This window comes from Sporolactobacillus shoreae, from assembly GCF_004684935.1.
Taxonomy (GTDB): Bacteria; Bacillota; Bacilli; order Bacillales; family Sporolactobacillaceae; genus Sporolactobacillus; species Sporolactobacillus shoreae.
On record NZ_SRJD01000016.1, the window covers coordinates 1 to 57,671 of the forward strand.

At 46.9% G+C, this 57,671-nt stretch carries 41 protein-coding genes and 1 other annotated feature (1 of these 42 running past the window's edge); of the genes, 10 read left to right on the forward strand and 31 right to left on the reverse strand.

Going from position 1 to position 57,671, the window contains the following annotated elements:
* Positions 1-180 precede the first annotated feature (180 nt).
* The gene (locus E4665_RS12790) at positions 181-1,863 is read right to left on the reverse strand and encodes a peptide ABC transporter substrate-binding protein (RefSeq protein WP_241654854.1); all 1,683 of its coding nucleotides are present in this window, start codon (positions 1,861-1,863) and stop codon (positions 181-183) included.
* Positions 1,864-2,123: 260 nt separating this feature from the next.
* Positions 2,124-2,387 (forward strand) — a binding site (T-box leader).
* 81 nt (positions 2,388-2,468) lie between these two features.
* Between E4665_RS12790 and trpS the strand changes: the two genes are divergently transcribed.
* Positions 2,469-3,461 carry a tryptophan--tRNA ligase gene (gene trpS / locus E4665_RS12795; protein ID WP_135349192.1) on the forward strand — a complete coding sequence of 331 codons (993 nt, stop codon included), beginning with the start codon at positions 2,469-2,471 and terminating at the stop codon, positions 3,459-3,461.
* A 115-nt stretch (positions 3,462-3,576) separates the two neighbouring features.
* Here the strand turns inward: trpS and E4665_RS12800 are convergent, their stop codons facing one another.
* The 3 genes from E4665_RS12800 to E4665_RS12810 form a co-directional block, all read right to left on the reverse strand.
* Positions 3,577-4,323, reverse strand: a complete 747-nt coding sequence (locus E4665_RS12800) for a DUF3603 family protein (protein WP_135349193.1) — start codon at positions 4,321-4,323, stop codon at positions 3,577-3,579.
* Positions 4,324-4,661: 338 nt separating this feature from the next.
* On the reverse strand, positions 4,662-5,900 hold the full coding sequence (gene fabF / locus E4665_RS12805; RefSeq protein WP_135349194.1) for a beta-ketoacyl-ACP synthase II: 1,239 nt from the start codon (positions 5,898-5,900) through the stop codon (positions 4,662-4,664).
* A 66-nt stretch (positions 5,901-5,966) separates the two neighbouring features.
* The gene (locus tag E4665_RS12810) at positions 5,967-6,902 is read right to left on the reverse strand and encodes a beta-ketoacyl-ACP synthase III (RefSeq protein WP_135349195.1); all 936 of its coding nucleotides are present in this window, start codon (positions 6,900-6,902) and stop codon (positions 5,967-5,969) included.
* Positions 6,903-7,133: 231 nt separating this feature from the next.
* Here E4665_RS12810 and E4665_RS12815 point away from each other — a divergent pair, with 231 nt between their 5' ends.
* Entirely contained in the window at positions 7,134-7,442 is a 309-nt protein-coding gene (locus tag E4665_RS12815; RefSeq protein WP_135349196.1) for a YppG family protein, read from the forward strand.
* Positions 7,443-7,566: 124 nt separating this feature from the next.
* Here the strand turns inward: E4665_RS12815 and E4665_RS12820 are convergent, their stop codons facing one another.
* Both E4665_RS12820 and E4665_RS12825 read right to left on the reverse strand, forming a co-directional pair.
* A complete protein-coding gene (locus E4665_RS12820; RefSeq protein ID WP_135349197.1) occupies positions 7,567-8,223 on the reverse strand; it encodes an NAD(P)-dependent oxidoreductase in 657 nt (218 codons plus the stop codon).
* A gap of 98 nt (positions 8,224-8,321) precedes the next feature.
* Positions 8,322-8,645 (reverse strand): metal-sulfur cluster assembly factor, encoded by a 324-nt coding sequence (locus E4665_RS12825; RefSeq protein WP_135349198.1) that lies wholly within the window; start codon positions 8,643-8,645, stop codon positions 8,322-8,324.
* Positions 8,646-8,859: 214 nt separating this feature from the next.
* Here E4665_RS12825 and E4665_RS12830 point away from each other — a divergent pair, with 214 nt between their 5' ends.
* Positions 8,860-9,963 (forward strand): ABC transporter ATP-binding protein, encoded by a 1,104-nt coding sequence (locus E4665_RS12830; protein ID WP_135349199.1) that lies wholly within the window; start codon positions 8,860-8,862, stop codon positions 9,961-9,963.
* A gap of 67 nt (positions 9,964-10,030) precedes the next feature.
* On the opposite strand, the gene E4665_RS12835 is transcribed toward E4665_RS12830, so the two are convergent.
* The 11 genes from E4665_RS12835 to E4665_RS12885 all read right to left on the reverse strand — a co-directional run bounded on the left by E4665_RS12835 (position 10,031) and on the right by E4665_RS12885 (position 24,961).
* Positions 10,031-10,897: a helix-turn-helix domain-containing protein gene (locus E4665_RS12835; RefSeq protein WP_135349200.1), complete on the reverse strand. Its 867-nt coding sequence runs from the start codon at positions 10,895-10,897 to the stop codon at positions 10,031-10,033.
* 92 nt (positions 10,898-10,989) lie between these two features.
* Positions 10,990-12,696, reverse strand: a complete 1,707-nt coding sequence (locus tag E4665_RS12840; protein ID WP_135349201.1) for a glycoside hydrolase family 13 protein — start codon at positions 12,694-12,696, stop codon at positions 10,990-10,992.
* Between the two features lie 111 nt (positions 12,697-12,807).
* Positions 12,808-13,467, reverse strand: coding sequence for a beta-phosphoglucomutase (pgmB, locus tag E4665_RS12845; protein ID WP_135349202.1), 660 nt, complete (start codon positions 13,465-13,467; stop codon positions 12,808-12,810).
* Complete coding sequence (locus E4665_RS12850; RefSeq protein ID WP_135349203.1) at positions 13,464-15,767, reverse strand: glycoside hydrolase family 65 protein; 2,304 nt, start codon at positions 15,765-15,767, stop codon at positions 13,464-13,466. Before E4665_RS12850 ends, pgmB begins: the two co-directional genes overlap by 4 nt.
* Positions 15,764-16,654, reverse strand: coding sequence for a DUF1189 family protein (locus E4665_RS12855; protein WP_135349204.1), 891 nt, complete (start codon positions 16,652-16,654; stop codon positions 15,764-15,766). The genes E4665_RS12850 and E4665_RS12855 overlap by 4 nt, the downstream gene beginning before the upstream one ends.
* A 75-nt stretch (positions 16,655-16,729) precedes the next feature.
* The gene (locus E4665_RS12860) at positions 16,730-17,581 is read right to left on the reverse strand and encodes a sugar ABC transporter permease (RefSeq protein ID WP_135349205.1); all 852 of its coding nucleotides are present in this window, start codon (positions 17,579-17,581) and stop codon (positions 16,730-16,732) included.
* 1 nt (position 17,582) lies between these two features.
* Positions 17,583-18,887 carry a carbohydrate ABC transporter permease gene (locus E4665_RS12865; RefSeq protein WP_135349206.1) on the reverse strand — a complete coding sequence of 435 codons (1,305 nt, stop codon included), beginning with the start codon at positions 18,885-18,887 and terminating at the stop codon, positions 17,583-17,585.
* Between the two features lie 31 nt (positions 18,888-18,918).
* The gene (locus tag E4665_RS12870; protein ID WP_135349207.1) at positions 18,919-20,187 is read right to left on the reverse strand and encodes an extracellular solute-binding protein; all 1,269 of its coding nucleotides are present in this window, start codon (positions 20,185-20,187) and stop codon (positions 18,919-18,921) included.
* 99 nt (positions 20,188-20,286) lie between these two features.
* A complete protein-coding gene (locus tag E4665_RS12875) occupies positions 20,287-22,083 on the reverse strand; it encodes a glycoside hydrolase family 13 protein (protein WP_135349208.1) in 1,797 nt (598 codons plus the stop codon).
* Positions 22,084-22,099: 16 nt separating this feature from the next.
* Positions 22,100-23,785 (reverse strand): glycoside hydrolase family 13 protein, encoded by a 1,686-nt coding sequence (locus E4665_RS12880; protein ID WP_135349209.1) that lies wholly within the window; start codon positions 23,783-23,785, stop codon positions 22,100-22,102.
* Positions 23,786-24,001: 216 nt separating this feature from the next.
* The gene (locus tag E4665_RS12885; protein ID WP_135349210.1) at positions 24,002-24,961 is read right to left on the reverse strand and encodes a LacI family DNA-binding transcriptional regulator; all 960 of its coding nucleotides are present in this window, start codon (positions 24,959-24,961) and stop codon (positions 24,002-24,004) included.
* 306 nt (positions 24,962-25,267) lie between these two features.
* Between E4665_RS12885 and E4665_RS12890 the strand changes: the two genes are divergently transcribed.
* Both E4665_RS12890 and E4665_RS12895 read left to right on the forward strand, forming a co-directional pair.
* Positions 25,268-26,623 carry an MATE family efflux transporter gene (locus E4665_RS12890; protein ID WP_135349211.1) on the forward strand — a complete coding sequence of 452 codons (1,356 nt, stop codon included), beginning with the start codon at positions 25,268-25,270 and terminating at the stop codon, positions 26,621-26,623.
* A gap of 668 nt (positions 26,624-27,291) precedes the next feature.
* The gene (locus E4665_RS12895) at positions 27,292-29,199 is read left to right on the forward strand and encodes a S53 family peptidase (RefSeq protein ID WP_135349212.1); all 1,908 of its coding nucleotides are present in this window, start codon (positions 27,292-27,294) and stop codon (positions 29,197-29,199) included.
* A gap of 299 nt (positions 29,200-29,498) precedes the next feature.
* Here the strand turns inward: E4665_RS12895 and asnB are convergent, their stop codons facing one another.
* Positions 29,499-31,349 carry an asparagine synthase (glutamine-hydrolyzing) gene (asnB, locus tag E4665_RS12900; RefSeq protein WP_135349213.1) on the reverse strand — a complete coding sequence of 617 codons (1,851 nt, stop codon included), beginning with the start codon at positions 31,347-31,349 and terminating at the stop codon, positions 29,499-29,501.
* Between the two features lie 394 nt (positions 31,350-31,743).
* Here asnB and E4665_RS12905 point away from each other — a divergent pair, with 394 nt between their 5' ends.
* Positions 31,744-32,340 carry a lysozyme family protein gene (locus E4665_RS12905; protein WP_135349214.1) on the forward strand — a complete coding sequence of 199 codons (597 nt, stop codon included), beginning with the start codon at positions 31,744-31,746 and terminating at the stop codon, positions 32,338-32,340.
* Between the two features lie 79 nt (positions 32,341-32,419).
* Here the strand turns inward: E4665_RS12905 and abc-f are convergent, their stop codons facing one another.
* From abc-f to E4665_RS12915, 3 genes are all read right to left on the reverse strand, one after another.
* Positions 32,420-34,018, reverse strand: coding sequence for a ribosomal protection-like ABC-F family protein (gene abc-f / locus E4665_RS12910; protein ID WP_135349215.1), 1,599 nt, complete (start codon positions 34,016-34,018; stop codon positions 32,420-32,422).
* A gap of 292 nt (positions 34,019-34,310) precedes the next feature.
* Entirely contained in the window at positions 34,311-34,430 is a 120-nt protein-coding gene (locus E4665_RS18740) for an RAxF-45 family protein (RefSeq protein ID WP_338326010.1), read from the reverse strand.
* Positions 34,431-34,507: 77 nt separating this feature from the next.
* On the reverse strand, positions 34,508-35,359 hold the full coding sequence (locus tag E4665_RS12915; protein WP_135349216.1) for a YitT family protein: 852 nt from the start codon (positions 35,357-35,359) through the stop codon (positions 34,508-34,510).
* Between the two features lie 145 nt (positions 35,360-35,504).
* On the opposite strand from E4665_RS12915, the gene E4665_RS12920 reads away from it, so the two are divergent.
* Positions 35,505-36,068 carry a hypothetical protein gene (locus E4665_RS12920; protein WP_135349217.1) on the forward strand — a complete coding sequence of 188 codons (564 nt, stop codon included), beginning with the start codon at positions 35,505-35,507 and terminating at the stop codon, positions 36,066-36,068.
* Between the two features lie 87 nt (positions 36,069-36,155).
* On the opposite strand, the gene E4665_RS12925 is transcribed toward E4665_RS12920, so the two are convergent.
* From E4665_RS12925 to E4665_RS12950, 6 genes are all read right to left on the reverse strand, one after another.
* Positions 36,156-39,398, reverse strand: a complete 3,243-nt coding sequence (locus tag E4665_RS12925; RefSeq protein ID WP_135349218.1) for an efflux RND transporter permease subunit — start codon at positions 39,396-39,398, stop codon at positions 36,156-36,158.
* A gap of 199 nt (positions 39,399-39,597) precedes the next feature.
* The gene (locus E4665_RS12930) at positions 39,598-43,011 is read right to left on the reverse strand and encodes an AAA family ATPase (RefSeq protein ID WP_135349219.1); all 3,414 of its coding nucleotides are present in this window, start codon (positions 43,009-43,011) and stop codon (positions 39,598-39,600) included.
* Positions 42,998-44,203 (reverse strand): metallophosphoesterase family protein, encoded by a 1,206-nt coding sequence (locus tag E4665_RS12935; protein ID WP_135349220.1) that lies wholly within the window; start codon positions 44,201-44,203, stop codon positions 42,998-43,000. The genes E4665_RS12930 and E4665_RS12935 overlap by 14 nt, the downstream gene beginning before the upstream one ends.
* Complete coding sequence (gene addA, locus E4665_RS12940) at positions 44,200-47,949, reverse strand: helicase-exonuclease AddAB subunit AddA (RefSeq protein WP_135349221.1); 3,750 nt, start codon at positions 47,947-47,949, stop codon at positions 44,200-44,202. Before addA ends, E4665_RS12935 begins: the two co-directional genes overlap by 4 nt.
* Positions 47,946-51,431 (reverse strand): helicase-exonuclease AddAB subunit AddB, encoded by a 3,486-nt coding sequence (gene addB, locus E4665_RS12945; protein ID WP_135349222.1) that lies wholly within the window; start codon positions 51,429-51,431, stop codon positions 47,946-47,948. Before addB ends, addA begins: the two co-directional genes overlap by 4 nt.
* Positions 51,432-51,519: 88 nt before the next feature.
* Positions 51,520-52,299, reverse strand: coding sequence for a helix-turn-helix domain-containing protein (locus E4665_RS12950; RefSeq protein WP_135349223.1), 780 nt, complete (start codon positions 52,297-52,299; stop codon positions 51,520-51,522).
* A 269-nt stretch (positions 52,300-52,568) separates the two neighbouring features.
* Here E4665_RS12950 and E4665_RS12955 point away from each other — a divergent pair, with 269 nt between their 5' ends.
* A complete protein-coding gene (locus tag E4665_RS12955; protein WP_241654856.1) occupies positions 52,569-53,222 on the forward strand; it encodes an RNA polymerase sigma factor in 654 nt (217 codons plus the stop codon).
* Here the strand turns inward: E4665_RS12955 and E4665_RS12960 are convergent.
* On the reverse strand, positions 53,191-54,348 hold the full coding sequence (locus tag E4665_RS12960; protein ID WP_135349225.1) for an RNA-guided endonuclease TnpB family protein: 1,158 nt from the start codon (positions 54,346-54,348) through the stop codon (positions 53,191-53,193). The two genes, E4665_RS12955 and E4665_RS12960, sit on opposite strands and share 32 nt — an antisense overlap.
* Positions 54,349-54,504: 156 nt before the next feature.
* Between E4665_RS12960 and E4665_RS12965 the strand changes: the two genes are divergently transcribed.
* Complete coding sequence (locus E4665_RS12965; RefSeq protein WP_135349226.1) at positions 54,505-55,506, forward strand: anti-sigma factor; 1,002 nt, start codon at positions 54,505-54,507, stop codon at positions 55,504-55,506.
* A 203-nt stretch (positions 55,507-55,709) separates the two neighbouring features.
* Here E4665_RS12965 and E4665_RS12970 read toward each other — a convergent pair whose 3' ends face one another.
* From E4665_RS12970 to E4665_RS12980, 3 genes are read right to left on the reverse strand one after another with little or no spacing between them, the layout of a single operon-like run.
* Positions 55,710-56,003, reverse strand: coding sequence for a thiamine-binding protein (locus E4665_RS12970; protein WP_135349227.1), 294 nt, complete (start codon positions 56,001-56,003; stop codon positions 55,710-55,712).
* 23 nt (positions 56,004-56,026) lie between these two features.
* Entirely contained in the window at positions 56,027-56,464 is a 438-nt protein-coding gene (locus E4665_RS12975) for a peptidylprolyl isomerase (RefSeq protein ID WP_135349228.1), read from the reverse strand.
* A gap of 25 nt (positions 56,465-56,489) precedes the next feature.
* Entirely contained in the window at positions 56,490-57,143 is a 654-nt protein-coding gene (locus E4665_RS12980; protein ID WP_241654857.1) for a phosphatase PAP2 family protein, read from the reverse strand.
* Positions 57,144-57,375: 232 nt separating this feature from the next.
* Between E4665_RS12980 and E4665_RS12985 the strand changes: the two genes are divergently transcribed.
* A protein-coding gene (locus E4665_RS12985) for an OsmC family protein (RefSeq protein ID WP_135349229.1) crosses the window boundary here: on the forward strand, positions 57,376-57,671 show its 5' portion. 175 nt of this gene lie beyond the right edge of the window; the window shows 296 of its 471 coding nt (coding positions 1-296); its start codon is at positions 57,376-57,378; its stop codon lies off the right edge, out of view.

Consider the following 57,671-nt stretch of genomic DNA (forward strand, 5'->3'; position numbering starts at 1 on the left):
TTGCCTCCGGCTTCCTTCAGATTCCACCTCACGATGGACACCCTTGCCCTTAGCTAACAGTTCCTACTGCCAAGCCTGTAGCGGACTTTCACCGCCAAGCTGTCGTCCATGCCGGGCGCACCAAAAAGAGCCGGGATTATTTGATCCCGGCTCTTTCTCATCACATGATCACTGATCTTTTCAGTGTTTCAGAATATAGGCTCCTGTCAGATCGACTGTCGGTCCGTAAATCGGATACTGCAAACCCTTCACATAAGGTTTCTGCACCCATACCTGACCGTCCTGATCAATAGGTATGATTCCGACATCTTGAATCAGAATTTTTTCCGCACTCTGGAGATCATCCCATCTCGTGGTCAGGTTGGTCTGAGTCTGGGCATCCGCAATGAGTTTGTCATAGGATTTGTTCGACCAGGCCGATGAATTTTCGGGCTGATCCGTTGTGAACATATCAAGATAGGTCATCGGATCCTGATAGTCCGGTGCCCAACCGCCATAGGAAAGATCAAAATTAAACCCTGTCTGAAGTTTAAGGAAATTGGCAAATGGCTGCTGATTGATCTTGATTTGTACACCTTTGAGCTTGCTTTCAATCTGTGAAACGAGGTACTGATCCCAGTTTTTCAGCTGATCGCCATCCTGTGTCAGCAAAGTTAAATTCAATGTTTTAATGCCAAGTTCCTTCTTGGCCGTATTCCAGTCACTCTGTGCCTGCTTTGTGCTCTCATCTATCAGATATCCCTTCGGAGCCACTGAGCGGAAGTCCTTCCCGTCCGGACCTTTGACGAAATCTTGAGGAACGGCAAAATGCGAAGCAACAGAACCATTGTTCATCAGTGTTTTCACGAAAGATTCACGGTCGATGGATTCATTCAGCGCTTTTCTTAAGCTGAGATTCCGCAAATATTTATTGGTCTTCTGATTGACATAGAGGAAGCGGGTCGTTGATGTTAGTCCGCTGTGAACCTCACCGGGATTTGTTTTTTTCAACTGATCCGTAAAATCACCCGATAAATTTTCGATGGCGTCGGAGGCTCCCGTCTTGTAGAGATTGATACGCGTCGCTTCCACCGTTATCACTTTAAAATTAACCTGAGTCAGGTGTATTTTTGATGCATTCCAGTAATCCTTGTTTTTCACGTAGGTCCAGCCGCTGCCTTTCGACCAGCTCTGCAGTTTAAATGGCCCATCATAGAGAAGGTTTTGCGGTCCCTGTGCGAAATTCGCTCCCTGCTTTGTTACAAAATCCTGACGCTGAGGAAAAAAGCCCGGCGTCGACAGAAGGCTCAGAAAAAACGGAGGCGCTGGCTGATCGAACGTGATCTGCACCTGATCTGTTCCAATCGCCTTTATACCTAGATTATTATATTTTCCGTACATCGGATCTTTCGGATTTTGTATTTTCGCGGCATTTTTGATACTTGCTGAAGCGTAGAGGAAATTATAGGCAGGTTTTGCCTTCGGATCATTTTCATAATGCCAGCCGAAAACAAAGTCCTGCGCCGTAACGGGTTTTCCATCCGACCATTTGATTCCCTTGCGCAGCGTAAAAGTATACGTTTTTTTGTCGGCGCTCACCTTTGGTGCACCGGCTGCAAGATCCCATTCCACTTTTCCGTCATGCATCCTTGTCAGGCCGCTGTTGACCATTTCCAGAGTGTTAGTCGACTGTGTGTCCGTTGCCTGAGTATAATTCAGTGTCGGAATGTCGGAAGTCGTTGTCAGATTCAGCTGCTGCTTGGCAGCCAGTTGAACGGAACCGGTATTCTTTGACGATGTGCTGGATCCGCAGGCAGACAGAATCAGTACCAGTGATAGAAACAACGATACTGAAAGCCTGAATTTTGTTTTTCTTGTCATCATACTTACGCCCCCTGAAATTTCCTGATTAACATTAACGGTTCGCTGCAGACTTGCTCGCCATGGGGAATATTATACATCAAATTTCAGATTTTTTATCGAAATGTGAATATAGTGTAAATTTTTTTAAAATCTGATGTGCATGGAGGTTGATGAGTCATCATTCGATTGAGTATTTGCTTTTATCAAACTGATTTTGTATAATTCTAGGTAATTATTTGGGGAATAGAATCCCCTGATCAGTGAATGTCATGAAAACAGTAAGAATTGCGATGAAAAAGAAGAGTAGGCACCGGAAAGTCTCGAGAGAGCCTGGATAAGATGGAAACCGGGTGGCGGAATGATGCTGAATGGGCTTTTGAGCTGCAAGCTGAATGTATCTGCGAAGTGATGCAGTTAGTAGGTTATGCCGTGTCCGCACGTTACAGCGGATCTGATCTTTCGCACAATTTTGTGAACGATTGGAGATGAGTTGTTTCCTTTTACAGGAAATAATAGGGTGGCACCGCGGTCTATTCGTCCCTTCAGGATGATGGGCTTTTTTTTATACATTTTTTTAGGATGACGAGGCAGCAATTTTACTTTCAACAATCAGGAGGATGAGCGATTTGCCAAAGATTTTTTCCGGTGTCCAGCCGACATCAATACCGACTCTGGGTAACTATCTGGGAGCCATGAAAAATTTTGTAACACTTCAGGAAGGAAATGACTGCATTTATTGCATCGTCGATGAACATGCGATAACCCTGCCTCAGGATCCGGTCGAAATTCAGAAAAACATTCACAATCTCGCCGCACTTTATTTGGCGATAGGCATTGATCCGAAACGTTCGATTCTGTTTATTCAATCCGAGGTTCCCTGCCACGCGCAGCTGGGATGGATTATGCAGTGCGTCAGCTATATGGGCGAATTGGAAAGAATGACCCAGTACAAAGATAAATCACAGGGAAAGAACGCTATTCCCGCCGGATTGCTGACTTATCCACCTTTAATGGCAGCCGATATCCTGCTCTATCACACGGACCTTGTTCCTGTCGGCGCGGACCAGAAACAACACCTTGAACTGACCCGCGATCTTGCCGAGCGGTTTAATAATAAATATGGAGAAGTCTTCACAATCCCCGAGCCCTATATTCCTCCGGTCGGCGCGAGAATTATGTCCCTCGCAGAACCGACCAAGAAAATGAGCAAGTCGGACAAGAACAAAAAGGCAACTATTTTTACGCTGGATTCAGAGAAAGATATTATAAAGAAAATAAAAAGTGCAATCACGGACGACGAAGCGTCCATTCGATATGACAGAGAGCAAAAACCCGGTGTCTCAAATTTGCTGGATATATACTCGCTCTGTTCCGGGAGATCGGTCGACGATCTCGTATCCGCCTATCAAGGAAAGGGGTATGGAGAATTTAAAACGGATGTTGCGGAAGCCGTTGTCGGTATGCTTAAGCCGATTCAGGAGAAGTATAACAACCTGATTGAATCCTCAGAACTCGATGAAGTGCTTGATGAAGGGGCAGAAAAGGCATACGCGATTGCCAGAAAAACATTGAAGGATACTGAGCAGGCACTGGGTATCGGCAGAATCAACCGTCTGTGAAAGAAGAACTGTCGAACATTACAAGCTGCAACCTCATATAAAACAAGCCGGAGCAGTAAAAAATTGCTCCGGCTTGTTTTATCATTATTTAAATCTCTTTTCGTTAATATTGCGACTACTGGACCTTGGGTACGTGCTCGAGTTCCCAAAGTTTTTCGAAATACGACTGCCCTCTGATCATCCGCTCACAAATGTCCGCGTGCCTTTCCGACCAGCCATGCTTCATCCCTTCAACAAGATCGCAAAACGCGTCCTCCGCGCTCATTTCCCTGCTTTCTTTGTACTTTGTGGGGTACCATTCGGTGTGCCAGTAGCGGAGTTCCTCGACACTGCCGGTTGAATGCAGCTGATCAAGGGCCATAAAAAGAAGCTGTTTCATTTGCCGCTCTTTTCGGGTAAGACCAAGCATCAGATCCGGACTCAGAGAAAGCATATGATACTCTTTCGTTCTCAATCCTTCCGGCAGGTGATAGTGTTCAGCGGACATCTTGCCCACTTTATCCAGAATTATATTTTCCTGCCTTGGGATGAGTCTGCTCTTTCTTACAGGAACGGCGTATCCAAGCGTGTCAGCTGCGATGCAGCGTTCACCGTCCGTGGCAATGAAACAATATTCTATGACTTCTCTTTGGTTGTTTTTGCAGATCACACTCTTATTCCGGATATCTTTCAGAAGCTCCTCGGGAAGATCCAGCAAGTCGTTCTCAATATAATCCAGAAACGGCTTTTCCACTTTGACGAGCGGTACCTGATCAAGAAGCTCAATAAAATCATGCTTGCGCCATTCATAAAATTCGCAGACATTATAGCTGTTTTCTTCGCCTTCAAACCAATTGACCCAGATATCACTCAGTATCTCCATGAATATGTCGTCTCCTCTTTTTTTGATTTGAAAACATTATGGACATGAATGGGAAAATTTATTCTGCCTTGAATCGGCCTTTCAGAAGGATCGTTCATTCAGTTTCACTATGTCTATGACTGAACCTACTAGACTATAACCCTCGGCATTTTAGCAACGGATTTTATCAAAGACTTTGTTAAACTTGTCTGTTGCTTTTCGCTCCACGCGCTCGCTTTCCGCGGGCGATCCGCGCCAATCAACGGAGAGGCAAAATCAACACTGAATTTAAACATAGCCTATCAAAAAAGGCACCTGAGAGATTTCCTCAGGTGCCTCGTTCAATCACTTTATCAAGTTTAATCCTCAAATTTCCTGAATACCAGTGTTGCATTGTGTCCGCCAAATCCGAATGAATTACTCATGGCAACCGTTACATCCTTCTTAATCGCGCCATTTGTTACGTAGTTCAAATCACATTCCTCATCAGGCGTTTCATAATTAATGGTTGGCGGAACAATTCCGTCTTCAATGGCTTTTATTGAAAAAATAGCTTCAACGCCGCCGGAAGCACCAAGGAGATGCCCGGTCATCGATTTTGTCGAACTGATCGCTACTTGATAGGCATCATCACCAAAGACAGCTTTCACCGCCTTAGTTTCAGTTGAATCGTTTGCGGCCGTACTTGTTCCATGAGCGTTAATATAATCAACCTGGCCTGTGGTCAGACCCGCGTTTTCCAGAGCCATCTTCATCGAACGGACAGCACCTTTGCCATCCGGATCCGGTCGCGTCACATGAAAGGCATCGCTTGTGGCTCCATAGCCGACCACTTCCGCATAAATATGCGCACCACGCTTCAGAGCGGAATCAAGGGATTCCAGAAGGACTATCCCCGCGCCTTCTCCCATGACGAAGCCGTCGCGTTTCTTGTCAAACGGTCGGCATGCCGTCTTCGGGTCCGGATTGGTGGAAAGCGCCCGTGAGGAGCTGAATCCCGCAAAGGACATATTGGTCAGGGGTGCTTCACTGCCTCCGCAGATGACCGCGTCATTATCTCCACGGCTGATCACTTCATAGGCATCCCCGATCGAATTGGTCCCCGTGGCGCAGGCCGTGACTGTACAGGAGTTAATTCCTTTCGTCCCGAGAAGAATGGATACTTGGCCCGAAGCCATATCCGGTATCATCATTGGCACGAAGAAGGGGCTGACCCTTCGATATCCTTTTTCTATCGCGGTCCTGAGCTCATTCTCGAAGGTTTCCATGCCTCCGATACCCGAGCCGATCCAGACACCGATCCGTTCAGCATTCGTTTCATCAATCACATACCCTGCGTCGGCGACCGCCATCTTAGCCGCTGCGACAGCAAACTGAGTGAATCGGTCCATCCGGAGCGCGTCTTTGTGATCCATGAAATCTTCCGGATTGAAATCCTTCACTTCACCGGCCACTTTGGCCCGGAAATCATCAGGATTTACCCGTGTTACGATGTCGATACCGGATTTGCCGGCAATCGCATTTTTCCATGTTGATTCGACATCATTTCCAAGAGGTGTTACTGCACCTAACCCGGTAACAACGACTCTTCTTTTCATTCTGTTCTCTCCTTTATATTAAGTTGGCTGTGCCAGCGCTTTTGATCATGGCCTATCTTAAATAAGTTATCTGCCCCACCGCAGTGTCAGCGCACCCCATGTCAAGCCGCCGCCGAATCCGACCATGACAATCAGATCTCCGTCTTTAATCTGCCCGCTCTCAAGCGCATCGGTCAACGCCAGTGGGATTGATGAGGAAGAGGTATTCCCGTATTTCTGTATGGTTTTGATCATTTTGTCTTCGGGAATATCCAGTCTTTCTCTGGAGGCTTCCATAATCCGGATATTTGCCTGATGCGGGATTAGATAATTGATATCCTCTTTCTTCAGACCGGCTTTCTCTACGACGTCCACCGCGGATTCGCCCATCTGCCGCACGGCAAACTTGAAGACCTCACGGCCATTCATTTTAATAATGTCGCCATCCTGATACAGGCTCATGCCTCCGCTTCCGTCCGAGCCGAGATCAAACGAAAGGATTCCCTTGCCTTCCGAAACAGGTCCAACAACTGCGGCCGCAGCCCCATCCCCAAAGAGTACAGCGGTTGTCCGGTCTTCCCAGTTGGTGATTTTTGATAACTTTTCAACACCGACAACCAGAATGTTTTTGTAAACGGCAGTATCAATAAATTGTTTTGCCGTCACAACACCATAAATAAAGCCGGAGCATGCGGCGCTGATATCCATCGCCGGTATTTTACCCGCTCCCAGCCTGTCCTGTAACATACACGCAACAGAAGGAAAGGGCTGATCAGGCGTTACTGTTGCAACAATGATCATATCGATATCCGCGACGTTAAGTCCCGAGTTTGCAATCGCCTTTTTCGCAGCGATAAAAGCCATGTCCGATGTATCTGTATCTTTATCGGCGATCCGTCTTTCTTCGATTCCTGTTCTTGTGCGGATCCATTCATCAGATGTATCCATAATTTTCTCAAGATCAAAATTTGTTAGTACTTTTTCAGGAACAAACTTACCAATTCCTAGTATTCCTGCGGACATCCGCAATTCTCCTCTCAGATCATAACAGTATATATAATGACTTGGTAACAATATAATACAACAGAAAATATTTGTCCAACAGGCAAAAGATCATTGTCCCCATTAATAACATATCAGGCAACGTGACTACGGGCTGATGAACCTCACCTTTTAAAAGGATGAGCATAGAATAAAATATAACGATTCCAGGTACCCATTAAGAATCATTGACTTAAGCAGGGAGGAAAAATTATGGCACAGCCCGGTCAAAATCCGAGAGACAGTATCTATGATCCATTTACTTATATGATGTTCGGCCAACAAACGCCGCCCACTGCTCCGCCACAAGCATTCTATCAGAACGGTGCCCCTCAGGCAAGCGGTATGCAGCCACCCGCCCGTCCTCAGACTTCTTTTATGAAGCCTTTTACAGATCAGAACGGACATATAGATGTCGGCAAAATGATGAGCGGCGCGAATCAGCTCGTTACAGTCCTGAATCAGGCCGCTCCGGCGATCAAGCAGCTGTCTCCCCTTCTTAAATTTTTCAAGAGGCCTTAAACAGAGCATCTGTTTGATAATGATCTTTTGATCTCCGGGATCGGTTCCTTTCCCGGATTTTTTTCTTCATTATAATAAATGGTTTTCCTAATCCGGCTCATGGGATTGTTACATGTTTTCCTGCTCAGAGCCAGTCGAATTTTTCATGAAATAGGTCCTTTAACTTTTGGTTGCAGCCTTCTCCGGATTTGCTGCCGCCATCATAATTAAAAATCTGAAGTCCGATAAAAGGTGCGGCTATCAGTTCCGCCATCAAAAGTGCGGTATGTGAGCCTCTCGTCTTCATTTGAGAGAGATCCGTTCGGAAAATGGCCGCCTTGTTTCGTGCCCGGTCGCGGCATGCACTGCAAAAAAATTGCTCCATCTGCGCCGCTCTTTTTCCTGCATCAGTGATAGGACGCACCACCCTTTTCTCGCCGCGATAAACTGAATTTGGATCATAAACTTCAAGCGTTGAGAGAAAAATAGCGGGTTCCTTGGAGCTTCCGGCTACAGCATCCAACATTGGTTTCAGTTTCGCCTTTAACTGCCTGTTTGCCGATTCATCTCTTCTGAATGAGTCAGCAATACAAAATGCTTCGCGAATCGGATTTTTGGGATGATCCACTGTCCGAAAAAGGGCGTTTCTTCCCAAAAAGAGCGCCCGCTCATCCTCCTCCGCTTTTTCCTTCGAATTAAGAGCCGAGCTGATTGAGATAACTGTATTTCCCTTCTCGGCAAGGGCTTCAGAAATGGGAAAACCGTAAGCAGACAGACCGCCAAAAACGATGACCTGTTTCATTCATTAACCCTCCCGATGCTTCGGACACTAATGCCAGTCTATGCGGCAATAAAGAGTGTCATAACAAAACAAGCGCTCCGGGAAAGAGGAGCACTTGTTCAATCGGAAAGTCCGAGAGCGATTCTCGCATATCGCGACATGCGGTCCTTTGTCCAGGGCGGATCCCATACAAAATTAACTTCCACTTCTTTTATTTCTTCAATCTCACTAAGGACACGCTTCACTTCATATGAGAGCGATGCGGACAGCGGGCAGCCCATAAAGGTCAGCGTCATCGTAACTACAACATTGTTATCGTCATCTATATCAACGCCGTAAACCAGGCCAAGATTTACAATATCGATACCCAGCTCCGGGTCGAGCACATCCTCCAGAGCCTCAAGCACCCGATCTTTCAATTCCTCTGATTCTTGTTCAGCCACCAGGATTCCCCCCTTTCTTCATCTTGGATAGCTTAAGTATACCCGATTGTTTTGCAGATTTCATCTAGCAGGCCCTTCAAGCCTGACCCGATCCATTCTGAGAACTCGGAACAGGTTGCACAATACATGGGAACAAAAATTGAGCACCTTGCCATTTACTAAAGTAACCGCTTACATTATTATTGAGTTATCAAATTAAGGGTGTGATAAGAACATGGCAGAACTTTCACTGAAACATATTTATAAAGTATACGACAATAATGTAACGGCTGTCAGTGATTTTAATCTGGACATCAACGATAAGGAATTCATCGTTTTTGTCGGACCATCGGGATGTGGAAAGTCGACCACCCTTCGCATGATCGCCGGGCTGGAGGAAATTTCAAAAGGCGATCTTTACATTGACGGCAAAAAGATGAATGATGTGGCACCTAAGGATCGTGACATTGCCATGGTCTTCCAAAACTATGCCCTTTACCCGCATATGACCGTCTTCGAGAATATGGCGTTCGGTTTGAAACTGCGAAAGTTTCCGAAAACCGAGATCAGGAAGCGGGTGGAGCAAGCCGCGGAAATTTTGGGAATCAAGGATTATCTCGACAGAAAACCAAAAGCTCTTTCAGGCGGTCAAAGGCAGAGAGTCGCTCTCGGACGGGCAATAGTCCGTGACGCAAAAGTGTTCCTGATGGACGAGCCGCTGTCGAACCTGGATGCGAAACTTCGTGTCCAGATGCGTTCGGAAATCGGCAGACTGCATCAGAATCTTGAAGCAACAATGATCTATGTCACCCATGATCAGACCGAAGCGATGACCATGGCGACACGGATTGTTATCATGAAGGACGGAGTGATTCAGCAGGTCGGGACGCCTAAGGAGGTCTACGACAACCCGAAAAATTTGTTCGTCGGCGGTTTTATCGGTTCACCACCAATGAATTTCTTTCATGGAAAACTTGAGGGCAATCATTTCAAGGGAGACGCGATCGATCTTGAAGTTCCGGAAGGTAAGCTAAAAATTCTACGGGCAAAAAATTTTATTGATAAACCAATCATCATGGGCATCCGGCCGGAGGATATTCACGACGAGCCGGTGGTTATCGAATCAACCCCCGCAAGTGTTATCCACGCGAAAATTATCATCGCGGAACTGACCGGAGCAGAGTTTATGCTCCACTCTCAGGTCGGGAACCATCAGTTCATCGCGCGGGTCGATGCGCGTACCGAGTATCATGCGCAGGACAACGTTGACCTGGCATTCAACATCAGTAAAACTCACTTTTTTGACCCTGAAACAGAAACGGCGCTAACAGTCGAATGATATTCTGCAAATTAAAAGATTCCCGCTCTGCCAAATGAATGGCGGTGCGGGAATCTTTTTGGGCGAATCATTCAAGAGTGGATAGATAGGCAATGGTCAACCCGTCCATTCGCCTCAATGAAATACCGGTTTGTTCAAAAAATTTGTCCATGCGTGCTTGCAGCGTATTTCGATGCATGAAAAGTTGTTTCGCAGCCATGCTGATGTTCCCCTGATTTCCCCATAACGCTCTGATGATCGTCACCCACCCCGAATCATCAGCTACCATTGCCTTCACTTCACTGAGAATGGCTGATTTACTGATATGCGATCTGATCAATGAGAAAAAGCCATGTTCCACACTGCTCACTTCCTGAAGACCTGAATGGGCCAACTGATGTTGAAAGAGGCTGAGTTCCTCCAGATAAGCATCTCTGATTAGAGGTGTTAGGGGGTAACGCAGGCCAAGCTGAAAATGTGTCTTGACGGAAAAATCATTTTCAAGCGTATTGGCAATGGCTCGGAGTGCTTCCCCTTCCATCATCCCTTCCTCTTCAATAATCAATCCGTTTTGCGAGGAAAGATAAATGAAACAGGCCGTTTCTTCAAAAAAGGCTTCCAGCGCCGATCGCCACTCAATCAGGTTGCTTCGTGTAAGCGCTACGGCAGTGTGAAAGTGAATAAACCTAACCTTTTCATGCGTTTCTGTTTTTTCCACTGGCTGACCCTTTATCAATCGGTCATACCAGACTCTGGATTTTTCAGAAAAATACGGCGGGATCTCTTCGTTTAGCAGTATTTTCAACAATTGGCGTTCCCGGTCTGAAAGCCCCAGAGAGGGCACGCCTATATAATAAGGGCTTTCATAAAAATAAAGCATGTCTTCATCGGGATGAAACGGCACATTGTCTACAACTGTACCGGGATAACGCCTGATAAGGTTTTTAATGTCCATGTCCGCACTCCCCGCCGCCTTTTACTGATTTTTTCTACCATTATAATAAATAAGAATCCCGATTTATTAATGCCTGACGGCACAGCCTGCTGTCAGGTATTTGCCGGAAGTTGCTCTGATTCGCCCGCCGCTCTGTGAAAAATTGCCGCTTCATAAGGACGAAGCTGAATTTCTGACAAAGCTGACGGTGGATCCGGATAGTTGTATATAAGTGGCGACCATCCTTCCGTGCTGACTGTTGCCACCTCTTGACTTTCGCTAAGATTTGCGACAACAAGTAAATCTTCTTGTTCCGAATGCCGGGTGTACGCAAATATGTGTGGATGATCAGGGAGCAGCAGGCTGAAATCTCCATTTGTCAACACATCATGTGTATGCCGCAATTCAATCAGTTTCTGGTAATAATAATAGATCGAATCCGGATCATTTAGTGCCTGACTGACATTGATCTCTTTGTAATTGGAATTTACCTTCAGCCATGGTGTGCCTTCAGTGAACCCCGCATGCGATCCATTATTCCATTGCATCGGCGTACGGGCATTATCTCTGCCGACCTTTGCCACAGCATCGAGGAATACTTTTTCTGTCATTATTTTTTCCTCAATGACCAGTTCCCTGTAAGCATTGTGGATCTCCACATCGCGATAGTCATTAAGCTCATAATCACAGTTCACCATTCCGATCTCTTCGCCCTGGTAAACATAAGGAGTTCCCTTCAGTCCATGAAGGACCGTCGCAAAGGCTTTCGCGCACTGAACCCGATAGGCTGTGTCATTGCCATAACGCGAAATGACGCGGCCCTGGTCATGATTTTCAAAGTAGAGTGTGTTCCATCCATTTTCAGCAAGTTCAAGCTGCCAGTCCGACAACGTCTTCTTCAATTCAACGAGATCAAAAGGCTTGACCGCCCATTTGCCTGCCGGTGTTCCCCGTTTCTGATCGGCAGCCATGTGATCGAAGTTGAAAACCATATTGAGTTCATGGCGGCGCGGATCGGTATATTTTTTTGTTGCTTCAATATCCGATCCGTTCGCTTCACCGACCGTCACACAATCGTACTTTGAGAGTACTTCACGATTCATTTCCTGAACATATTCGTGCAGCCGAGGTCCATTTGCATGATATTTGCCCAATACATACTTCTGACCATTCGTCTCAGGATAATCGGGAAAATCCGTGTATTTGGAAATTCCTCCGATGACATCCATCCGCCATCCATCGACACCCTTATCCATCCAGAATCGCATCACATCATACACCGCCTGACGCACTTTCTCGTTTTCCCAATTAAGGTCCGGCTGCTGTTTTGTAAAGTAATGGAGATAATACTGGCCGGTCTCCTCATCGAATGTCCACGCGGATCCTGAAAAGTGTGACCCCCAATTGTTCGGCTCTGATCCGTCCGGTTTTGGATCGCGCCAGAAATAGTAATCGCGATAAGGGTTGTCTTTTGATTTCCGGCTTTCCTGAAACCAGTAATGCTGATCTGATGTATGGTTGACCACAAGATCCATGACAATTTTAATATTGCGGCGGTGCGCCTGATCGAGAAGACGATACATATCTTCATTTGTACCAAATCTCGGGTCAATTTTGCGATAGTCGCTGATGTCATAGCCATTGTCCTTTTGAGGGGACTGGTACACCGGGCTTAACCAGATAATGTCGACACCCAGATTCTTTAAATAGTCCAATTTTTCAATAATACCGCTCAAATCTCCGAATCCGTCCCCATTAGAATCTTTAAAGCTGCGCGGATAGATCTGATAAACGACTGCTTTCTTCCACCAATCTCCCATTTCGGTTCACTCCTGTATAAAAATACCGTTTTCAACGCCGTTTATTTTCGCTCCAGGTGCTCGCTTTCCGCTCCAATCAACGGAGGGGCAAAAACAACATTAAATTTAAACTTAGCCTTTTTCAATCCAATGTTTTCTCAGTGAATCCCATGTAAGTTCAAGCGTTGACGCTACACGCCAGTCAGGACGGGCATCTTCAGGAACGCCGACACCTACGGAAAACAGTCCGGCCGCGTTGATTGACTGAATTCCCGCCACGGCGTCCTCAATCCCTGCACACTCCCGGGGTTCAGCCCCGAGCTGAACAGCCGCTGTTGAAAAAATTTCCGGATCAGGCTTTCCTTTTTTTAATTTAGCCGGATCCACGATTGTGTCAAAATAGGAAGATATCTGTAGTGACTTCAGAATGAACGGTCCGTTTTTGCTCGCAGACGCCAGGCCGATCTTTATACCTGCGTTTCTCAATTCTTCCAGAAAATCCTGAATTCCCGGGAGTATATCATTAGGTGTCATGGCAGCGATCAAACGGCGGTAGTCTTCATTCTTTTGTTCAGCAAGCCTGCTTTTCTCTTCTTCTGAAAAATCAGGTGCACGCCCGCCAAATTTTAGAATCCGCTCCAGTGAATCCATCCTTCCTATGCCTTTCAGATGTTCATTAAAAGCTTCATCAATGTGAATGCCGATGGATTCGGCAAGATGCTTCCATGCTCTAAAATGATATTTTGCCGTATCGGTGATAACGCCATCCAGATCAAAAACAACCGCTTTCATTGCCCGCTCACCTCATCATTTTCAATCAACCTTCCTGTAAGGCTCTGCTCCAGCAAGAGCGGCTGATTGAACAGTTTAAGTTTCAGTGGATCTCCCGACAGTAATGTCAGGATCACTTTTTCCTTGTTAACGATCGCTTCGATCAGCCTTCCCCGATAATTCACTTTAAACGAATAGGACTGCCAATCCTCCGGCAAATAAGGATTGAAAGAAAGCGTTCCGTCAAAAGTCCTCATCCCGGCAAAGCCTTGAACAATGGCCAGCCAGCTGCCGGTCATTGAAGTGACATGGAGGCCGTCAACGGTATCATGATTATAGTCGTCCAGATCAAGCCTGGCTGTTCTTTTGTAGAGTTCCAGCGCTTTTCTTTTTTTTCTCAGTTCTGATGCCAGTATCGAGTGAACCGATGCCGAAAGGCTGGATTCATGCACGGTCAGCGGCTCATAAAATTCAAAGTTTCTCTTTTTCTCCTCCATTGTGAACTGGTTATTTAAGAAATAGATTCCTTGCAGCACATCTGCCTGCTTGATAAAACAGGAACGCAGAATTCTGTCCCACGACCAGTGCTGATTGATCGGCCTCTCCTCCTCAGGGATTTCAGAAACCGGCTTAATTTCTTTATCCAGAAAGGTGTCCTGCTGAACAAAAATACCGAGTTTTTGATCCAAAGGGTAGTACATCTTATCGACAATATCTCGCCAGTGAGCCACTTCATTCTCTGATAGCCCGAGTTCTTTATATTTTTCATCACCAATCAGATTGAGGACGCTGATCGTGTAATTCAAAGTCCACGCCGCCATTTGGTTCGTGTACCAATTGTTATTAACGTTATTTTCATACTCGTTCGGGCCGGTTACGCCGTGAATCATGAACTTTTGTTTTCTCTTTGAAAAATGGATGCGGTCTGTCCAGAAACGGCTGATTCCGACCAGTACATCAATCCCGTATTTTGCGATGTAGGATTCGTCTCCAGTATAATTCACGTAGTTGTAGATCGCATAAGCCACCGCGCCATTGCGATGAATTTCCTCAAAGGTAATTTCCCATTCATTATGACACTCAATTCCAGTGAAAGTGACCATCGGATAGAGCGCGCCCTTCAAGCCTTGCTGACGGGCATTATAATAAGCTCCTTCCAATTGATTATATCGGTACAAGAGCAGTTGTTTCGTAATCCGGGGATCTGCGACCGCCAGATAAAATGGAACAGCATAAGCCTCAGTATCCCAGTACGTCGCCCCGCCGTACTTTTCACCAGTGAATCCCTTGGGGCCAATATTCAGACGTGCATCCTCCCCGTAGTAAGTGGAGAAAAGCTGGAACAGATTAAACCTGATCCCTTGCTGAGCCTCGTCATCACCCTGAATGGTGACATCTGCTTTCCTCCAGCGTCTTTGCCAGGCAGCAGCATGCTCTTTTTTCAAATCTTCATAGCCGCTGTCCAGTGCCTGATCAAGCAGTTCATCGGATCTTTCCGCCAAATTCCCAGGTTCATAATCTCTGCTTGTTGTTACGGCGACCAACTTATCGAGAGTGATCGATTTCCCCGGGCCCAGAAAAATATCACAGGACTGAGCGACATATAATTTTCTTTGATGGGCCGAAACAGACGCACGCTCTTCGGTCCGTACACCCATTGATGCAGACACCGCAAACACCGGTGTTCCAAAAGAATTATCGATCAGCCGCACGGACAGGTTGGATCGCCTGTCGCCAGATCTTTTACCGGTTTCCTTCCAGAACATCTCGTCATAATTTGAATCCTCGTTCCGAACGTCTCCGTCGAGGAAGGGGATCAGGCGCACGGATACGCCTTCAGACAGATTCGTGACCCTAAAGCGAATGGCACAGATTTCTTTATTGATAATGCTGAAAAACCGCTCAGACTCAACCTTCACTCTCTTGCCACGTTTGACCACGACGTAGCTATGCTTTAAAAGCCCCTTGCGCAGATCCAGTTCGAGGTAAAAATCTTCAAGCTGATCCTTATAAAGATCCACCTCTTCACCATCCAAAAAAAGCTGTACACCGATCAGATTCATGGCATTGATCACTTTGCCAAAATATTCCGGATAACCATTTTTCCACCAGCCGACCCTTGTCTTGTCGGGATACCAGATCCCGGCTATATAGGTGCCCTGATGGTGATCCCCGGTATAAGTTTCTTCAAAATTGCCGCGCATGCCCATATATCCATTGCCGAGAGATGTCAAACTTTCCAGCAGCCTCATTTGATTCTTATGAAGTTGATGTGTCGCCAGTTTCCAAGGTTCTGTTTCAAACAACCGTGTACCCGTCATTTATTCTCATCTCCCACTGCCTGCAAGCGCCGATTTGTATTTTCCAGGCCCCGCTCATTTTGAAAATGTGTTCTCAAGAATACAAGAGCGATCATCAGAACGATACCAAAAGACTGAATCATGATCATTGTCCCAAAGTCAAACGAAATCAGGGAAAATCCACAAGCTGCAAGCGAAGGGAGCCCGGCAGCCAGAATTACTAGGGACAGGGCCTCTCGAAAAGAATGAATATCCGAGAGCTTTGAACGACCTGTGAGCCATATAATGAAGCTCATCATTCCCATAAGAAGGAAATTTGAAAAAAACAATCCTGCAAAGCAAAGTACAGAGAGCACCGTGATGAGTTCCAGTTTATACTGTCTGACCCATAGCTGTGAAACCATATTTTCCAGACTTTCTTTGCGGCCGCTTAATGAAATGGCCTGATCTTTAGGATAAGTGACAGAAAAACCAAAACCATTTTGATCACTGATGATCATTTTTTGTTTCTGAAAGATGATCACATTCTTAAAGTTCTGCACCTTTTGATGGTACTTTTGCCCAATCGTTCTCCACCGGTTCTCTGGATCAACGGCGAGCAGGTTTCTTCCGTGCCTCTGTTCATAGACGGTACCTGAAAGAACTCCACCCTTGATTGCATCTTTCTGAATCTGCGTCACAAAGTCAGAAGAGATCGCTCTGCTGACTGACGGTGCTAAGAAAGTGAACGGTACAGTTTTTAGGGCTGAGAGCCGCAGAGTCAGAGGCATCATGAGACTGGCACTGAGAAATAAAAATAGAAAGGCCAGTTTCCACCCATTCAGATTTCGCCTCTCGGTAAAAATCCGTTTCAAGGAGCACATATTAACAAAATAATTGACTGGAAACCGGTTTAAATTTGGTTTCATTGACTTCACACCCTAAGGAAATCGCTATGATGAATCAATCACACATGGATCATCGTTCAAAGTAAAATAAAAGGATTAGCCCTTTGTTCCACCGGCCGTCAGCCCACTTTGGAAATAGCGCTGCAAAAAGAAGAACAGAACAACGATAGGTATTGAAATCAGGAAAGACCCCGCTGCAAACAGGGAGATATTCTGATTCGTTGGATTTGCGATAAACTGCTGCAAACCGACAGCGACCGTCAGATTACTCGGTGTGCGCAGCAAAAAAGCCGCCAGAAGATAATCTCCGAAGGGACCCATAAACGCCCATAATGCCTGAACCGCTATCATCGGCATCGCCAGTGGGAGGTTAATTTGGCAAAGGATGCGGAGATGCCCCGCGCCATCGATGCGGGCCGATTCATCTAGATCGCGCGGAATCGTATCAAAATAACCCTTCATAAGCCACGTATTCATAGGTATCCCGCCACCGACATAAACCAAAGTCAGATACCAGTACTGGTCCAGTCCGTTAATAATTAATCCAAGGACAAAGAATGCTGTCAGTGCCGCCATTGTCGGCACCATTTGAATGATCAAGAAGAAAATCAATCCGTTTTTGCGCCCTTTGAACCGATAACGGCTATAGGTATAACCGGCCAGCGTCACGATAATGACCTGGATGATCATTGTTGAAATCGCAATAATGATCGTATTTTTGAACCAGGTTAAATAAAGGGTCTGTGAAAAAAGCTGGCGGAAATTATCAAGTGTCCACTGCATATGCCAATCCAGTGTGAACGCAGCAAGGTTGCTGACATTAAAGGCGGACTGGGCGGTGATGAACAGCGGATAAAGGATTATGATGCTGAGAACAATCAAAAATAAATACGTAAAGAATCGGCCGAAAAATTTATTTGATTTCTGATTACGCAGGAGACGCCTCATTTTACATCATCTCCTCGTTACTGAAGGCGTGTGTTTTCTTGAAAGCAAAGAGTGAAACGCTGATGACGATGATCGAGATGACAATGGTAACCGCTGAAGCCAACTGATATTGCGGTGACGTCCCCGTTGTCAGCTTGTAAATCCAGGACAGCAGGATATCCGTTGAACCTGCTCCGCCACCCACATCTCCTGGGCCGCCGGAATTGAACAGATAAATGATGGAAAAATTATTGAAGTTGAATGTATACTGCGTAATGAAAACCGGCGCCGTCGCGAATAAAATCATCGGAAGCGTGATCCGGGTAAATTTCTGAATGAAATTGGCACCATCAATATTTGCGGCCTCGTACAGATCCCCGGGAATGGACTGCAGTACTCCCGTAACCATCACAAAAATATAGGGGAATCCAAGCCAGGTCTGAATCATGATTAAGGCCGTTTTGGTCCAGAAGGGATCCGTTTTCCACGGTATATCCGGAATATGGACAAATGGAATATAATTCAGGACTGCCAGAACCTGCTGGTTAATGGCGCCTATGCTGTCGTTAAAAATATTGGAGAAACTCATGATCGTGACAAACGCTGGCACTGCCCACGGCAGCAGGAATATTATCCGGAATATTCGTTTACCGATAATGAAATCCTGATTGGCGACAACCGCGGTAATAATGCCCAGTGCAATCTGACATGTTGTTGCCAGCAAAGTCCAGGTAATGGTCCAACCGAGCACAGTCACAAACGTATCCCGGTAGGAACTGAGAAAGAACATGTCAAAAAAGTTCTGAAGCCCAACCCAGTTAATCAATCTGGCAGGCGGAATATGATAGAAATCATAATTCGTAAAAGCCATAAAGAGTGTTACAAGCACCGGAAACACAATAACAAAAAGCATAATGAAGTAGGCAGGAATCGTCAAAAGGTAGGGAAATCCCTTGTCCCACACATTTTTAACCATGGAACCGACACTTTTATTAATCATGCCCAATGTGTTCCACTGCCTTGCCACATGTCTGGCGTCATTGATACTGAGCAGCATCACCATCAGGAAGACAAAGGTTATAATGATTTGCAATGTGCCTTTAACAAGCAAGAAAAGGGAATGGTCCCGAATAGGAACCGTTCCCAGTGTGATAAAGCCTTGAAAAGCAGGGATCCCGATCGTGGCCAGCTCGATAATGAAAGCAATGGTTATAAGGAGAAATAAGACTCCTTTTGCCAATTGCCCGTTATAGAATTGCCCTAAACCGGGGATGAGGGACAACAATCCTGCTTTTCGGACACTTTTCTTGATTGGGTGATTGTTCATGTTGCTTCCCCCATTTCATTCCGCACTGAGCTTATTTGTCCTTATACTTTTGAGCGATCGTTTTATGCAAAGTCGACACAGCGTCGTCAAGGGTCTGCTTCGGCGTTTTCTTGCCGGATGCGGCGTTGAACATTGCCGGTTCCATTGTCGTCCATACTTCGGCCATTTCCGGAATGGATGGCATAGGGATCGAAGAGTCATACTGAGAAATGACGGCTATCGACAGCACATCACTCGAATTCTTCACCTTGTCCTGTGCCTGAGGATTGATCGGAATTTCGTTCGATTTCTGATAGAACACATAGGAGTTAGTCGCATTCGTTGCATAAGCCAGCCATTTTTTAGCCAGACTCGGATCCTTTGTATAAGCGGATGCTACCCACGCTTTACCACCGGCAAACGGCGCGTATTCTTTTCCGTTCGGAAGTGTCGGAATCTTTGCGACCCCATAATTTATTTTTGACTGTTTGTAGACTGCTGCCTGCCACGGACCGTCAATCACCGCCCCCGCTTTTCCTTTAACAAACTCGTTGGTCACAAAGTTGCCGGATGCCTTGACGTCCTGCATGCCTTTTGGCCAGACATTTTGGAACCATTTGGTGGCATAAGTTACGGCTTCAATTGATCCAGAATTATTCAAGCCAATATCCTTTGGGTTTGCATTGTTATTGCCGAATACATAACCACCGTACCCCGCGTACAGACCATAGGCATAGTAGAAGTCAGTCCATTTGGCCAGAAATCCGGTATTTTTCCCTGGTTCAGAAGGAAAGGCAAACCGTTTATCTTTTGCAAGTAGCTCCAGATCCTTGAAAGTCGTCGGCGCTTTCTTAACTAAATCTTTATTATAGAAGAGGACAAGTGCTTCGATGGTCAGTGGAACCCCATAATATTTACTGCCAACCTGTACCTGTCGCTGTGCCTTCTGGTTGAGGAAACCCAGAATGCTCTTGTCGACTTCGAGCAATTGTCCCTGCTGTCCCAGTGCGCCCACACGGTCATATGGGGCCAGCATGACATCCGGCGCTTTGCCCGCGGGCCCATCCAGTGAAAGGGCAGTCAATTGATCAAACATCGGTTTCTTTACAATTTTTACCGTCGCATTGTTCGCTTTTTCGAACTTACCTTTAATACTGTTCACAAAATTAGCATATGCCGCGTTTGATGAATCAACGGATACTGTCAGGACTTTTTTCCCTCCGGAATTCCCATTCGATGCACCTCCGGAACCGCAGGCCGCAAGTGCCATAATTAATCCAAAAATGGCTAACGCGGAAACAATCTTTCTAATAAACTTCATTTTTGTCCCTCCCTTTTATCCTTACAAAAATATTATAAAATCGTTTTGTAACCGTTTACAATTGTTTTATGTCTGTTACCGATAACACAATTTTAACTGTCATAGATCCGTTTCGAGTACGATGAATTGCATCGAAGATACAGAAACAGTGCCTGAAGTAAAGCTTTCTCCTGTCCAGACGTTAACAAAAGATATCTTGTAATCACTCAATGTGACGTGCTGCACTTTGCTGCTGTGATTGAAGATAAAAATCAAGGCTTTTCCCTCATAGGTTTTACGAAGGCACAATGTGTTCTTCTGATCGTCCACGATCGGCCAGTCAACGCTGCCATATGTGAGAACAAGTTGAAATTTTTTTCTCAGGCCAATAAGCTTCCTCGTGAACGCCAGCATATCCTGATCCTGACCTTTCTCGTCCCAGATCATACACTTACGGCACAGCGGATCATTTCCTCCGTCCATACCAATTTCTGTTCCATAATAAACACACGGCGATCCTGTCCACGAAAAGAGAAATAAAAGCGCCTGTTTTACTTTCTGCTTATCACCCTTCGCCTTTGTCAGAATTCGTGCAGTATCGTGGCTGTCGAGTAAATTGAAAGAGACTTCATTCACTGGCTGCGGCTCGTTCATCAGGTGCTCGTTCAGGGCACTGACAGCCTGAGCAGCCGAAATATGATCTTCGATAAAGTAGTCGATAATCGATTGCGTCAATGGATAATTCATGACGCTGTGAAATTCGTCGCCCCGGAGCCAGTTCCAGGCGTTGTGCCAGATCTCCCCGACAATATATACGTCCTGCTTCTCCGCAAGGACGGCTGTATGGAACTTTCTCCAGAAGGCATGATCCACTTCATTAGCGACATCCAGGCGCCAGCCGTCGATATCAAATTCTCTGATCCAGTATGTCGCAATGTCGAGCAGATATTTTTGAACCTCTGGATTTGCCGTATTCAGCTTCGGCATCTTCGGTGTGAAGGCGAAGGTATCATAAGAAAGCGTTGTTTTCCCTTCAAAATTACCGTTTTTTCCCTCTGATACGGGATAGGAACGGATATGGAACCAGTCTTTGTAAGCGGAATTTTTCCCGTTTTTCACCACATCCTGCCATTGCGCCGACTGACTACCGATATGATTAAATACCGCATCAAGCATGATCCGGATTCCTCTTTTGTGGGATTCCTGTACAAGTTTCCGAAACGTTTCCTTATCTCCGAAGTGTGGATCAATGGAGAAATAGTCCAAAGTATCATATTTATGGTTTGTCGGAGCGGCAAAAATCGGGTTCAGATAGATTCCGCCAATGCCCAGATCCTGAAGATAGTCAAGATGATCGATGATACCCTGAAGGTCTCCGCCAAAAAAATCATCCCGGCCCGGATCCTTGCTTCCCCACGGCAGCACGTGATCAGGTGAAATGGGCGGGTCGCCATTCGCAAAACGCTCCGGAAAAATTTGATACCAGACGGTTGATTTGACCCAGTCCGGCGCTTTGAAACGATCAACGTCATGAATGAATGGAAATTTAAAATAATTCTCCGGTGTATCATAGGCGCCTTTTTCCGCTGAAAAAAATCCGCGGTCTCCATAGAAGGCGGTCTCTCCATTTAAACCCTTCAGAATAAACCCGTATTGCAAGCGGTGAAAAGGCGGCCTGATTTCAATAAACCAGTAATCATGCAGACTGGTCTGTATGATTTTGACCATTTTATTTTCTGAGCTGACCCACTTGTATTCCCCGTTCCCATTCTTGACTGATTCAAACGGATCCCCGTAAATAACTGAGACTGAAAGAATGTCATCCTTTTTTGTCCGAATTCTAAGGTGCAGAGTATCTTTATCATAAGGGTAGGCGTACGCGCTGCAGGGCTGATGATAAATAGCTGCTTTTTCCATCGTTATTCCTCCAAATCTATCTTTTTTTCAAAACCAGACTTTCGTAAGGAGCAAGAGAAATTGTGTCACCTGGCATATCACGATTCCCAAGGTTATCCAGCAGCAGAGTCCACGAAGATATCCCCTCGTATAGAAACGATCTGGGCAGATCCGTAAAATTGCAAATGACCATTGCCGATTCACCATTATGTTTTCGCTGATAACTATAAAGGGCATCGTTTTTCAGATCAATCAATTCACAGGATCCTTCGGTAAAAACCGTTTCGCGTTTCCGCAGGCTAAAAAGTGCCTTGTAGTAGTTAAGGACTGAATCAGGGTCCTTCTCTTGTTCGGCAGCATTAACTGTTTTATATTCTTCATTAATTCCGAGCCATGGCCGCATATCGGAAAAACCGCCGAATTTCCCGTCATCCCATTGCATGGAACCCCGCGATGTATTTTTTGATCGCGCCTGCACCATTTTCAGAATCTTGTTCCTGCTGTAGCCGAGTTTCAGCGCCTGATCCTTAAAAGCTTCAAGTCCAGGCTCAGCATAGTCCTCAATATGGGGCATTTTCAGATTAATCATGCCCATTTCTTCTCCCTGAAAAATGAAGGGCATCCCCCACTGAAGGTACATCAGCGTCGCCATCATTTTCGCACATGCCACACGGTATCTTCCTTCAGTGCCAAACCGGGACAGGAGCCGGGGCATATCATGATTGTTCCAGTAGATCGCCATCCAGCCGTGCCCGTATAGATTCCTCTGCCACTCCTGCATCGTTTTTTTAAATGTACGGAAGTTTAATTTTTCAGGCTGCCAACCGTCCGGAAGTCTCGGATCTTTATGGATGATTTCCGTATCCAGATGTCTGAAAGAAATAACGCAGTCGCACTCCTTGCGCGATGGATCCGAATAAGTCCGCGCAAGCGCCATATCCGCCGAAGCGGCTTCACCGATCAGTAGAAAGTCAGGATGATCACCCTTCAGCTCGCGATGAAACTCATGAATAAAATCATGTACCCGGGGCAGGTTTGCGTAAAGGGGTTCAGCAATCACAAAGTCTGCATCGTCAGATCGATAAAAATCTGAAAAACGTGTATCCTTGGCAAGATGAATGACCGCGTCCAGCCTGAAACCATCGATGCCTTTATCCCTCCAGAACTTCGCTACCGCATAAATTCGTTTTCGAACCTCAGGATTTTCCCAATTCAGGTCGGGCATCCTTTTATCAAACAAATGAAAATAATACTGTCCTGTGACGGCATCGCAAGACCAGGCACTGCCTCCGAAAAAAGAGGCCCAGTTATTGGGTTCTTTTCCGTCCTGTCCATCACGCCAGATATAGAAATTTCTGAAAGGATTATCCCTGCTTTTTCGCGCTTCGAGGAACCAGTGGTGCTGATCGGATGTATGATTAAGAACCAGATCCAGAATGATCCTAAGTCCGCGTTTTTTTGCTTCTGAAATCAATTTTTCGATCGTCCGCATATTCCCGAATCGGGGATCAATCGAATAGTAATCGCTGACATCATAACCGTTATCCACCTGTGGTGATTTGAAAACAGGATTCAGCCACAGAACATTGACACCAAGAGACTGTAAATAGTCCAGTTTTTCAATAATACCCTGAATGTCTCCTTCTCCGTCTGAATTGGTATCCTTAAAACTTTTCGGATAGATTTGATAGACAATCGCCTGATGCCACCACGGGATATCCATTCTTTCCTCCTCCCTTCACTAGTTAAAATTAGCATGCAGTGATTTGGGAAACAATTGTCTTTAGCGCTGTTAACGGTAACAGATTAAAAAAAGCTTTGCTAAAACGTGTCTGTTATCTTTCGCTCCAATCACCGGAGTGACAAAATCATCATTGAAATGAAACAGTGCCCCAAAAAAGAAACAGGCATGCCGATTGTCAGGTCTGCCGGGTTCATTTCAATTTGTCCGTTTTGTGGAAGCCCGGATGATCAGTTCCGGCTGAAAAATGTGACTTCCCAGTCTCCCACCGTCCAGATCAATTTTTTTGAGCAGCATCCGGGCGCATTCCTGCCCCATTTCAATCACCGGCTGCCTTAGTGTCGTCAATTTGGGACTGCAAATCCGGTCGAGAAATACCCCGTCGAATCCCGTCACGGCAACATCCTCCGGAATCCGCAAGCCATATGACTGTGCTGCACGGACAACACCTAATGCCAACCTGTCAGAAGCACAGACCACTGCCACCCTCTCTCGGTTGTCCGCCAGTTGTCGTCCCATTATTTCCTGGGCGGCATGCGAACTGTTTTTCATGAAGAAAAGGTGCTCCGGCAAATAATGGAGACACATTGTTTTCTTATATCCTTTGACTCTGGTATACATAAATGGTTCATTCAGATCGATACCGAAAAAGAGGATCTTTTCAAAACCAAGATCAATGACGTGCCGCGTGGCCATTCGGATCCCGTTTTCATTATCCACATCAACGAAGTCATAGCCTCTTGTATTCTGGCCGAACAAAACGACTGGCCGCTCTAATTTGTCAATGATCGCCTCATAGTCTTCCCCGCGCATACCCGTCACGATCAGTCCGTCACAGGACCCGACCGTGTGCGAGTTTCGCGTCACGAGCTGAAGCGCGTAATGGTGTTTATCCAGTTCAATGGCTATTCCCGACAGTAAATTCATATAGTAGGGCTCAGTGGTATCCATTTCTTCAAGAATCAGCAATTTGATCACTTGCGTTTTGTTTTGCACCAAAGCGCGGGCAGCAAAGTTAGGGACATAATTCAGTTCCTCCATTGCTGCATAGACAAGATTCCTTAACTCATCCGATACCTTATCCGGATGATTAATGACCCGGGAGACTGTCATTTTTGAAACAACCGCTTTTCTGGCAACATCGGACAATGTGGCCATCAATTTCCCTCCTCCGGGCACAGATATTTTTCTGCACAGATGTTATCCGACTTGTTCCTCTTACCTTGTCTGAGCGTAAAAGATTCACATCGTGTAATACTTTTGAATTTCTAACCGTCCGGAACAGTTCATAACCATTGTTTTTATTCTATGGCTGAAGTAAAATGCATGAAGTTAGAATTTTTGTAAACGGTTCCAAAAAAAGAATGATTCAGTTAAAAGTGAGGTGAAAAGTCTGCCCTCTGACCCTGATCACAAATAAAAGAGATACATTTGCACAGGGATCGGGATCAGAGCAGACCTTTATTGAAGACAAAATCCGTTTCATCTCAGGAACTGACACTTTTCACCCTGACATGGCCGATCTTTATCGAAACCGGACTTCATATGTCAATGGGCATTATTGCAACCCTGATGCTCGGCCGTTACTCGGATTCCGCGGCTGCAGGAGTAGGGGTCGCCAATCAGATCATCAATCTTTTTATTCTTGTTTTCAACGTTACTTCAATTGGCGCTACGATCTTGATCAGCCAGAAACTCGGCGCAAGGAATGATAAACGTGCGGAGCAAATCGCGCATTCCGTTTTATTTTTGAATTTTTGGTTCGGCCTGATCATCTCTGCTATAGTTCTCTTTCTTGGAAAACAATTCCTGCTTTTATTCAACATACATGGACAGATTTTTTTTGACGGTCTCGTGTTTATTCAAATCTGCGGAGCATCTCTTTTTCTCGAATCCCTAACTCTTGCTTTGAGCGCCATTCTGCGTAGTCACGGGTTCACAAAAGATGCGATGATTGTTACTATTCTCATGGATATGATCAGTGTTTCCGGAAATATCCTCGCTACCTCAGGTATATTCGGCCTCCCCGTTACCGGAGTTCACGGAGTTGCCTGGGCCATGTTCGCCGCGCGAATTTTTGCGACTTGTGCCCTCGTTGTTTTTATCCGGCTCAGGCTGAAATTAAAATTCAGTCTGAAAGATTTGTATAAAGGTCGAAAAAATGATATCCACGCTCTGCTTTCAATCGGAATTCCTTCAGCGGGGGAAGGCCTGTCCTATCAACTCTCACAGCTGATCATCACGGCTGTTGTCGTCATGATTGGTACGGCCGCTCTTGCTGCCCGGGTTTATCTATTGAATATCACCATGCTCTGCTTTCTTTTTACTGTGGCTATTGCGCAAGGGACTCAGCTGTTAATCGGGCGCTATATTGGCGGATCGCAGTGGGAACGCGCTTATCAGAGAGGAATGCGGACGGTAAAAATCGCAACATGTGTATCCAGTCTTGCCTCCCTGGCCATCGCAACCTTCGGGGGACCTATTTTAGGACTTTTCACGGCTTCTTCCACGATTTTTGTTGTTGGGCTCCCAACGCTGTGGATTAATGTCCTCTCCGAACCGGGCAGAGCAATTAACATCGTTCTGATGGGGTCGCTGAAATCCGCCGGCGACGTCCGTTTCCCAGTACTTATCGGCATTGTATCCATGTGGACAATCGCCACAGGGTTCAGTTATTTATTCGGCGTTTATTATGGACTCGGCCTGTCCGGTGTATGGATCGCACAAGGGGCAGATGAATGGTTCCGAGCACTTTTCGCATTGAGAAGATGGCATTCCAGACCTTGGAAAAAGTTTCAGGAAATGAGTATTCAAGGCTGAGCGGATCCTTTTATTAAACGACCATCTGGTGAAGCACGCGATCGGTTTAATTGCTGGCTGGTAAAATCTCGAATTCGGCTGGTAAGTCGTTTCATTAGCAGTATTCAAGGCGGGATTTATCTTAAACTGCAAAAATTTCAAACTCCCGGTTCCATTTCATCTTGATTCAGTGGATTGATTAAAATTTCAGTGCAAATTTACCGTGATTCGTTGCGACTCGTTCTTTACTACTCAACTATTACGCCGTTCCCATCCCTTTTGATCATAACGACCCATCGTATTTTTGCCTCATGCAGTTGCATAAAATTTGTACTTGCTTAACGTGTAAAAAAGTGACTTTTATACTAAATAATTAGTGTCATTCAATTTCATCATTCTTTTTTCCCTATTATTTTACCTATTCGTTTCTTTTCAAGGAATAAAATGAATCAATTGTAAAAATACAGGGTAATTATTCCTATTTTTTACAAGGAATAATTACCCATTTAATACGTTTTCTTTCAGAATTTTCGAATTCTCATTACTTAACAGATTGGTTTTGATGGTTGTATGATTAATAATGTTTTTAATAGTTTTATTTTATAGTCATTTGTCAAAAAAAGAAGGTGATTTTTTTCTGAAATGACTGAAAGAAAGAGGTAATCAAACAGGAGAGGGGATTGCTAGAATTGCAAAAACATCTGAAACATGTGTCAGCAGTCATTTTGTCGTTATTCCTGATCTTCGCATCCGTTCCCGCCATCGCCGCAACTCCTTCTACGGGCAATGACTCGACTCTGGATCCAATCTCTCAGGGCACTGGCAGCGCCATTCTTGACAATGCAAGCTACTTCGGCGATTTACCGGATAGCACATCGATCACGGTTGATATCATTTTAAAAGCCTCAAATGAGGTACAGCTTCAGAAATATATTGACCAGACTGTAGATCCGGGCAGCAAAAACTACCATAAATATCTCACTGTCAAACAATTCAGGGATTCATTTGGCGCGTCCTCTCAATCTGTGAAGGACCTAACCGAATATCTGAAAAATTACCAGATTGATTCGAAAGTTTACCCTGACAATTTAGTTGTAACGGCAACAGGCACTGTCGGTGATTTTAACAAAGCTTTGAGTGTCAACGTGCAGAAAGCCAAATATAAGGGAAAAACATTCCACGCAACCAAAAAAGGTCCGAAAGCCCCGCGCTACATTGCCAGGCACGTTCTCGCTATTCTTGGATTAAGCGATTATTCAAGCCTGACCCCGAACGCTGTCAAACAGCCAATGAAACTGACTTCTAACGCAGGAACGGGTCCCCTTAATCTGGATCCCGCCGACTTAATTAAACAGTACAATGTCGGGCCGCTTTATGACAAAGGATACACAGGCAAGGGCCAGACGATCGACATTGTCACATTGGCCAATTTCAATCCTGAAGATGCCTATGAATTCTGGAAAGAGGAAGGAATTACCACAAAACCGGGCAGAATTAATGTCAAGCCAATAGACGGCGGCTCCGATTACAACGGCTATGAAGAAACTTCACTGGATGTTGAACAGTCGGGTGCCCTCGCCCCTCAGGCCGACATTAATGTTTATGTCGGGCCAAATACGGATCCAGGTTTTGTCGATGCCTTTGCATCAGCAATTAATGAAAACGAAGCGTCACAGATTTCTGTCAGCTGGGGCCTGAGCGAAACGGCGATCGCTGCCGGCGTTCAGCAGCAAATTGAAGATCCGGCTTATGCACAGGTTTTCAATCAATTATTTGAGCAGGCAGCCTCCCAGGGTATCTCCATGTTTGCTTCAGCAGGTGATGCTGGAGCTTATGATGCAACGCGAGATACAGGCACATATAATCTAGCTGTTGATAACCCTGCGGACAGCCCTTATATCACGGCTGCCGGCGGCACAACCCTGCCTTGGTCTTACACCACAAGAACAGGAGTTAACATTGATGTCACCAAAGAACGGGCCTGGGGGTGGGATTATCTCTACCCATACTTTGACTCACTCGGTCTGAATAATCCGGACGGCTGGTTAAATTATTACTTTGTTGGCGGAGGCGGAGGTTTCAGCACGATTTTCAAGACACCTGATTTTCAGAAAGGTGTATCCGGGGTCAACCGTTTCACCGCGGTCGAACAATGGCAGCCAAGTTCTGATTTCAGTTCTGTTACGAGACCGGCAACTCCGCAACTTGTCACGGGATCCGGAACAGGCCGCAATCTGCCGGATGTTTCTCTGAATGCGGACCCGTATACCGGATACAAAGTTTACCTATCGGATCCTGGTGAACCGGGAACAAATGCCGGATATGTGACTTTCGGCGGCACGAGTGTTGTCTCACCTCAGCTGGCCGGTCTAACGGCTCTGATGAACAGCGACCGGGAAGCTCCGATCGGTTTCTGGAACGATCAGATCTATCGTTTTGCCAAAGGATACAATTCTCCGTTCCATCCGCTGAATAGCGCAGGAAGCGACAATGACAACCTGTTCTTCACCGGAACACCAGGAACCATTTATAACCAGAGCACTGGTCTTGGAACCATTGATTTTACGAAATTGGATCAGGCGTTCAGCAATAGATAATCAGATTCTTAGAAAAAAAGAACGATCCGGTTGAAAATGCCGGATCGTTCTTTTTTTAAAAGACAAGAAAGTATAAAATGATCGATGGATTCAATCTGTCGAATATACATTCGGACTCAGACGCGGAGGTGCGAGACGCCTGCGGGACAGCGAGCCAAGTGAGACTCCACAGTGAGGGAACCGAGCGAGGAAGCTCACGGATCGCCCGCGGCAAGCGAAGAGCCGAAGCGTCGCCGAAAGAAGGCAAAACAATGCGTATCACGGGTTTTTAGGACTGGGCGATTTTTGCCCGGTTTTTCTTAATTTTCCACAATATCGACATTGTACGTTTCAAGCCACTCGTTAATCATCGCCAAGTGGGCAATCAGCTGAGGACCGCTCATGAGTTGGCCGAACCAGGGCACTTTAAATGAAGTGCCCTGAGAATCGATGATTGACTGTACCTTAGATTTATCAGTAAATTCAAGCAGCGGCGAACTTGGTTTGTCAATCACCTTCTGCAACCAGGAAGAAACAGCGGCCGTATAATTCGGATGATAGGTTTTTGGGTACGGGCTTTTCTTCCGGTAAAGTACATCATAGGGAAGATACCCTTCCAGCGCAGCCCTCAAAATGCCTTTTTCCCGCCCGCCGAGCATTTTCATTTCCCATGGCACGTTCCACAGATACTGGACAATCCGGTGATCGGCGAATGGGACCCGTACTTCAAGGCTTGCCCCCATGCTCATCCGGTCCTTGCGATCCAATAATGCGGTCATAAACCAGTTCATATTCAGATAAAACAGTTCCCGTCTTTTCGCATCGACCGCGGATTCACTTTCGAGTCTTGGTGTTTCGGCAACTGTCTCATTGAAACGCCTAAGCGCATATTCCTTCAGGTTCAGGCGGCTGCCCCATTTGTCATTAAGCAATTCTTGTCTTGCCTCAGTTGACCGCATCCACGGAAAGCCCTCCTTCGCCGAGGTCTCAGGGCTGTGGAACCAAGGGTATCCCCCGAAAATTTCGTCCGCACATTCTCCGGAAAGCGCCACTGTATAGTCTTTCCGGATGCCCTCGCAAAACCAGAGCAGGGAAGAGTCAACGTCGGCGTATCCCGGCATATCCCGGACCACAATCGCTTTTTTCAGATAATCAACGAGCTGTTCATTATCGATAACCAGGTTATGATGAACGGTCCCTAGATAATTTGAAACTTCTTCGATAAAGGGCCCGTCGCTGTTCGGTTGAAATTTGCTGGTGTGGAAATACTGATCATTACCTTTGTAGTCAATGGAATAAGTATGAAGCGGCGGCCTACCCGTTTTTTTAAAGTATTCAGATGCGATTGCAGAGATACCGCTTGAATCGAGCCCCCCGGAAAGGAATGTTGTCACCGGTACATCCGCATAGAGCTGGCGTTCGACCGCATCTTTCAGAAGATCACGTATATGGGCAACTGTATCCGGGAGACTGTCCGTGTGAACCGCGCTTTTCACATTCCAGTAGCGCCAGATATTAAGTCCGTCTTTCGTGTACTTAAAAGCGTGAGCGGGCCTGAGGTCTCTGATACCCCGATAAATACCATGACCCGGTGTCTTCGACGGCCCGAGCCCGAAGACTTCTGACAATCCTTCGCGGTCAATGGATGCCCTGACATCCGGATGAGCGAGAATCGCCTTCAACTCCGATCCGAACAGCAAGCGTCCCCCCTCTTCACTGTAGAAAAATGGTTTGACGCCCAGCCGGTCGCGAGCAGCAAACAGTGTTTTTTCCTTCTGATCCCAAATAGCGAATGCGAAAATACCATTAAAGTGCCTGAGGCATTCTTCTTTCCATTCGATATAAGCGGTCAGAAGTACCTCCGTATCCGAATGCCCCTTAAATGTATATCCTGCTTTCAGCAGATCTGTCCGAATGTCTTCCGTATTGTAGAGTTCACCGTTATAGACCAGAACATAATCATTGTCCCGTACTGTTTTTTTCATTGGCTGACGGCCACCCGCCGGGTCTACCACTACCAGACGGGCATGGCCGAGTGCCGCATGATCCGAAAGCCAGGTATTTAAATCATCCGGACCGCGATGTTCCATCGTCCGAGCCATTTTTTCAATTGTTTCTTCTTCGTTCCGCAGATCTCTGCGCCAGTCAATCCAGCCTGTGATTCCGCACATGTATGTCATCCCTTCTTATCATCATTCCGGTTGCACTACTCCCCATCTTATGCAGAGATCCTGGGCGCGTGAAAGAAGCCTGTGAGCGGCTATTATCTCTCCAAAAGTGGTATCGCAAAAATAGGGTACAGATTGAGTTCACCGAATTTTCTTTTCTGTTGCGAAAATTTCTGTTAAAGCTCAATGTTAGTTTTGCTCCTTTGTTGATTGAGTGGAAGGTGTGAGACTTCTGCGGAAAGTGAGCGTATGGAGCGAAAAAGAGCAGGCACGTTTAACAGAGGCCTTGTCACTCTAATCCACTTTTTGGCGTGTCTGTTTTGAAACAGACGGACCGAAAAAGACGATTGCCAGTGAATCTTTTAGTTATAAAGATTAAAAAGCAGAGGATGGAATCATGAAAAAAATTATCACCGTTGTATGCTCTCTGCTTGCTTTGATTGGTTTTTCCTATTTGATCCTTTTTGTTATTTCCAGTATGTACAGCCCTCAGGCGGATCATGTACCTTTTCTGAACGATAATCGGGTCATCAGCCAGGACGTGGAAAAATATCGTCCGATTTTCCAAAAATACGCAGAAGCGAACGGAATGGGGAATGACACCGATCTTCTTATGGCCATCGCCATGCAGGAATCAAAGGGCAAGCTTCCGGATATCATGCAATCTTCAGAAAGCCGAGGTCTTCCTAAAAATACAATCCGAAGCCCGGAAAAGAGCATCGAAGCGGGAGCCCGATATTTTAGTAAAACCCTTAAAAAATCAAAGGGGAATATCGCCATTGCCTTGCAGAGCTATAACTTCGGTGCCGGTTTTTCCAATTATGTTGCGCGGCACGGCGGCAGGTTTTCCCCGGAACTCGCCCAACAATTTTCCCGGCTGAAAGCCCGCGAACTGGGCTGGAAAACTTATGGGGATTCGAACTATGTAAGCCATGTGATGCGCTACTATAACAATGAAAAGTTAAAACAGAAATTAGCTAAAAAACAGAACTGAACAACCAGCCACTTCGTAATAACAGGCGGATTTCGCTGCTCTGCAGAGAAATCCGCCTGTTGTTTATCATACATTCATTTCATAGATTTTCGCTGTATCGCAACAATTGGCCGTTTTGCAGCCAGTAGATCTGATTGAAACACTTTTTCAGGAAATAACGGTCATGGCTGACGGCAAGAACGGTTCCTTTGAAATGCCGCACTGCCTCCTCAAGCACTTCTCGGGACTCAATGTCCAGATGGTTGGTCGGTTCATCAAGAATCAGCACGTTGATTTTTTTCATCATCAGGTCGGCCAGCCTGATTCGAACGCGTTCGCCCCCACTCAGTGTTCCAATTTTTTTAAAGACATCCGATCCATAAAAAAGGAAGTTTGCCAGTTCATGTCGCGCTTCACCCTCGGTCAGGCGGGCGTGCTCCCTGAAAACGTCTATGACCCGCCTACTCTGATCTTCCGGATTTTCAAATACATGCTGTGAGAGAATCCCGATATTCAGATTCGTCCCATGCCGGATTTCTCCACTTTGCGGTTCTATTCTGCCCAAAAGGCATCTAAGCAGTGTTGTCTTCCCTGATCCGTTCGGGCCGATAATCGCGAGGCGGTCTCTATAGCGAAGTTCCAGATCAACATCACTGAAGACGCTCCGCCCGTCAAAGCTTACGGACAGATCTTTGCAGCTCAGCACGCGATCTCCGGTACGCCGGCTTCCGCCAAAATCAAGTGCCATTTTATCTGCCTCCATCTTCGGACGTTTCAGACGTTCAATCCGGTCGAGCGCCTTTTCCATGCTTTTCGCCCGCCGGTGAAGGCCCGCATTGGGTGGTACCGCCTGATTCGCCCATTCTTTCAGTCTCTTGATCGTTTCCTTCATTTTTTTTATCTTTTTCTGCTGATCTTCATATGCGGCAAATGCAAGTAGCAGCCGTTCCTGTTTTTCTTTGACGAATACGGAGTAGTTTCCCTGATAAACCGTGATCTCTCCATCCTCAAGATCCAGGACTTTATCGATAGTCCTGTCCAGAAAGAAACGATCATGGGAAACGAGCAGAACGGTCCCCTTATACTGCCTGATAAACTGCTCTAGCCATTGCAGCGCGAGAATATCCAGGTGGTTTGTCGGCTCATCGAGGAGCAGCAGATCCGGCGCGGTCAGAAGCTGGAACCCCAGCCCTACTTTCGTTTTCTCGCCCCCGCTTAAGGAAGTAAAGACCTGGTCCATTAGCGGAGTAATACCGAGCCCATCTGCGACCTGATTGACGCGATAGTCCATGTCGTACCCACCGTCCTGCTGGAACTTTTCCTGAAGCCCGGCATAATCCGCCAGCAGTTTTTCCAGTTTCCCGGCAGGCACTGTTGAAAAAGAAGCTTCCAAATCCCGCATTTTTTGTTCCATTTTTTTTGTTTCTTTAAACGCGTTCTCCAGTACCTGATGGACCGTCCGGTTACCACCTTCGGGGAGTTGTCTGAGATAACCCACTGTCACTCCTTTTTTTACCGCGACTGTCCCACGATCGGGTGTTTCAATCCTTGTGATCACATTGAACAGTGTCGTTTTACCGCTCCCGTTGGCCCCGACTATAGCCACCTTTTCGCCATCATTGACTGAAAAACTGACATCGTGCAGAATTTCATTTCCCGCTATATTTTTTCCGATATGATCGGTCTGGCAGACTAACATTTGATCATCACTTCCATTAGCGTTTATTTTTAAATGCAAGGCTTTGTTAAACTTTTTTGTTGTTTTTCGCTCCAGGCGCTCGCTGATCCCGCAGGAGTCTCGCGCCTTCCGCTCCAATCAACGAAGGGCAAAAACGACATTGAATTTAAACATAGCCAAATACAAAAAAAATCCATAGGCCGTTCAACCCATGGAATCATCAATTCAATGTTGAATTTATTAAAGCTTCCTGCCGTATCTGAAAAATGCCGGAAAGTTTTTTGACCTGTGTGGGCTGTGTCATCTCACAAAGCTATGCTGTTTTTTCGAAAAAAGGGCAGACTGATCCCTTGACGAAAAAAACAGCAAAAATCGCGCGGACGAGATAGAGATACGACTCCAGCTTCGCGCGACACTCTGTGAATAATGACAACAGACCCACCTCCTTCACTCTCAAGTTACTTCATATTTTATCAGATCGCAGGTTGTTCAGCAATCAGTATATATGAATCAGATCGACTTCTCTTTCCTGAACAGGCCGAAAACCGCCGTGGTTTCAACAACGTTAGTAAATGCTCTGGAATCAACTTCAGTGATCACCCGTTTGAGATCATAGAGCTCGTACCGGGTGATGACAATCATCAGCACGTCTTTGTCCTGATTCGTAAATCCGCCTTTGGCCGGTATTTTGGTGATGCCCCGATTGAGCCGGGAATAGATTGCCTGCTGCACTTCTTTTGCCTTGCCCGTCACAATCCACGCCGTCAGTTTGACATATCTCGTGTGGATCGCGTCAATGACCCGTATGCTGACATAGAGCTGCAGCAGCGTATAGAGGGCGCGACGCCAGCCGAAGAAGAAGCCGGCTGATAAAATGATGATCGCATTAAGTGCGAACATGTAAAATCCGATCGGTCTGTCCTTGGCACGCGATAAAATCATGGCCACAATATCCATGCCTCCGGTTGACGCGCCGAACTTCAATGTCAGGCCAACACCGGTCGCTTGCACAACGCCGCCGAAAACGGCGTTCAGAAGAATATCGTTTGTCAGTGGACGAACTGGGATCAGCATCATAAAAAGAGTGGTGGCCACGACACTGATCAAGCTGTAAAACGTGAACCGGTGTCCGACCTTGATCCAACCGGCATAAGCCACAGGAATATTCAACAGGAGGAGAAGAATACCGGTGCTAAGGTGAAACGGTGTCGGTTCAAGCAAAGCCGATATCAACTGAGCAATACCGGTCACGCCTCCCGACAATACCCTGGCGGGAATTAAGAATAAGTTCAATGCCGCCGCGTTAAGAACAGCGCCGACAACGACAATTGTAAGTACTTTAACTTCCTGGTAGACAAACATTGCATTCTTCCTTTACAAAGCTTTTCTAAGCAATAGGTTATTTTATTTTGCCGCATTGGTTTAACTTTTTCAAGTCTGACCGTATAAGATATAAAAATTCAGCCATCCTATTCCTTGATTATTGTGATACAAGGGAGGATATTTTATGAAACTCTGGACATTTCTAGTATTGCCCATACTAGCCCTATCATTACTGCCCGCTTCACATGGACAGGCGGCGACATGTACAAACAGTGCACAACAAGTTGAACAGATTCAGTTGCCGTGCCTGGGGTTTGAGAATCAATGGCTGATCCGCACAATCAATGAATACGCCACGCCGGATCTGAAAGCGCAATTGGAGAAAGATTTCGCCGAACAGGAACAGCTGCGCAAAGAGTGGCGGCATTCATTGGCATTCAGAAAACACAAGGAGGCTTTGGAAAAGCAACATCCATCGCTTCATCAGGGAAACAGCGCGAAAGTCGGTGAGATTCTGAAGCAGGTGCAGGAAGGCAAACTTAATATCCCTCAGGCACAACAAAAACTCCAAGCGCTCCATCACCACCATCAGGGCATAAAACACGGCCTGCATCGGTCTTTGCGTCAATTAAAAGAGGCGGCCGCGAACAAAGATAGAACAGCCGTTCAGGCCGCTCTGAAAGATTTGGATCAGAAAATTAAAACATCCAATCAACGTCTGAAATCAAAAATTTCCAGTAACAGTTAAAGAGAACAAATCATTTTATCAACCTAAAACAAAAAAACCGTTTCAAAAAGGATCTCTCCTTTCGAAACGGTTTTTCATTGAAGCAGCTTATCCTGCGGTTTTTACCCTTTTTCTCGTGAGTCTTGCCTTCAGCTTCATCAAAAACTCATAGATAATCGGGACAATCAGCAGCGTCAGGATTGTTGAACTGGTGATACCGCCGATAACAGTAACCGCCAATCCCTTCGAGATCAGACCGCCGCTTCCTTCCATCCCAATCGCCAGAGGGATCAGCGCGCAAATCGTTGCGATCGCCGTCATCAGAATGGGCCGGATTCGGGTGCCGGCCGCCTCGAGCAGTGCCTCCCGTGTATCCATTCCTGACTTCTCTTTGTGAATCACGCGGTCAATGAGCACAACCGCGTTTGTGATGACAATACCGATCAGCATCAGCGCACCGATCATTGATGAAACACTGATCGTTTCCCCGCTGATCAGCAAGGCGACAAGACTACCGATGATAGCGAACGGCAGTGAGAAGAGAATAGCAAATGGTGCCAACCCGCCCCCAAATGTTACCACAAGGACAAAGTAAACGATGATAATTGCCGCCAGCATCGCAATGCCAAGCTGGCTGAACGAATCACTCATCTGCTGGGTGACTCCGGAGAAAGACACGCTTGCTCCGCTCGGGAGATTAAGCTTATTAATCTTCTTTTGAAGATCAGCCGTCGCACCGGATACATTTTTGGCTGTGACCTTCGCAGTCACCTGCGCGTACAAGTTACCGTCACGCTTTGTAATTGACTGCGGCGATGTCCCCTTATTGACAGTTGCCAGATCACTGATCTTGACCTGCTGGCCGGTCGGCGAAGCAACTGTTTTCTTTGTCAGATCCCCGACATTATTCAAGCCGGAGCTTCCCGATGTTTTCAAGTAAACATTCAGGTCATCACCATTTCGTTTGATCGTCGTCAGAGCCTGGTTATTCACCATGCTGCTTGAAGCCATCAGCGTCTGTGCGATCTGTCCCGCCGTGAGGCCATATTGCCCCAGCTTTTTCTGGTCTGCAGTGATTGTATACTGATCATAGGATTGTGAGAGACTGGAATCTGCTTCTGTAAAATTACTATCTTTTTTTACAAGATCGAGAACATCGTTCACTACTGGCTGAAGCTGTTTCATTGAATTTCCATAGACGTAAAGTGTCAGAGTATTTGTGCTGGATCCCCCGGAACCGAAGTCCTGGATCGCCCATTTGCCCTGATCCGAAAGCTTATTGAGTCCTTTCAGAGTATCCTCCTGCACCTTACTGAAATTAGGTGTGCTGTCTTTATAAGATACGAAGAAAAGTGCCTGATTGTCCGATGATTGGAACATGGCGGATGAGTCCGATCCGCCGATCGAATACTGCATTTTTGTCATGTTTTTATTAGACTCAAGATACTTCTCAGCCTTCTGCGCCACTTTCTGTGAATCATCAACTGTCTGACCCGGATTCGGATTATAAGTGACAATCAGTTCCTTCTGCTGGTCTTCAGGAAGGAAGCTTGCGCCGATGTGTGGCACCAAGAAAAGACTCGCAACAAAGATAATCACCGCCGAACCGAAAACAATAAGTTTATGGTTCAGCGCGCCGTTCAATACTTTTCTGTAGAACAAGGCCAGTTTCCCGGGATTTTCCTCGCTGCGCGTTTTCTTCTTCAGCCCGTTTTTAAAAAGAGTGTTGGCAAGCATGGGCACAAGCGTGATTGCAACAAGCAGGGAAGCAAGCAAAGAGAATACGATGGTCAGCGCGAACGGCAGAAAAATCTGTCCGACGATACCGGTTACTGTCGCCATGGGCAGGAAAACCGCAATTGTGACAATCGTTGATGACATAATCGGGATGAACATTTCATGAGTGGCCTCTCTTACCAATTCGATACCGCTCAGTTTCTCAGTTGAAAGGGACATTCGCCGGTAAATATTCTCAATAACAACGATCGAGTCATCCACAACGCGCCCTATGGCAATGGTCATCGCTCCGAGTGTCATAATATTCAGCGTGACATTCATCTGTTTCAGCACGAGCAGTGCAATAAGCAGAGACAGGGGAATCGAGATAACAGAAATCAGTGTGGTACGGATATTTCTTAAGAAAAGAAGGATCACCAGCATTGCGAAGAGCGCGCCGAAAATGGCCTTTTCAACCATCGTCGCCACGGACTGTTGGATCGGTTGGCCCTGATCGTACATGGATACAGTCGTGACACCCGGATTACTTTTCTTGAACTGGGCTACTTTCTGTTTGACGCCGTTGACGACATCAACCGTATTCGCATCCTGGCCCTTAACCACTGAGAGGCCGATTGACTGTTCTCCGTTTGTCCTTGAAATGGATTCCGCTTTTTTCTCAAGCGTAACATTGGCTACATCTGAAAGCTGAACAGTCGGCAGCTTCATCGCCTGCACCTGTGAAAGAGTTCCCGAAGTCTGATTCTGTCCGGTACTCTGGGTCCGCTGGGCGGCCGCTCCGCCTGCCATTTGGCCTGAACCTGAACCCTGTGCTATACCGGATGCTCCCGCCCCGGTCCCCACCTGTCCCTGAGACTGGGCCGCTGACTGGGTCATAACAGGAATTCTGATCTTTTTAAGATCAGATATTGAACCGATATTGCCGCTGACAACGACCGACTTCTGGCTTTTATCGATTGTGTAGAGTCCAAGCGGCGTCGAGATGTTGTTACCCTTGATTAGATTGACTACCGTATTCTGGTCAAGGCCATATTTTTTAAGCTGGGCGTCTTTGAATTCAATCTGCACATCTTCGGTCTGCTGTCCTGACATTGTAACCGAGGAGACACCGTCAACACCTTCCACCGACGGCAGCAGATCATTTTTCACCTGGTTGCTAAGCTGGGCGAGCGAGAGGTTTTTCCCACTTACGCTCAGCGCATATACCGGCATGGCATCCATGCTGATTCTCATGACGTTCGGTTTCTGCGCCTGGTCAGGCAATGTCAGCTGGTCGACAGCCTGCTTGACGTCATTTACCGCTTTATCCATGTCCTGACTGTAATTGTATTCAATAACAATCGAAGACATCCCGGTCGCTGAAGTTGAGCTGACATTTTGAACACCAGGCAATGTCTGGACCTTCTGCTCAATCGGCTGAGTGATGCCGCTGTCCACCTCATCAGGAGTAGCACCCTGATAAAGCGTTGAAACGCTGACAACCGGAATCGTAAAATTCGGCATGGTCTCCATTTTCATGTTTGTTCCGGCATAAATACCGCCGACAATCACGACCAGTGTCAGCAGCCAGACCGCCAGCTTGTTTTTCATTGAAAATGAAATAATTTTCCGCACTTGATCCACTCCACTGTTTGTTTTTTATAACGACTTTATGTAATTCCATTGTCATTCATTAGTTTATCCTGGCACGCGATCATCAGGAACATGCTCCGGAATTAAGTTGCGATAGGACCTAAGACGTAATTGGCAGGCAACTATTAACTTTATTATAAATAATAAAGATGAACTTGAGATGAACACACTGAAAATTTTTTTACAAATATTCCATGCTTACCTGGCTTCCCCTTCCTGAGGGTTCAGCCGGCTCAACAACAAGCCTGCGCGGCAGTCTTTCCCGCATCTCAGGCACATGGCTGATTACCCCGATAAAAAGCTTACGCATATGAAGCCTTTCAAGTGCGGTTATCACTGTATCAAGCAGTTCGGGATCAAGCGTCCCGAATCCTTCGTCAAGGAAGAAAAATTGCAGCGGCACATTTCCGCGGAGCTGAATCTGTTCGGAAAGCGAAAGGGCGAGTGCCAGCGACGTCAGGAAAGTTTCACCGCCGGAAAGGGAAGATACCGGACGCAGGATACCGCCATTCCCATTATCACGAATGATGAACCCCCCTCCTTCATCTGTTTCCAAAGCGTAGCGGCCACTCGTCAGGTCTCCGAGACGTTTAGAAGCGGCCAGACAGACTGACTGCAGCTGCTCCTCAGCGACAAATTCCACGAATGCATTCCCTCGGAAGACCCGCTGCATTTTCTCAAACTGGCCTTCAGCTTTCTCAGCCGTCTTTCGGCCGGATTCCAGTTCTTCAAAAAGCGCATTCCGCTTTGTAATATCCTCAAGCGCTGTTGAAGATGCTCCGAGCCGTTCACTCAGCTGCTGAACAGATTTCTCCAACTGCGAATATCGTTCTTCTGCATCAGCCAACTGGTCTTTGGTTACCGACTGGCCGGCAAGTTTCTCAGAAAGCGTTCGCAAATCTGAAGCGAGCTGAACCGTGTCTTTTTCATAGGATTCGATCCGTTTTTCAGTTTCCCCGCGTTTTTCTTCCGTCATATGTGCGCTGAGTACGGCATTCCTTGTGGCAAAGCCTGATTGATTCATGCGTTCATCCCACTTAAGCTCCGCACTTTCCAGATTGGTTTTTGCCCTCTCGAGCCGTGCTGAGGCACCGCTTCTCAGCTTGTCGGCTTCATTGAATTCAGACAATGCCCCCTGCCACATCTGATAGTGCTGTTCCTTACTTTCTTTCAATGTCCTCAATTCATAGTCAAGTTCCTCAAGCATCGTTTTCACGGGGCTGTCCGGAGACAAATGCAGCAAAGAAAGTTCCTGCTCACAATTGGCCAGAGAAGAGCGGATATTTTCCAACTTGCCTCTGATTTCATTCCTTTTTGCTTCGATCCGTGCGTTTTCATCCTGATCACTTTTAAACTTTTGTTCCATTTCTGTCAGGGCAATCCTTGCCTCAACGATTTGTTTTCTGATTCGTTCAGCTTCTTGATCCGCGTTCTGAATCTTTTGATCAATTTCCGCGACATCGTCAGGTTTTGGAAAATTTTCCGGCCATTCCGCGATTAATTTTTCAAGTTCATGCTTCAGATTCAACGCTTCGTCTTCTATTTTCTGTTTTGATTCGTTGTATATTTTTAGATTTGCTTCGAGTGAAATACGTTTCTGATTGAGCTCGCGGGCCTGATCGATGTATTTTGCGAGTGTCTCCCCCAAAGCGATGATATCCTGTTTCTGTTCCCTGATATCCAGAGCGGCCTTATCCAGAGCTTCCTTTATGCCATGACTTTCCCATTCCGCGAAATTGACCTGATCAGATGATTCATCCTGATCTTCAGAGTGATTGCCTGTCACAGGACGATGTGGGAATATCGCAGAAAAATTTTTAGACTGCTCTTCCAATTGGAATCCGCATGTGTTGTTTTCCTGCTGAAAACGGATCAGAGCGTCTTCCGACTTGCGATAATATGCGATTTTTTTGTCCGGACCTTCCTGGTCTGGATGACTGATCCTGACGGCCGGATTTGGGTGATGTACCGCACCACAAACGGGACACGGTTCCCCGTCTTCCAGCCCGGAAGCGAGGTTCAGTGACAAAAGTTGCTTATAAGCCAAATCTCGCTCTTGTGCCGCCTCTTCCTGTTTCCTTCTGACAAATTCCAGCAGCAGGCGGATCGTGCTCCCGGCATTCTCTGTACGGTTGTAAATACGCCGGCACTGCTGAAACCACTGCTCCGCATGAATAACGGTTTCCTCTTGTCGGCTTATTTCCCCTTCAAGCGCCTGTTGATTATCCAGAAAATTTTTCTGGGCTTTCTTCCAATCGGCACGTTTTTCCTTCAGGCGATCCTCCATCGCATCGATTGCTTTTTTTCCGTCGCGGGCCTGATAAATCATCGTTCTTTGGCTGTTTGGTACTTCAATGTCCGACAGCGTCTTCTCCAGATTTTCCAAAGACAGGCCAAGCTCTGATTTGCGCTTAACTTCCAAATTGATTTTCTCGTTGACGGATTGTATCTGTTTCTCAAGTTCGTTAAAACTTGTCAACGCCGATAACCGTTCCTTTAACCCCGTATCGAGCTGCCGCCTGATCCCCTGGCCTTGGACAAGTTCCTGCCTCCGGGCTGAGAGAAGCGGTTCCTTCTCTTCGATCAGCTGTTTGGCCGTCGCATATTTCCCCCGCGTCTCCTCTTCAGAAGTCCTGGATTTTAGAAAAAGTGAATCTGCCCGGGCAAATTCAGTCCCCGCTTCCTGATTCTCCTTTTCAGCGGTGATCAAATGTTCAAGATATGGAATCATTTTATCGGCTTTGTCGTTCAACTTCAGAAGGCGCTTTTTATCCTCAATATCCGGCTGAAGTACCACCAATTCATGCTGAGCTTTAATTTTCCTGTCCTTTTCTTCCTGCAGCATCCAGACCTGCCTGATCTGATCGCGTTCTTGTCCGTAGTTCTCCATTCGAGTGCGTGTTTCGCTGAATTCTTTTTTTAGGAGCTGATACTCGCCGCGAAGCTTATCGACCGCTTGGCGCGAAGCGTCGCCAAGCAGGGCTTCCTTTTCCGAAATAATCTCGAGCCTGCGGGTCACCGCCTCGTAATGCATTTTAAGTTTAGCCAGCAGTTCATCTCCATACTTTTCGAGGTGAAACAGACGCTGAAGCATTTTCCGGCGTTCATTGCCTTTCAATGTCAGAAATTCGGAAAATTTTCCCTGCGGAAGAACGACGGCGCGGGTAAAATCATCATGCGTCAGGCCAAGAATGTCCTGAATTCTCCGCGTGACATCCTTTTCCTTGTCGGCCAGCACTTCTTTTTCACCGTTGAGTCTCAGCAGCCGGCAGGTTCCCAGTCTCAGTCCTCCGTCTTTTGTCCGCTTATAGGAGCGCTCGGCGCGGTATCGGTCAGTCTTTGCTCCGGCCAGTTCAAACGTAAACCCGACGGAGAGCTGATCTTCAAGCTGGTTGAGTATGCCCTGTGTATTATTTGAGGCACGCTCGACCGTCCCATAAAGCGCCAGTGTGATGGCGTCAAGGATTGTTGATTTTCCGCTCCCTGTTGGTCCGAAGATTCCGAAAATGCCATCCGCTGAGAGTGTTTCAAAATCAATGTGCTGCACTTCACGGAAGCTGTTCAATCCCTGAATCGTCAATTCAATCGGTTTCATGTCGGTCCCTCCCTGCAGCTGCTTCCTTTACCGAAGGATCTTCCTGAATCAGCTGAAGAAAAAGCCGTACAAGTTCCTCTCCCGGTTCGGCTCCTTGCACTTGATTTTTATAGAATCGGATAAAAAGCTGGTCGATGGGAAGGTCGGACCTTGAATTTACCTTAGTCTCTTCCTGATTTTTGCTATAAATTGGCCGAATGGTGACAATGTGATTGTTGGATTGACGCAAACTCTGTATATCATGCATGTTCAACGCCTCGTCCAACTGGATCTCAAGATCAATCCACGCGTTCTGATCACGTCCTTCTTCGAGCCAGCGGCGAACTTCTTCGAGCCCGTTCTCTGCATGCCAACGCACCAGGGGACGGCCGGAGGACAGAGGAATTTGTTTCACCTCTGCCCCTTTCCGCGGTTCAACATCTATGATTGTCACCGATTTCTGCTGTCCGGATTCGGAAAAACTGTAGGCCAATGGGGATCCCACATAACGCGCGGGTGACGGTGCCGCCTCAAGGGTCTGCGGTCTATGTAAATGCCCCAGCGCCACATACTGCGCTTCACCCGGGAATGATGAAGGGTATACGGTATATGCCCCGCCCACCTGTATCGGCCGTTCCGATTCGGATTCCTTTCCACCGGCTGTGAAAATATGCGTCATCAGAATATTGACTGTTTCTCTGGAAAAATGCTGTGCATGTTCCCGGAACAGTCTTTCCAGTCGAGAATTATAGGCTTCCTGAATGGCGGTTTCCTCATTCATTGTGCTCAGGCACTCGTTCAGCCTTGATTCCGAGGGATAGGGAATACAGCTGAGGACCAGTGTTTCATTCGTACGGCGGACATTAAGGGAGATCGGCGAAGTGACTGGTTTCCCGACAATGGTGATTCCACGGCGCCCGGCGAGAGGCCGCGAAGCCTCAAGACGTTCAGGGCTATCATGATTACCGGCGATTACAAGCAGGGGCCGCGCTCCTCCGCAGGCAAGCCGCTCTGCCGTTTCATAAAAGAGCGCCTCTGAGATGGCCGGAGGATTGACCGTATCAAATACATCTCCAGCCATCAATATCGCATCGACTTTTTCATCATCGGCAATCCGGCAGATCTCATCCATTACATCCTCCTGCTCATCTTCTCGCGAACGTCCCTCAAGTGTCCGCCCAAGATGCCAATCTGCAGTATGCATCAGCCTCAATTGAACCCCCCCTTTTGATCTGTCAGATCGACGAAATACCCACCGTCGAACGCATAAAGTCCGACCTGTGCCACCCTGCGTTTCCAAATCCTTTCAATCGCCAGTCGGTACAGACCCAGCTGTACACGGTAGCGTCGCTTTAACTCTTCAATTGCCGCCTTCTTTTCTGGAAAACGGTCTGAAAGCCGATCTGTTTTATAGTCGAGCAGAAGCAGCCCCTGCCTGTCCTCAATAATGCAGTCAATGACGCCCTGAACTAGTACCTTTTCACTATTTTCCGGATTTCCGCGACCCCAGGCAGGGTAGACATCTGCAGTATCCAGAACAAGGCTGAAGGGGCATTCGCGAGTGACCTGGATGGCTTCACGCATCCTTACGCCAACGAGTGACGATAAAAATTTGAGGACAGCTTGATAATCCAGGCTGTTTTCTTCATCAACAGTCAAAATCTCTTTTTCAACCAGCTCTAGTCCCTGCGCGCGGATGGATGCAGCATCAGTAACATGATTCAGATCCAGATGCTGCATCAGGATGTGCATCGATGTGCCTCTTTCCGTCGGCGAAAGCTCGCCCCTTTGCAGGAAGTTTGGCCTATCTCCGCCAATCGCAGAGAATTGACGGTCTAACAGGCGACCATCCTGTCCCTGACTGAAATATTCCTGATGCGCTTTGATCTCGGTCACCGTTTGTTTGGCCATAGTAAGGGTGGCCTGAGTATACGGGTAAATCCATTCCAGCCGCCTCCTGACCTCATCTTGATTGCCTGAATACGATGCAACAGCTTTCCATTGTTTCACCCGCTCAAGACGTGTATTTTCTTTAGGCGTCCGCTCCGGCTGCCCCACCTGAAGACTTCTTGCAGCGACGATACTCACATTCAGCGCTGCCGGGTCTTCCGAGATGGCTGTCCTGTCAGGCGATCCACCAACCAAATGGTGCAGTACTTCCGAAGATCGGTGACGGAGGACGGACGGTCCGATCCAGTCCAGAAATGATGTCGCCGAGGTCCGGAGATATTCGGGAAGTAGCCATTCCGGACAGCTCATCGCTGGCAGCCATTGACGGACTTGTTTTTCCGCATCGCGGACCGTTCCGACTAAAATAAGCTTTTCTCGCGCGCGGGTGACCGCCACATAAAGGATGCGCATCTCTTCGGCCACCGCATCTGCCCTCAACTGCTCTCGGATAGCGAGATAGGGCAATGTCGGTACACTGAGCCTTTTCTCCGGATCAATCCAGCGCGTCCCTATACCGAGTGTCTTATGCAGCAATGCCGGGGAGGCCAGATCCTTCATATTAAACTTTCTTCCTATACCCGACAGAAAAACGACAGGAAATTCAAGCCCCTTGCTTTTATGGATCGTCATGATCCGCACGACATCTTCCTGTTCACTCAGCGCCCGGGCTTCCCCGAGATCACCTCCGCTTTCCCTCATCCTTTCAATAAAGCGCAAAAAACGGAAGAGTCCTCTAAAGGATGTTTTTTCATATTGACGGGCGCGGTCATAAAACGCTTTAAGGTTTGCCTGACGCTGGGTACCTCCGGTCAGGCCTCCGGCGTAGTCAAAATAGCCGGTATCCCTATAAATTTGCCAGATGAGTTCCGACACCGGGCGGCTTTTTGAGAGACTGCGCCATTCACTGAGTTTCCCGAGAAAATCTGACAGCTTGTCCGCAAGCTCATCATGTCGGGTTTCCGCATATTTTTTCAATGCTTCATAATAGGAAGCATCACGATCCGACATCCGAATCAGTGAGAGAGAATCCCCGTTAAGGCCGATAAAAGGCGAACGAAGCACTGACGCAAGCGGAATATCCTGGAACGGGTTATCGATCACCTTCAATACAGCCAGCATGACCGATATCTCGATTGTGTCAAAATAACCCTTAGTCAGTTCTGCGTATGCGGGAATCCCATGTTGTGCAAGAACCTCTTTCATCATCGCCGCAGAGTTGCTGGATGAACGCATCAGAACGGCAATATCACGATAGCGTACTGACCTCATCTGGTGGGAATCTTTGTCAAGCACCTGAAAAGCCGGATTCTTCCCATTGCCGATCATCGCGGAAATACGGTCGCTGATTGCGGCAGCCTCGAGCTCTGTTGACTCATAATCATCCGTTCCGTCGGCATCTTCGTTGCCCTGATCCGCCCGGTCAATCAGTTCTACGTCCATGGGCAGACACTCATCCTGATAGTCCGCGCCAAACCGAAGTTCAGCGGCTCTGTCATAAGTCACACCGCCGGCCGTTTCATCCATTACCTGCCGAAACAGAAAGTTCGCGCCGTCAATCACTTCTTTACGACTGCGAAAATTACTGGAAAGGTCAATTTTCTGCGCTCTTGTTTCAGGATTTGAAAACATTTTGTACTTTTCTATGAAAAGCCTCGGTTCTGCCAGACGGAATCCATAGATGCTCTGTTTTACATCTCCGACCATAAATAGATTTCCGCCGTCACTCTCTTTAGTGATCAGCTGAATAACCGCTTCCTGCACCCGATTCGTGTCCTGATATTCGTCCACAAGAACTTCCTCAAACCTTGCCCGGTACTGTTTCGCAACGACAGAAGGTGCAACATGGTCTGGATCGGATCCATCCGCTCTGAGAACCGCCAGGCACTCATGTTCCAGGTCGGAAAAATCGAGCACCGCTTTTCTCCGTTTTTCCTGGCGGAATTGCCTCGTAAATTCCCTGACCAGCTCCACCAGCACAGAAATAGAGGGCGCCATGTCCCTTAGATCCTGAAGCAGTTCTTCCGGGGCGCGATCAAACCATTGCTGCTTGAGATCTGTGATTATTTTTTTGACTTTATCACGCGCTTTTTTGACCTGATCTTTTATTCCTTCATCCACATTTTTCGAAGACACGGATTTAAGCTTATCAAATGTGAAAGATAAAACTTGTGAGCGGATGGATTCCCATCCCGATTCTTTAAGCAAAAGCAGTTCATTCACTTTAGAGAGGTCCGAGGAAAGTGTCTCCGCATAGGCTTCAGGTCCGCCAGGTTCGCTGCACAGGCGGATGGCTTCTTCCAGCGAGCTTGCGGCGTCTGATAAATTGCGAAACAACACCCTTTTAAGGCCTTTTGTCCAGCTGAAATCATCAATCGACTGTCCTTCATACGGCTGATAGCTTTCCGGTAAATGATTCAGCCATTGATCCGGCCAGGGATTGCTGAGCGAAAAGTCATAGACTCTGAAGATCAGGCTCCGAAGTGCATCGTCGCTTCTGTCCCCCGAATACTGATCCACCAGTTTGAAAAAGGCGGGATCACCTGTTGTATAGTTTTTTTCCAGAACCCCGTCCAAAACTTCTTCCCGGAGCAGGCCCGCTTCTGTCTCATCAAGAAGACGGAATCCAGGATCAAGATCCAGATAATAATAATACTTTTTAATGACCGACATGCAGAACGCGTGAAGAGTCATGATTGAAGCTTTGCTGAGCAGTGCCTGCTGACGGCGCAAATAAAGGCTTTCAGGATGTTCGGCAATTTGCTTGTCCAGTGCGCGGCCGATCCTCTCCCGCATTTCAGCAGCTGCGGCATTTGTAAAAGTGACAACCAGGAGGTCATCAATCGTGATCCGATTTTCCTGATCCGTAACTTTTTTGATGATCCGTTCGACGAGTACCGCTGTTTTTCCGGAACCTGCCGCGGCAGCAACCAGAAGGTCATGTCCTTTTTCTGTGATCGCCTGCCACTGTTCTTCCGTCCATTTGCTCTTCTCAGGCTTTGCTCGTGTCATGAGTCCTTGCCTCCTTTCTCCGTTAATTCCTTCAGAATGTGCTCGTCAGGAATCTTTTTCAGCTGCCTGAATGCATTGCCAGGCTGCGACTGATCAAATTGGCAGACCGGTCTGTAAGGACAGAAGGTGCAGGGGATGCGCTCTTTCAGCTTGAAAGGGGCAATGCGGACATCGCCATCGGTAATTTTTTCTCCGATCTCAGTCATCCTATCTTTGGCGTAGTTCCGCAGGGCGCCGAATTGTTCCGGTGTGGCAAGAGAAGATCCTTTATAATAGCTGCCATCCCTTTTTATTCCGAATGGTGCGACCTCCGAGTGGCCGCCCGATGGCAAAAGATCGGTCAGTTTAAGAGCCTCTTCATCTTCAAGCAGCAGCCCTTTCATTTTGAATGTTTTATAGAGTTCGTCCTCAACCGCTTCAGATGAGATTTTTTTGTCCTGGATGAGTGAAGGATTATGCATATGAAAATATAAAACACCTGCCGGCTCTGCCTGAGTCCCCAGCCAATGTTTTGAATTCGTGATTGCGACATCAAGGTAAGCGAGCATCTGCAGAGCGAGTCCATAGTAGACATCATTCAGGTTCAGATCCTTCGCGCCCGACTTGTAATCAATGATTCTCAAAAGAAGCCGATGATTCGCGTCTTCCGCTTTATCCACACGGTCAATCCGGCCGACAATTTCCATTTTACATCCGTTATCCAACGAGAAGGCGAGCGGGGGAACGGGCTGTCCCGGTCCGAACGGGAGTTCCAGGCTTACCGGCGTAAAGCCGCTGACGCGCGCGTGACGGCTCATGACCCTGGCGACACGTGCGACTACCTGCTCCAGCTTGCGCTGCAGATAACGATACCGGCCGGAACTCGACAGGATCTGGCGCTGAAGTCTCGGGGCAATCGCGTCCACTGTTCTTGCGGCAAGCCTGTCGCAGTCTTCCGGTGAAAGTTCCCCCCAGTCCCCGTGATTTTTCATGATCTCCTCTGTCATTTTTTTGACAGCGAGATGAAAAAGCTGGCCTATATCCGGCGCCGCAAGCTGAAAAACTTCCCTTTCCCTGAGCCTCAGGCCATATGAAGCGAACTGTGAAAAGGGACAGGCGCTGAAAAGTTCCATTCGCGAAACGCTGGCCTGAATCGTGTTGCCGTAAAGATCACGTGCCATTGCCTTGCTCAGGTGTTCGTCATTTCGTGAAAACAACCCGGAAAGTATTTTTTTTGCTTTCGGTCCCCAATTTGTCTGAGGCGTAAACCAGTTATAGGCATCCCACCAGATGTCTGATATCCCATAGCCTCTCCGCCACTCCCTGATCTGAGTGGCAAGATAGCTGATCGTTTTTCGCGGTGAATTGATAAAACCGATCTGTTCGGATTCCGGCAATGAACGCGGCTCAGACAATGCGAGCCGGACGGGCAGATCCGGAAACAACCGGCGGAGTCGGCCGACCAGCGGCGAAGCTTTAAGCGCTTCACCGCCCTCCGAAGCAAGCGGGTATGAGAGGTACAGCCTTTCTTCAGGCATAGACAAAGCGCGGAATATCAATTCGTTTTCCCAGGCCATCTGCCCGTCATCATCGTCGGCGACATGCATCCCGCCTTCTTCAAGCGTCTTCCTGTCATCTCCTGAGAAAAGGCCCTGTTCCGATGGCTTGGAAGGAATCACACCTTCATTAACACCGAGGAGGAAAACAGCTCTTGGATTTGAAGATCTCATCCGGTCCATGCTGCCGACAAGAACCTGATCAAATGCCGGTGGAACCAGTGCAAATTCAAGACTGTCAAGGCCTGAACCAATAATTTGGGTAAAGAGCTCCCCACTTATCTTTGCATTGCCCGCCCCTTCCACGCACTGGTCGAACAAATCAATAACCGCCTTCCAGGCTTGTCCGTGTTCCCTGGACTCCTCCAGGCGTTGATCCTTTTCCGCTTTCTGAGCTAAATGTTCCAGTTTTGCGGGTACTGACAATCTGATCAGGAACTCATAAAGCGCTTCACATTTTCTGCGAACATCCTGAGCTTCTTTTAATTGCCCGGCTAACCAAGCGAGAGGTTCGGCCACTATTTTTCTCCAGTAATTAATCTTCTTCTGCGCGTCCTGTTCTCTGTCTGTCGACTCTACCTCGTTTTCTGAAAGGCCCCGATAAACGTGATAAGTCCATGGCTCCTTATCTGTCCACTTCTTTTCACCATAAATTCCGTAAGCCATAACATAATTTTCCAGTTGATCCATGGCCTCGCGGGCACCCTTGAGATCACTGCCTGCCGGGATCAAGAGGTCGGTCTTCACACAGCGGAAAACAGGCTCGTAATGCCAGTTCTGCTGGAGGGTTTCCAGAACAGAACGGATCAATTCAATAAGCGGATGATGTTTCATTGATTTTTTCCGGTCAATAAAAATAGGAATCCCATAATCGGTAAAGACAGTTTCAATCAAATCCCGGTAACTGTCCAGATCACGAACCAGCACTGTTATATCCCTGAAGTGGAGATTCCTGTCCCGGGCAAGCCCGATCAGATTTCTTGCGGCCTGTTCCACCTCTTCACGGCGGTTAACCGCTTCGGTAAGAACAATCCCTTCAGATGAAGTACCTTCTTTAACAGCATGATCCCCAAAGTTTAGATTTAGAGCTCTAAGCCCTGACGTTTTCGCTCGGACGACCTCATTCTTAGTTAAAATGGGCTCAACAGTGAGGTGCTGATTTTCAGCGGCTTCTTTCAACTGGAGATAAAGCAAAGCCGGATGCCTGAAAGCGGAAAATTCATCAGGAAGCCGGTCATAAGCTTTGTCGGAACCAAGAATCACCGTGACGCGCCGGCAGGCACCCATCAGTTGTGCCACGACGAGCTGTTCTTCAGGCGTCATGGTCTGAAAACCGTCAATCCATACTTCGGCCTCTCTCAAAAACTTTGTTTCGGCGATTTTCCCGGCCATCAGGTTTAAATAGTCGTCACTGTCCACATATTTCCCTTCAAGGGCTTCTTCGAACGATTGATAGACAACAGACAGATCGTGAAGTTTATCTTTCAGCAGCAAATCATCCGCCGGAGCAGATTCCGACTGCGTTGCAATTTGTTCTGGTGTCAGGCAATAGTGTTTGAATTCGGCGATTGTATCTCCCAGCAGGCTGTAAAAACCCGTTTGCTCCGAGGCTTTCCGGAACAAACGCAGTACCTTTTTATTTTCTTCCACAACCTTCCGCAGCAGCATCGCAAGTCCCACAGAATTCAGATGAATACGGGTCATTCCGCCTGACTGCTGGAGAACGCGGAGCGCCAGCCGTGGCATGCTGTAAACATTCAGCCGGGTCATTCCGCCTAATCCGGGTGTGCCGGCAAATGCGTATTCCATACCGAATGTCATATGCTCCGGAACGATATAGATCAGCGGAGACCCTGAAGGATTTTCACGAAGGCGTGTCCGGACTTCTTCCATGCACAATGCTGTTTTTCCAGTTCCGGGCCTTCCAAGAATAAAACGCACCGACATCTTCAATCCTCCCAATCAGACGACAATATTCATTCTCTAATTATACCATACTAAGAACATTTGTTCCTTTTGTTTTCTAAATAGAAAATCACCTGAAGAAAAACGTCAGCCAGTCGATCATCGGCTTCCACAGGCCAGGATATTCTTTCAGTATCAGTTTCCTGACCTGTACAGATGTCAGATCACTCAGATCTTTCGTATGGGTGACAATCCTGATGACACCGTGCGGCGATTGCCCGATTGCGATGTGTCCCTCCGCGTAGCCACCGATTGCGACATGCGAGGCAATAGCCGTCCCGCCAATCGAAAACACACCAACTGATAAACCGCCTAGGGACAAAACACCGATGGCGAGACCACCTATTGCGAGCGCTCCGATCGACAGTCCGCCCACAGCAAGAATTAGCCCTAAAACGATTCCGCCGAATCCAAGAAAACCGGCGGACAGACCTCCCAGACATAATCCACCCAAAGAAATGCCCCCGATAGAAAGAGCACCTATAGATACAGTGCCGATGGCTAAAATTCCTTTTGCCACACAAAATCCCGGACCAAGATTGATGTGAACAAGCGGAAGGCCGAAAAGCGTTCTTTTGCTTTTGAATTCATAGCGCCACGCATCGTAATAAGTGCCCGGATCATTTTCCTGATGCCTTTCAACCTCAATAGAAAGTTCATCTCTGATCAATTTGTCAGTTGATACACCAAATAAATCGCTGAAGACGATCAGCTTGTCCTTGTCAGGATCGGATTGACCGGATTCCCACTTCGAAACGGCCTGTCTTGAAACACCAACGATCTCGGCCAACTTCTCTTGAGACATGCCTTGCTTCTTTCTCAGTGACTGCATTTTTTCGTGAAAGTTCATGGTTGTCACCTCCCATTCAAGAGTATAAATTTCTATCGCACATGACTACCAACCGTTGCTGACAATCTGTCAACCGGCAGTTGCGTTAACAATTTCAGGGCTTTTTTTACATTATCACATGAAAAGCAGCCAAAAGAGAGCCGGAATATAATAAACATTCATTCGGCCTTTTTCATTTTGAACAAATTACCGAAACCATGTAACATTTACCGTGAATCAAACGTTGTTTTTGTGTACGCAGCGAAGGGGGAGCACAGGTGGAGAGGAATTTGGATGAATTATACCGCAATTTTGCAAAACCCCTCTACTTTTATTTGCTAAAACTGTCAGGCTCCCCACATTTGGCTGAAGATTTAACGCAAGAAACTTTTGTCAGAGCCACGATCTCTTTGTCGTCTGTTCAGCATCACGAAAACATCAGAGCATGGCTCTTAAAAACGGCTAGAAACGCTTATCTGGATGAATGGAGAAAACGCGAAAAGCGAAAATGGATTCCCTTTGCAGAATCACTGCTTAATCAAAGAGAAATGCTCAGCCCATATGGCTTGCCTGAAGATGAAGCGATAAAAGCGGAAAATCAAAAAGATGTCGAGCGACTGTTAAGCTGTCTTCCAGAAATTTATCGTTCCGCTATCTATTTGCGAGAAATAGAGGGACTGAGCTATACGGAAATTCAAAAAGCACTCGATTTAACGGAAGGTCAAGTAAAAGTCACCTTGCACCGAGCAAAAAAGAAATTAGCACATCTGATGGAAAGTAAAAGTTGGAGGAGTGAACTACTCACCATTGAAATGGTAAGCTTCTGGGAACACCGTTCGCTTACTTTGAGAAGACCAAAGCAGAGGCCACGGCTGTTAACCAGGGCTCATCCCGAGCCCACAGACGTCTTGCTCAGCCAAAAGCGAGACGTTCAATATTTTTAGCCGCATTGACATCCCGGTCGTGGTGCGTGCCACATTGTGGGCAGGTCCATTCTCTCACGTTGAGGGGTTTCTTCCCATCGTCATGCCCGCACGTGGAACAGATCTGTGACGTTTTGTACGGATTCACAAGCTTGAGCTCTTTGCCGTACCACGCACACTTATAGATGAGCAGCCGCCGGAGCTCCCCCCATGCCTGGTTGACGATTGCCCGGGCGAGTGCATGATTCCGAAGCAGATTTTTGGTTCTTAAGTTCTCTAGGGCGATCCGGTCATACGTCTTCACGAGTTCGGTCGTCAATTTATGAAGCTTGTCCATCCGCTGGTTCGCTATTTTTTCATGAATCAGAGCGACTTGAAGGCGGGCTTTGGTTACGTTTTTAAAATCCGCCAGGATGCGGGGTACGGGCACCTTTTGGTGGTGGTCCCAGGCAATGGCTTTTTTCGCCAATTGCTGCCGTCGAGCCAGTTTTCGCTGCCAGAGCCGGAGCTTACGGGCTAAGCCTTGATCAAAATGAGTGGTCGGCGATCGGAGATCCTCCACGGAACCAATGAGCAGGTCTTTCACGCCTAAATCACAACCGATGGTTTGGCCGGTTTTGGGGAAGGCTTGATTTTCGCCTTCCACGGTTAAGACGGCAAAGTATTTTCCTGTCGGCGTGCGGCTCAGGGTGACTTGTCTGATCGTTTCGGAGAGCCGCTGTCCTGCTTTAAAGCGAAGGATCCCCAGTTTCGGCAGGCGAATCCCATGATGGCCGACGGGCTGGATGTTGCCCTTCACAAATTTCGAGGTGTAGCTTTGCTTGAAGGCGTGTTTGGCTTTGAACTTGGGATGCCCTTTTTCTTTTTTAAAGAACGCGTGAAAGGCGTCTATTAAATGCTGATTGGTGACCTGCAGGCTGGTGCTCTCTGCTTCTTTAAGAAAGGGATGTTCCTTTTTCAGCAAAGGAAGCAGGTTGTTCAGCGCATACGCAGTCAAAAAAGAAGCCTTGGGATTATTTTCATGCCGCTCCTCGAGCATCGCCAGCATCTGATTCCAAACAAAACGCGCACAGCCAAAGTTTTGAGCCAATTGCTGGCGTTGCTGTTTGTTGGGATAGATTCTCAATTTCAAGCCCTTCGTAACCATGGTCTCACCTCCCTTCGGAAATGATTATAGCACATTCGTTCTCATTTCAACACGGGATTGAGAGGTTATCTCTTGTCAGTACGGGATTGCCCAAGACGCAGATAAAACTCGTCATTAAAATGACGGAGTTTTATCTGCTGGCAACCCTTAATAAAAATGACTGAATGGACCAAAGACAAGGAAAAGAGGATACTACTTAAATACCGGCTGACGTTAACTTTCCGTATCCTTCGTATACTACTCTTCTGCTTTCTGCTATATGCTGGTTATTCATTGATCACCAATTTTATCTTTCGGCAGACAAACATGTCTGACAAGCACGTATTCTATAGTGAACTTGCGCTCGATTGGACACAGCCAAATCTTCAGGCAGATCTGGGAGGCACCGTCAATAAAGAAATCACGCCGTTCTGGACACAAAAAATTTCGTACTCCGTGTATCGGGTTATTGGCACTAAATCATACTACGCCGGGGAGGTTTCGATTAACAAACCGGTTCTGACATCATTCGCAAACATGCAAATCAAACTTAATCCTCAAAATAATCAAGAGGACCGATACGTTTTTTCTTTGCCTGAAAACCCAAAAACCGGAAAAAAATATAATGTCCGCTTAACCGACCCATCAGTCTGGGATGTACTAAATAAGGTAGATCAAGGAACCGTCGCCGATATGTCCTTCTCAACAACTCGGTATCTTTCACCTGAGGAATTGATTAAACTGCTTAAGCCCTATGATCTTCATATTCTATGGATGCCGATTTATACGGGTGAATTGAAAAACTTTGATCCGGGCTATGCGGGTTCATCAGACACACTTTCTGTTCCAAACTTTGGCCTGGCGGGTGGTCGTGGAAAGGATGGAAGCGGACAGTGGAAAGATACCGATTTGAGAGAAGAAAGCCTTAAACAAAGTGAAGGATCAATGCTCAAGAATATGAAAAATTTATTAAAAAATGAATCGAAGACCTATTATGAGTCTTTTTTAGGCTTGTACTATTTGCCTGAACGCTATGGTTATCTGCAAAAGAACGGTTTTCAAGCTTATGGCGCCGTAGTTACGGGACCGGTTAAGGAGTTGCTGAAATTAAAAAATGTAAAAGAAATCCGCGATCCAAAGCTTGGCGATTTGGAGTTCTGGAATTGGGAAAACGAATGAAGTGTGAGGTTAAAAGATTACGACTGGATTTTTTCAGAGATTAGACCACTCGGGTTGAAAGTACTTTTAAACATTTGTCCGGAGTTAAGCGAAGACTGTTCTTGATGTAAAAAAAGCAGAATGAGAGCTTGCTTTTCATCCTGCTTCATTAATAGTCGGTGATGTCTAAATCCCCGACTGCCTTTTTTAATTTGTGTCTTTTGTTAATCTTCCCGATATTTACCGACCTTTTCTTCAATCGACGTTCCCTGCGGACGGAAATGGATCTTCACTTCTGCCGCAACTTCATCGGCGCCGGCTTCAACCGTCGCATAGATCGTCTGTTTCACAACTTCCAGCAAGTCATCCAGCTCACCCTCGAGTACGGTTTCCAGTGCGTCGACTTCGTACTTCACACCGGACTTCTGAATAGCTTCAATCGCTTTATCCACTAATGCATAAGTATCCTTATCCTTTGAAAATGGAAGAATCTGCAGCCCGACATTACTTTTTGGCATGACGTATGCTCCTCCCTGCTCTTTTACTCTTCGTCCCAAACTTTAACTTCGGTCATAATGTCGCCATTGTGCATCGCCAGAACGGTATCAAGACCTTCAGTGACTTGTCCAAAAACGGTGTGTACGCCGTCCAGATGTGGTTGAGGTGCGTGCACTATAAAAAACTGACAGGAACCAGTGTCGCGGCCTGCATGAGCCATCGAAAGTGCTCCTGCGACATGCTTATGCGGATTGCCATCCGTTTCACATTTTATTGTATAGCCTGCGTCACCCATTCCTGTGCCCGTCGGATCGCCGCCCTGGCTGACAAATCCGGGGATGACGCGGTGGAAAGTCAGACCGTTATAGAAGCCTGAATTGGCAAGTTTTTCAAAATTAGCTACTGTATTCGGCGCTTCGCCCGGGAAAAAATCAATTTTAATGACCGCACCGTCTTCCATTTTAATCGAACCTTTTTTCATATAAACTCCTCCTTATTCTTCCATATTAACGGCTATTCTTTCTGCGTTCAATAAAGATCATTGCTAATAGCGCCAAACCGACAACCAGTCCGCCCAAGGAATATCCGGCAAGAACATCCGTAAAAAAATGTACTCTGAGAAAAGGCCGGCTGAACCCGATCAGAAGGATCATTGCCAGGTTGATTCCAATCCATAGGACTTTGATCCATTTAATCCCGATCAGCGGCGTGATCAGGATGATCAGGAGTCCGTATACGGTCGACGCGTTCATTGCGTGCCCGCTTGGGAAACTGTATCCGCTCACGTCTACCAGATGAGGAAAATTCGGACGATGCCGCATGATCTGGTTTTTGAGCGCTTCATTCAGACAACGTTCAACGATAAAAGCGGTGGGCAATAAAATCAAAGCAAAAATTTTTCTTCTGAGCAGCAAATAAAGTGATGACAGGATAATAATGAGGATCAGCAGTTTTGAATCCCCGAAATCGGTCAGCTTGGAAAAAAAAGCGATCAGCGGCTTTGTTCGCAACGGATCAAGGTCCTGGATCAGTCGATTGTCCAGTCGGACGACTTCCGAGTTACGAATTGCCAGAGCAAAAGCAAGAAAAACAAGAGCACAAAGGATAACGATCCATGCTCGGTTCATGGCCATTCGTTTTGCTTTTTCTAATTTTTCCATTTATCACTCCCCCAATTCCCCCATAGTCATTTTTCCGGGAATGATTCAACCGTCTCTGTCTATTTATGCTGCCTGTCCGGAAACCATGAAGCCTTCACCCGCGTCCTGATAAAAAAATCATACATCCGATCATCGGCCAGAAAAACGTCCTTTTTGCGGCCTTAGCCGCCTGCGAATATAATTAAATAATAATACATTGATCATCGTTTTCAGCACAGAAAGGACGGATAAAATGGAAACATTTGTTTTTCAGCTTGAGGGAATGTGGAAGGGATCATGGGACGGAAACGGCCGGATTGAGACCAAAGGACTGAATTCGAGCATCTCCGTTGATCCCTCAATGCAGGGAAGCGGAATCGGAACCAATCCTGATGAATTGCTTCTCAGCGCTCTTTCGTCCTGTTTTCTAATCACACTTGGTATAAGGCTGAATAAAGAATCAATCAGCTATGACCACATCTCCATACGGTCTGAAGGTACCGTGACCAAACAGGGCGGCCTCCATTTTGAGAAAGTTGTCCATAAACC

Coding starts and splice junctions, on each gene's coding strand:
- E4665_RS12790 (WP_241654854.1), bottom strand. CDS start 1,863: ATGATGACAAGAAAAACAAAATTCAGGCTTTCAGTATCGTTGTTTCTA.
- E4665_RS12800 (WP_135349193.1), bottom strand. CDS start 4,323: ATGGAGATACTGAGTGATATCTGGGTCAATTGGTTTGAAGGCGAAGAA.
- fabF (WP_135349194.1), bottom strand. CDS start 5,900: ATGAAAAGAAGAGTCGTTGTTACCGGGTTAGGTGCAGTAACACCTCTT.
- E4665_RS12810 (WP_135349195.1), bottom strand. CDS start 6,902: ATGTCCGCAGGAATACTAGGAATTGGTAAGTTTGTTCCTGAAAAAGTA.
- E4665_RS12815 (WP_135349196.1), top strand. CDS start 7,134: ATGGCACAGCCCGGTCAAAATCCGAGAGACAGTATCTATGATCCATTT.
- E4665_RS12820 (WP_135349197.1), bottom strand. CDS start 8,223: ATGAAACAGGTCATCGTTTTTGGCGGTCTGTCTGCTTACGGTTTTCCC.
- E4665_RS12830 (WP_135349199.1), top strand. CDS start 8,860: ATGGCAGAACTTTCACTGAAACATATTTATAAAGTATACGACAATAAT.
- E4665_RS12835 (WP_135349200.1), bottom strand. CDS start 10,897: ATGGACATTAAAAACCTTATCAGGCGTTATCCCGGTACAGTTGTAGAC.
- E4665_RS12840 (WP_135349201.1), bottom strand. CDS start 12,696: ATGGGAGATTGGTGGAAGAAAGCAGTCGTTTATCAGATCTATCCGCGC.
- pgmB (WP_135349202.1), bottom strand. CDS start 13,467: ATGAAAGCGGTTGTTTTTGATCTGGATGGCGTTATCACCGATACGGCA.
- E4665_RS12850 (WP_135349203.1), bottom strand. CDS start 15,767: ATGACGGGTACACGGTTGTTTGAAACAGAACCTTGGAAACTGGCGACA.
- E4665_RS12855 (WP_135349204.1), bottom strand. CDS start 16,654: ATGAAACCAAATTTAAACCGGTTTCCAGTCAATTATTTTGTTAATATG.
- E4665_RS12860 (WP_135349205.1), bottom strand. CDS start 17,581: ATGAGGCGTCTCCTGCGTAATCAGAAATCAAATAAATTTTTCGGCCGA.
- E4665_RS12865 (WP_135349206.1), bottom strand. CDS start 18,887: ATGAACAATCACCCAATCAAGAAAAGTGTCCGAAAAGCAGGATTGTTG.
- E4665_RS12870 (WP_135349207.1), bottom strand. CDS start 20,187: ATGAAGTTTATTAGAAAGATTGTTTCCGCGTTAGCCATTTTTGGATTA.
- E4665_RS12875 (WP_135349208.1), bottom strand. CDS start 22,083: ATGGAAAAAGCAGCTATTTATCATCAGCCCTGCAGCGCGTACGCCTAC.
- E4665_RS12880 (WP_135349209.1), bottom strand. CDS start 23,785: ATGGATATCCCGTGGTGGCATCAGGCGATTGTCTATCAAATCTATCCG.
- E4665_RS12885 (WP_135349210.1), bottom strand. CDS start 24,961: ATGGCCACATTGTCCGATGTTGCCAGAAAAGCGGTTGTTTCAAAAATG.
- asnB (WP_135349213.1), bottom strand. CDS start 31,349: ATGTGCGGAATCACAGGCTGGATTGACTGGCGCAGAGATCTGCGGAAC.
- E4665_RS12905 (WP_135349214.1), top strand. CDS start 31,744: ATGAAAAAAATTATCACCGTTGTATGCTCTCTGCTTGCTTTGATTGGT.
- abc-f (WP_135349215.1), bottom strand. CDS start 34,018: ATGTTAGTCTGCCAGACCGATCATATCGGAAAAAATATAGCGGGAAAT.
- E4665_RS12915 (WP_135349216.1), bottom strand. CDS start 35,359: ATGTTTGTCTACCAGGAAGTTAAAGTACTTACAATTGTCGTTGTCGGC.
- E4665_RS12920 (WP_135349217.1), top strand. CDS start 35,505: ATGAAACTCTGGACATTTCTAGTATTGCCCATACTAGCCCTATCATTA.
- E4665_RS12930 (WP_135349219.1), bottom strand. CDS start 43,011: ATGAAACCGATTGAATTGACGATTCAGGGATTGAACAGCTTCCGTGAA.
- addA (WP_135349221.1), bottom strand. CDS start 47,949: ATGACACGAGCAAAGCCTGAGAAGAGCAAATGGACGGAAGAACAGTGG.
- addB (WP_135349222.1), bottom strand. CDS start 51,431: ATGTCGGTGCGTTTTATTCTTGGAAGGCCCGGAACTGGAAAAACAGCA.
- E4665_RS12950 (WP_135349223.1), bottom strand. CDS start 52,299: ATGAACTTTCACGAAAAAATGCAGTCACTGAGAAAGAAGCAAGGCATG.
- E4665_RS12960 (WP_135349225.1), bottom strand. CDS start 54,348: ATGGTTACGAAGGGCTTGAAATTGAGAATCTATCCCAACAAACAGCAA.
- E4665_RS12965 (WP_135349226.1), top strand. CDS start 54,505: ATGACTGAATGGACCAAAGACAAGGAAAAGAGGATACTACTTAAATAC.
- E4665_RS12970 (WP_135349227.1), bottom strand. CDS start 56,003: ATGCCAAAAAGTAATGTCGGGCTGCAGATTCTTCCATTTTCAAAGGAT.
- E4665_RS12975 (WP_135349228.1), bottom strand. CDS start 56,464: ATGAAAAAAGGTTCGATTAAAATGGAAGACGGTGCGGTCATTAAAATT.
- E4665_RS12980 (WP_241654857.1), bottom strand. CDS start 57,143: ATGGAAAAATTAGAAAAAGCAAAACGAATGGCCATGAACCGAGCATGG.